46 protein-coding genes (1 of these 46 running past the window's edge) are annotated in these 57,671 nt (G+C 65.1%); 19 read left to right on the top strand and 27 right to left on the bottom strand.

What is annotated here, in order from left to right; genetic code table 11:
• Nucleotides 1-219 precede the first annotated feature (219 nt).
• Nucleotides 220-1,620, bottom strand: coding sequence for a phosphomannomutase/phosphoglucomutase (locus tag QCE83_RS10545; protein ID WP_309809448.1), 1,401 nt, complete (start codon nt 1,618-1,620; stop codon nt 220-222).
• 517 nt (nt 1,621-2,137) lie between these two features.
• Between QCE83_RS10545 and QCE83_RS10550 the strand changes: the two genes are divergently transcribed.
• The 5 genes from QCE83_RS10550 (at nt 2,138) to QCE83_RS10570 (ending at nt 7,753) form a co-directional block, all read left to right on the top strand.
• Nucleotides 2,138-3,400, top strand: coding sequence for an oligosaccharide flippase family protein (locus QCE83_RS10550; protein ID WP_309809450.1), 1,263 nt, complete (start codon nt 2,138-2,140; stop codon nt 3,398-3,400).
• Complete coding sequence (locus QCE83_RS10555; RefSeq protein WP_309809452.1) at nt 3,397-4,203, top strand: glycosyltransferase; 807 nt, start codon at nt 3,397-3,399, stop codon at nt 4,201-4,203. The genes QCE83_RS10550 and QCE83_RS10555 overlap by 4 nt, the downstream gene beginning before the upstream one ends.
• A gap of 133 nt (nt 4,204-4,336) precedes the next feature.
• A complete protein-coding gene (locus QCE83_RS10560) occupies nt 4,337-5,476 on the top strand; it encodes a glycosyltransferase family 4 protein (protein ID WP_309809456.1) in 1,140 nt (379 codons plus the stop codon).
• A gap of 21 nt (nt 5,477-5,497) precedes the next feature.
• Nucleotides 5,498-6,547: a UDP-glucose 4-epimerase GalE gene (galE, locus tag QCE83_RS10565; protein WP_404984459.1), complete on the top strand. Its 1,050-nt coding sequence runs from the start codon at nt 5,498-5,500 to the stop codon at nt 6,545-6,547.
• 96 nt (nt 6,548-6,643) lie between these two features.
• Nucleotides 6,644-7,753 (top strand): glycosyltransferase, encoded by a 1,110-nt coding sequence (locus tag QCE83_RS10570; protein ID WP_309809457.1) that lies wholly within the window; start codon nt 6,644-6,646, stop codon nt 7,751-7,753.
• A gap of 55 nt (nt 7,754-7,808) precedes the next feature.
• Here the strand turns inward: QCE83_RS10570 and QCE83_RS10575 are convergent, their stop codons facing one another.
• The 5 genes from QCE83_RS10575 to QCE83_RS10595 all read right to left on the bottom strand — a co-directional run bounded on the left by QCE83_RS10575 (nt 7,809) and on the right by QCE83_RS10595 (nt 12,042).
• On the bottom strand, nt 7,809-8,516 hold the full coding sequence (locus QCE83_RS10575; protein WP_309809459.1) for a dienelactone hydrolase family protein: 708 nt from the start codon (nt 8,514-8,516) through the stop codon (nt 7,809-7,811).
• 52 nt (nt 8,517-8,568) lie between these two features.
• Nucleotides 8,569-9,021 carry a hypothetical protein gene (locus QCE83_RS10580; protein ID WP_309809461.1) on the bottom strand — a complete coding sequence of 151 codons (453 nt, stop codon included), beginning with the start codon at nt 9,019-9,021 and terminating at the stop codon, nt 8,569-8,571.
• Complete coding sequence (locus tag QCE83_RS10585) at nt 9,018-9,497, bottom strand: ImmA/IrrE family metallo-endopeptidase (protein ID WP_309809463.1); 480 nt, start codon at nt 9,495-9,497, stop codon at nt 9,018-9,020. The genes QCE83_RS10580 and QCE83_RS10585 overlap by 4 nt, the downstream gene beginning before the upstream one ends.
• A 220-nt stretch (nt 9,498-9,717) precedes the next feature.
• Nucleotides 9,718-10,794 carry a glycosyltransferase gene (locus QCE83_RS10590; RefSeq protein ID WP_309809465.1) on the bottom strand — a complete coding sequence of 359 codons (1,077 nt, stop codon included), beginning with the start codon at nt 10,792-10,794 and terminating at the stop codon, nt 9,718-9,720.
• Complete coding sequence (locus QCE83_RS10595; protein ID WP_309809467.1) at nt 10,795-12,042, bottom strand: oligosaccharide flippase family protein; 1,248 nt, start codon at nt 12,040-12,042, stop codon at nt 10,795-10,797. It abuts the gene before it with no gap.
• A gap of 424 nt (nt 12,043-12,466) precedes the next feature.
• Here QCE83_RS10595 and QCE83_RS10600 point away from each other — a divergent pair, with 424 nt between their 5' ends.
• Nucleotides 12,467-13,639, top strand: a complete 1,173-nt coding sequence (locus QCE83_RS10600) for a glycosyltransferase (protein ID WP_309809469.1) — start codon at nt 12,467-12,469, stop codon at nt 13,637-13,639.
• A 1,018-nt stretch (nt 13,640-14,657) separates the two neighbouring features.
• Here the strand turns inward: QCE83_RS10600 and QCE83_RS10605 are convergent.
• Nucleotides 14,658-15,794: an acyltransferase gene (locus QCE83_RS10605; RefSeq protein ID WP_309809471.1), complete on the bottom strand. Its 1,137-nt coding sequence runs from the start codon at nt 15,792-15,794 to the stop codon at nt 14,658-14,660.
• Nucleotides 15,795-16,175: 381 nt separating this feature from the next.
• On the opposite strand from QCE83_RS10605, the gene QCE83_RS10610 reads away from it, so the two are divergent.
• Entirely contained in the window at nt 16,176-17,657 is a 1,482-nt protein-coding gene (locus QCE83_RS10610) for a hypothetical protein (protein WP_309809473.1), read from the top strand.
• Nucleotides 17,658-17,694: 37 nt separating this feature from the next.
• The gene (locus QCE83_RS10615; protein WP_309809475.1) at nt 17,695-18,903 is read left to right on the top strand and encodes a glycosyltransferase; all 1,209 of its coding nucleotides are present in this window, start codon (nt 17,695-17,697) and stop codon (nt 18,901-18,903) included.
• Here the strand turns inward: QCE83_RS10615 and QCE83_RS10620 are convergent.
• The 3 genes from QCE83_RS10620 to QCE83_RS10630 all read right to left on the bottom strand — a co-directional run bounded on the left by QCE83_RS10620 (nt 18,873) and on the right by QCE83_RS10630 (nt 22,177).
• Nucleotides 18,873-19,301 carry a hypothetical protein gene (locus tag QCE83_RS10620; protein ID WP_404984463.1) on the bottom strand — a complete coding sequence of 143 codons (429 nt, stop codon included), beginning with the start codon at nt 19,299-19,301 and terminating at the stop codon, nt 18,873-18,875. The two genes, QCE83_RS10615 and QCE83_RS10620, sit on opposite strands and share 31 nt — an antisense overlap.
• 115 nt (nt 19,302-19,416) lie before the next feature.
• Complete coding sequence (locus QCE83_RS10625; RefSeq protein WP_309809479.1) at nt 19,417-21,162, bottom strand: GMC family oxidoreductase; 1,746 nt, start codon at nt 21,160-21,162, stop codon at nt 19,417-19,419.
• Between the two features lie 385 nt (nt 21,163-21,547).
• On the bottom strand, nt 21,548-22,177 hold the full coding sequence (locus tag QCE83_RS10630; protein WP_309809481.1) for a DapH/DapD/GlmU-related protein: 630 nt from the start codon (nt 22,175-22,177) through the stop codon (nt 21,548-21,550).
• A gap of 466 nt (nt 22,178-22,643) precedes the next feature.
• On the opposite strand from QCE83_RS10630, the gene QCE83_RS10635 reads away from it, so the two are divergent.
• On the top strand, nt 22,644-23,117 hold the full coding sequence (locus tag QCE83_RS10635) for a hypothetical protein (RefSeq protein ID WP_309809483.1): 474 nt from the start codon (nt 22,644-22,646) through the stop codon (nt 23,115-23,117).
• 55 nt (nt 23,118-23,172) lie between these two features.
• Here the strand turns inward: QCE83_RS10635 and QCE83_RS10640 are convergent, their stop codons facing one another.
• The 9 genes from QCE83_RS10640 to QCE83_RS10680 form a co-directional block, all read right to left on the bottom strand.
• On the bottom strand, nt 23,173-24,522 hold the full coding sequence (locus QCE83_RS10640; protein ID WP_309809486.1) for a glycosyltransferase WbuB: 1,350 nt from the start codon (nt 24,520-24,522) through the stop codon (nt 23,173-23,175).
• Nucleotides 24,523-24,683: 161 nt separating this feature from the next.
• A complete protein-coding gene (locus QCE83_RS10645; RefSeq protein ID WP_309809488.1) occupies nt 24,684-25,826 on the bottom strand; it encodes a glycosyltransferase family 4 protein in 1,143 nt (380 codons plus the stop codon).
• A gap of 53 nt (nt 25,827-25,879) precedes the next feature.
• Nucleotides 25,880-26,836: a GDP-L-fucose synthase gene (locus QCE83_RS10650; RefSeq protein ID WP_309809490.1), complete on the bottom strand. Its 957-nt coding sequence runs from the start codon at nt 26,834-26,836 to the stop codon at nt 25,880-25,882.
• 4 nt (nt 26,837-26,840) lie between these two features.
• Nucleotides 26,841-27,959: a GDP-mannose 4,6-dehydratase gene (gmd, locus tag QCE83_RS10655; protein ID WP_309809492.1), complete on the bottom strand. Its 1,119-nt coding sequence runs from the start codon at nt 27,957-27,959 to the stop codon at nt 26,841-26,843.
• Nucleotides 27,960-28,056: 97 nt separating this feature from the next.
• The gene (locus tag QCE83_RS10660; RefSeq protein WP_309809493.1) at nt 28,057-30,285 is read right to left on the bottom strand and encodes a polysaccharide biosynthesis tyrosine autokinase; all 2,229 of its coding nucleotides are present in this window, start codon (nt 30,283-30,285) and stop codon (nt 28,057-28,059) included.
• A 72-nt stretch (nt 30,286-30,357) separates the two neighbouring features.
• Complete coding sequence (locus QCE83_RS10665; RefSeq protein ID WP_309809496.1) at nt 30,358-31,512, bottom strand: polysaccharide biosynthesis/export family protein; 1,155 nt, start codon at nt 31,510-31,512, stop codon at nt 30,358-30,360.
• 50 nt (nt 31,513-31,562) lie between these two features.
• Nucleotides 31,563-32,942 carry an undecaprenyl-phosphate glucose phosphotransferase gene (locus tag QCE83_RS10670; protein WP_309809497.1) on the bottom strand — a complete coding sequence of 460 codons (1,380 nt, stop codon included), beginning with the start codon at nt 32,940-32,942 and terminating at the stop codon, nt 31,563-31,565.
• A gap of 146 nt (nt 32,943-33,088) precedes the next feature.
• Complete coding sequence (locus QCE83_RS10675; protein ID WP_309811648.1) at nt 33,089-34,570, bottom strand: mannose-1-phosphate guanylyltransferase/mannose-6-phosphate isomerase; 1,482 nt, start codon at nt 34,568-34,570, stop codon at nt 33,089-33,091.
• A 177-nt stretch (nt 34,571-34,747) separates the two neighbouring features.
• Entirely contained in the window at nt 34,748-35,749 is a 1,002-nt protein-coding gene (locus QCE83_RS10680) for a helix-turn-helix domain-containing protein (RefSeq protein ID WP_309809499.1), read from the bottom strand.
• A gap of 1,202 nt (nt 35,750-36,951) precedes the next feature.
• Between QCE83_RS10680 and QCE83_RS10685 the strand changes: the two genes are divergently transcribed.
• Together QCE83_RS10685 and QCE83_RS10690 are read left to right on the top strand one after the other, a co-directional pair.
• Nucleotides 36,952-38,988, top strand: coding sequence for a hypothetical protein (locus tag QCE83_RS10685; RefSeq protein WP_309809501.1), 2,037 nt, complete (start codon nt 36,952-36,954; stop codon nt 38,986-38,988).
• Nucleotides 38,989-39,150: 162 nt separating this feature from the next.
• Nucleotides 39,151-39,603, top strand: a complete 453-nt coding sequence (locus QCE83_RS10690) for a GDP-mannose mannosyl hydrolase (protein WP_309811655.1) — start codon at nt 39,151-39,153, stop codon at nt 39,601-39,603.
• An 81-nt stretch (nt 39,604-39,684) separates the two neighbouring features.
• Here the strand turns inward: QCE83_RS10690 and galU are convergent, their stop codons facing one another.
• On the bottom strand, nt 39,685-40,626 hold the full coding sequence (galU, locus tag QCE83_RS10695) for a UTP--glucose-1-phosphate uridylyltransferase GalU (RefSeq protein WP_309809503.1): 942 nt from the start codon (nt 40,624-40,626) through the stop codon (nt 39,685-39,687).
• A 326-nt stretch (nt 40,627-40,952) separates the two neighbouring features.
• Here galU and QCE83_RS10700 point away from each other — a divergent pair, with 326 nt between their 5' ends.
• The 3 genes from QCE83_RS10700 (at nt 40,953) to QCE83_RS10710 (ending at nt 43,781) form a co-directional block, all read left to right on the top strand.
• Nucleotides 40,953-42,035 carry a helix-turn-helix domain-containing protein gene (locus QCE83_RS10700; RefSeq protein WP_309809505.1) on the top strand — a complete coding sequence of 361 codons (1,083 nt, stop codon included), beginning with the start codon at nt 40,953-40,955 and terminating at the stop codon, nt 42,033-42,035.
• A 76-nt stretch (nt 42,036-42,111) separates the two neighbouring features.
• Nucleotides 42,112-42,699: a phosphatase PAP2 family protein gene (locus QCE83_RS10705; RefSeq protein ID WP_309809507.1), complete on the top strand. Its 588-nt coding sequence runs from the start codon at nt 42,112-42,114 to the stop codon at nt 42,697-42,699.
• Nucleotides 42,700-42,851: 152 nt separating this feature from the next.
• On the top strand, nt 42,852-43,781 hold the full coding sequence (locus tag QCE83_RS10710) for a LysR family transcriptional regulator (RefSeq protein ID WP_309809509.1): 930 nt from the start codon (nt 42,852-42,854) through the stop codon (nt 43,779-43,781).
• 4 nt (nt 43,782-43,785) lie between these two features.
• On the opposite strand, the gene QCE83_RS10715 is transcribed toward QCE83_RS10710, so the two are convergent.
• From QCE83_RS10715 to QCE83_RS10735, 5 genes are all read right to left on the bottom strand, one after another.
• Nucleotides 43,786-44,835, bottom strand: a complete 1,050-nt coding sequence (locus tag QCE83_RS10715) for an ADP-heptose--LPS heptosyltransferase (protein ID WP_309809511.1) — start codon at nt 44,833-44,835, stop codon at nt 43,786-43,788.
• 18 nt (nt 44,836-44,853) lie between these two features.
• Nucleotides 44,854-46,752, bottom strand: a complete 1,899-nt coding sequence (locus tag QCE83_RS10720) for a nucleoside-diphosphate sugar epimerase/dehydratase (RefSeq protein WP_309809512.1) — start codon at nt 46,750-46,752, stop codon at nt 44,854-44,856.
• Nucleotides 46,753-46,762: 10 nt separating this feature from the next.
• Nucleotides 46,763-47,755, bottom strand: coding sequence for an MraY family glycosyltransferase (locus tag QCE83_RS10725; RefSeq protein WP_404984469.1), 993 nt, complete (start codon nt 47,753-47,755; stop codon nt 46,763-46,765).
• A 195-nt stretch (nt 47,756-47,950) separates the two neighbouring features.
• Nucleotides 47,951-48,925, bottom strand: a complete 975-nt coding sequence (locus tag QCE83_RS10730; protein WP_404984471.1) for an NAD-dependent epimerase/dehydratase family protein — start codon at nt 48,923-48,925, stop codon at nt 47,951-47,953.
• A complete protein-coding gene (locus QCE83_RS10735) occupies nt 48,916-49,779 on the bottom strand; it encodes a glycosyltransferase family 2 protein (RefSeq protein WP_309809518.1) in 864 nt (287 codons plus the stop codon). Before QCE83_RS10735 ends, QCE83_RS10730 begins: the two co-directional genes overlap by 10 nt.
• Before the next feature lie 275 nt (nt 49,780-50,054).
• Here QCE83_RS10735 and QCE83_RS10740 point away from each other — a divergent pair, with 275 nt between their 5' ends.
• From QCE83_RS10740 to QCE83_RS10750, 3 genes are read left to right on the top strand one after another with little or no spacing between them, the layout of a single operon-like run.
• Nucleotides 50,055-51,476, top strand: a complete 1,422-nt coding sequence (locus tag QCE83_RS10740) for a UbiA family prenyltransferase (protein ID WP_309809520.1) — start codon at nt 50,055-50,057, stop codon at nt 51,474-51,476.
• A 3-nt stretch (nt 51,477-51,479) separates the two neighbouring features.
• Nucleotides 51,480-52,796 carry an FAD-binding oxidoreductase gene (locus QCE83_RS10745; RefSeq protein ID WP_309809522.1) on the top strand — a complete coding sequence of 439 codons (1,317 nt, stop codon included), beginning with the start codon at nt 51,480-51,482 and terminating at the stop codon, nt 52,794-52,796.
• Nucleotides 52,793-53,533, top strand: coding sequence for an SDR family oxidoreductase (locus QCE83_RS10750; protein ID WP_309809524.1), 741 nt, complete (start codon nt 52,793-52,795; stop codon nt 53,531-53,533). Before QCE83_RS10745 ends, QCE83_RS10750 begins: the two co-directional genes overlap by 4 nt.
• Before the next feature lie 30 nt (nt 53,534-53,563).
• Here the strand turns inward: QCE83_RS10750 and QCE83_RS10755 are convergent, their stop codons facing one another.
• Together QCE83_RS10755 and QCE83_RS10760 are read right to left on the bottom strand one after the other, a co-directional pair.
• Entirely contained in the window at nt 53,564-53,992 is a 429-nt protein-coding gene (locus QCE83_RS10755) for a GtrA family protein (protein ID WP_309809526.1), read from the bottom strand.
• Nucleotides 53,993-54,039: 47 nt separating this feature from the next.
• Nucleotides 54,040-55,479 carry a hypothetical protein gene (locus QCE83_RS10760; RefSeq protein ID WP_309809527.1) on the bottom strand — a complete coding sequence of 480 codons (1,440 nt, stop codon included), beginning with the start codon at nt 55,477-55,479 and terminating at the stop codon, nt 54,040-54,042.
• Between the two features lie 543 nt (nt 55,480-56,022).
• Here QCE83_RS10760 and QCE83_RS10765 point away from each other — a divergent pair.
• Nucleotides 56,023-56,850: an ABC transporter permease gene (locus tag QCE83_RS10765; protein WP_309809529.1), complete on the top strand. Its 828-nt coding sequence runs from the start codon at nt 56,023-56,025 to the stop codon at nt 56,848-56,850.
• 102 nt (nt 56,851-56,952) lie between these two features.
• Nucleotides 56,953-57,671, top strand: partial view of a mannose-1-phosphate guanylyltransferase/mannose-6-phosphate isomerase gene (locus tag QCE83_RS10770; protein ID WP_309809531.1) — the 5' portion only. Its footprint extends 703 nt past the window's final position; 719 of the gene's 1,422 nt are visible here — the first part of the coding sequence; its start codon is at nt 56,953-56,955; its stop codon lies off the right edge, out of view.

The following is a 57,671-nucleotide window of genomic DNA, read 5'->3' on the forward strand; positions in this document are numbered from 1 at the left end:
GGCGGGAAGAAAAGCTGCTTTCTTTGGTGACTTTCTTTGCAGCAGCAAAGAAAGTTACCCCCGCCCCGGGGAGGGGCAGTGCTAATAGACCGACGCGAATGCGGGAAGTCCATCGAAGCGCAAGCGAGCAACGAACCACAACAAGCGCAAGCACAAAAGATAACGGCGCGGTCGCAAAAAAAGAAACCGCACCGCTGAGTCAAACGCCGCGAAGGCGCTTTAAAACGGCAGTTGAGCGTCCGGCTTCTCCGCCAGAATCACCCGACGAAAATCCTCCTGAATGCGCTTCAGCGCCTCTTCGCTGTCGGCCTCGAACCGCATCACCACGACCGGCGTCGTGTTCGACGACCTCGCCAATCCGAACCCATCCGGATACTCGACGCGCAGCCCGTCGATCGTGAGCACATCATCGGCGCCCGTGAACTTCGCGTTCTTCTGCAGCTTCGAAATGAGCTGAACGTTCTCACCCTCTTCCATCTTAATCTGCAACTCCGGCGTCGAAAGCGAGTCCGGCAGGTCGTTCAGCAGCTTGCTCGGATCCGCCACCCGCGACAGGATCTCAAGCAACCGCGCCCCCGTGTACAAGCCATCATCAAAGCCATACCAGCGGTCCTTGAAAAACACATGGCCGCTCATTTCGCCCGCCAGCGGCGCGCCCGTCTCACGCAGCTTCGCCTTCACGAGCGAATGGCCCGTCTTCCACATGATCGGCTCGCCGCCCTGCTCGCGCACCCACTTCGCCAGATTGCGCGTGCACTTCACGTCATAAATGATCTGCCCACCCTTGTTGCGCGACAGCACTTCCTGCGCGAACAGCATCAGTTGACGATCCGGATAAATCACCTGCCCATCCTTCGTCACGACACCCAGACGGTCGCCGTCGCCATCGAATGCAAAGCCCACTTCGGCATCGGTTTCCTTCAAGGCCTTGATCACGTCCTGCAGGTTCTCGACGTGCGCCGGATCCGGATGATGGTTCGGGAAATTGCCGTCGATGTCCGTAAACAACTCGACCAGCTCGCAGCCGAGCGCCTTGAACAGACGCGGCGCCAGGCCGCCCGCCACGCCATTGCCCGCATCCACGACGATCTTCATCGCGCGCACCGGCTTCACATCCGACACAATGCGGTCCAGATACATCTGCTGCACGTCGAACTCGGTGTAGCTGCCCTCGCCCGTCGTGAAATCGTTGTCGACGATGCGCTTGTACAAGCCCTGGATCTGCTCGCCATAGATCGCCGCGCCGCGCAGCACCATCTTGAAACCGTTGTAGTCGGGCGGATTGTGGCTGCCCGTCACGACGATGCACGAATCCACCCGCCGCTCGCCCGACGGCAAGGGCAGCGGCACGCTCGCCGCAAAATAGCCGACCGGCGTAGGCACCATGCCGACATCGATCACATCGACGCCCGCCGCGCGCAAGCCGTCCGCCAGCGCGCCGACCAGCTCCGGACCGGACAGGCGGCCGTCGCGCGCGACCACGACCGAATCGCCGCCCTGCTTCTTGATCTCGCTGCCGAACGCCTGGCCGATGCTCTTCGCAACGTCGCGATCGACCGTCTTGCCAACGATGCCGCGAATGTCGTAGGCCTTGAAAATGGATTGGGATACTTGGCTCATGAGATGGCTACCTCTTGTCGATTGATGAACGAATTCTCGGCGATGCAGCCATGAGGGCATGCAGGTCGTGACGTTGGCCGCCGTCACGGCGCGGACGCCGCGCGGACGACCGCCCGATAACGTGATGACGTGTCGAATTCTGCCTGTGCGTCTGTGAAACCCATACGACTGAAAAAAATGGATGCAAAGCGGGATGCAAAGCGCAGCAGCAACTGCCAAGGCAACACACTGAAGCCGTTCCCCGCCGCCGAAGCGGACGGACGCGCCGCGGATCGCACTTATAATCGCTGTCTTTCGGCGCTCTCGTGGCTTTCGCGTTGCGGTAAAACCGGCGCGTTCATTCTAATCCAATGCTCAAACGCCCCATCGCCCCGATGCCCCCGAATCAAGCGCCTTCGCGCGTCATCCCACATAACGTGACGATTGAATGCTGTTCGTCAGGAGATTGCGCGGTTTCAGCAGCCGGACAGTCTTCGGTAGCACGCGGCGTGCCCGTACGCAGCGGGAACCCGGCGGCATGAAGGCCCTGCTGCGTTCCGGCAATCCCGATGTCGCCCGCGCACTGGCCAACATCGTCTGGCTCGGGCTCGAACGGCTCACGCAGATTGCCGTCGCAATCGTCATCGCGGGCGTGCTGGCGCGCTATCTCGGCCCCGACGACTTCGGCAAGTGGCAGTACGCCAACACGCTGCTGCTCGTGATCGCGCCGGTCACCTGGGTCTGCGGCGCGGAGATCCTGGTGCCGACCATCGTGCGCCGCCCGCCCGCCGACACCGGCATCGTGCTCGGCAGCGCGTTTGTGCTGCGCATGAGCGTCTCAATCCTTGCGCTCATTGCAACCTGGATCTGGATCGCGACGGGCGGCATCGACCCGACCGTCGGCCTCATGCTCGCCGGCCTCGCCGTGACGATGCTGTTCCGCGAACCGTTCATCGGCGTCGTCAATTCCTGGCTGCAGAGCCAGACCTACAGCAAGCCGCAACTGCTCGCCAGCATGCTCGCCGCCATCGTCAAGGCGGCGCTGGTCTATGCGCTCGTCCGCGTGGCGGCCGCGCCGTCGCGCTTCGGCTGGCTGTGGGCGCTCGAAGCAGCGGCCATCAGCGCGGCGCTCGTGCTGTGCTACATGCGTCGGCACGGCGGCCGCCTCGGCTGGCGCCTCGACCGCGCGCTCTTCAGGCATTTCGCGAGCGCAGGCACGGTGTTCTGGCTCGGACTCATCTGCATGTATCTGTTCCTGAAGCTCGACCGGCTGATGCTCGCGCATCGCGTGTCGTTCGCCGAACTGGGCCTGTATTCCGCCGCGCAGCAGCTCAACGAAAACTGGATCGCGCTCGCGCTGATGCTCGCGCAGACCATCGCGCCGGCTTTCGTGTACCGCGTGCAGGACACGCGGCTGCTGCGGCGCAACCTGCTGCGCCTGTTCGCGATGACCGCCGCGCTGATGACCGCGGGCGCCGCCGTGCTGGATGCGCTCGGCGGCTTCATCATCGCGCACGTGTTCGGGCCGAACTATGCCGACGCCGCCAGCCTGTTCCGCTGGGCCGTGTGGCTGTCGGTGCCGGCGGGCATCGAGGCGCTCGGCAATCTGGTCGTGCTCAAATATCAGGCGAAGTACGTGCTGCTGTCGAAATGGCTGCTCGCGCTCGCAGTGGCGTTCGCGGTGAACCTGATCGCGATTCCGCGCTTCGACGGCTATGGCGCGCTGATGGGCCTGGCGGCGGGTTATGTGGCGGCGGCGTCGGTGAACTTCTATTACCTCCGTTTCCGGCTGCGCGCATGAATGCTCTTTCCGATGTGATGCTGCTGCTGCCCGCCTTCAACGGCCAGGCCGAGGTCGAGCGCACGCTCGCGTCGTTCCGGGAAACCTCGCCGGTGCGCGTGCTGATCGTCGACGACGGCAGCACCCCGCCGATCATCGCGCCCGCGCTGGCGAACCTGCAGGTCGAGATTCTGCGGATGCCACGCAACGGCGGTATCGAACGGGCGTTGCAGACCGGTATCGAGGCGCTCGCGGCGCGCGGCGTGCGCTACGCGGCGCGCATCGACGCCGGCGATCTCGCCACGCCCGGCCGGCTCGCGAAGCAACGCGCCTATATGGAAGCGCATCCGCGCGTCGCGGTGCTGGGCATGTGGACGCATGTGGTGTCCACCGCGGGCGCGCCGCTGTTCGACCTGAAACCGCCGTGCGAGCCGTCCGCGCTGCGCCGCCTGATGCTGGCGCGCACCTGCTTCACGCATCCTTCGCTGATGCTGCGCGTGGACGCGGTGATCGAGGCGGGCAATTATCGGGCGCAGTATCGCGCCGCGGAGGATCTCGATCTGATCCTGCGTCTGTTGCAGCATCACGACGGCGCCAACCTGCCCGAGTTCGGCCTGTATTACGAACTCAACGAGTCCGGCATCAGCGCGACGAAACGGCGGACGCAGGTGCTTTCGACCCTGCGGCTGCAACTGCGCCATCTGCGGGTGATGAATCCGCTGGACTGGCTGGGCATCGTCAAAAGCGTTGCGCACCTGGCGTTGCCGTACAGTCTGCTGCGCGGCCTGAAGGCGAGGCTCATGCGCTCCACGCCCGTCGCCTGAAGCTTTTTTGTCGATTTGTTTTCGAATTGTTTTGCGCTACGTTGAGCGCACGGTGAATCCGCGCGGCGCCTGTCAATCGCTTGCCACTCGATGACACGCCGCGCGATCCACGCCGTCGAACCATGACCTCCGGATGACGAAAGAAAAGTCGAGTCTTCGCATTGCCCTCGTCTGCAATACTGCCTGGGCGATCTACACCTACCGGCGCGGCCTGCTGCGCATGCTGACCGCGCGCGGCGCGGAGGTGACGATCCTCGCGCCGCGCGACCGCACCTTCGAGCCGCTCGCCGAAATGGGCTGCCGCTGCGTCGAGTTGCCGGTGGCGTCGAAAGGCACCGATCCGCGCCAGGACCTGAAGACCCTCGCTGCGCTGTACCGTGCCTATCGGACGACGCGCCCGCACATCGTGTTTCACTACACGATCAAGCCGAACATCTACGGCTCGCTGGCCGCGATGCTCGCCCGCGTGCCGTCGATTGCAGTCACGACGGGTCTCGGCTACGTGTTCATCCAGAAGAGCCGCACGGCGCAGGTCGCGAAACAGCTCTACCGCCTCGCGTTCCGCTTCCCGCGCGAGATCTGGTTCCTGAATCAGGACGACCATGCGGCTTTCGTGCAGGAAAAGCTGCTGACGCATCCGGATCGCGCGCGGCGGCTGCATGGAGAAGGTGTCGATCTCGACGAATTCGCGCTGACCCCGCTGCCCGTCCGCGAGGATTTCGTCTTCATCCTGATCGGCCGGCTGCTGTGGGACAAGGGCGTCGCCGAATACGTGGAAGCCGCGCGGCGCCTGAAGGCACGCTTTGCGCACCTGCGCTTCCAGTTGCTCGGACCGGTCGGCGTCGACAATCCGAGCGCGATCAGCCGCACGGACGTGGCGCAATGGGAAGCCGAGAATATCGTCGAGTACCTGGGCGAAGCGCACGACGTGCGTCCGCTCATTGCCGCGGCGGACTGCGTCGTGCTGCCGTCGTACCGGGAAGGCGTGCCGCGCACGCTGATGGAAGCCTCGGCGATGGGCCGCCCGATCGTCGCCACCGACGTGCCGGGCTGCCGTGAAGTGGTCGAGCACGGCGTGACCGGGCTGCTTTGCGAAGTGAAGAGCGCGGACAGCCTTACCCAGGCACTCGAGCGCATGCTGACGCTGCCCGCCGCCGAACGCGCGGCGATGGCACAGCGCGGCCGCGCGAAGGTGGCCCGTGAATTCGACGAGAAGAATGTCGTCGAACGCTACAAGGGCACAATACATGCCATCACCGGCATTTCACTCTGATTCGAGTTATTTGGAGAGCGCATGATGAATGGCAAGCAGTCGCTGAACAACGCGACCCAGGGCACGATTCTCGTCACCGGCGGGGCAGGCTTCATCGGCACGCACACCTGCGTCGAACTGCTCGACGCGGGCTATGACGTGGCGGTCATCGACAATCTCGTGAACAGCCGTGCCGAATCGCTGCAGCGCGTGGAGCAGATCACCGGCAAGCGGGTGGCGTTCTATCAGGAAGATTCCCGCGATGAAGCCGCGCTCGAACGCATCTTCGACGCACACGACATCACCGGCGCCATCCACTTCGCGGCGCTCAAGGCCGTGGGCGAGTCCGTCGCGAAGCCGGTCGAGTACTACGCGAACAACGTCGGCAGCCTGCTCGCCGTGCTCAAGGTGATGAAGGCGCGCAACGTGCGCAACTTCGTGTTCAGTTCGTCCGCGACCGTTTATGGCGTGCCGAAGAGCGTGCCGATCGACGAAGGCTTCCCGCTCTCGGCGACCAATCCCTACGGCCAGTCGAAGCTCATCGCCGAGCAGATCCTGCGCGACCTGGAAGTCTCGGACCCGTCATGGCGGATCGCTACGCTGCGCTATTTCAATCCGGTGGGCGCGCACGAAAGCGGCCTGATCGGCGAGGATCCGGCGGGCGTGCCGAACAACCTGATGCCGTATGTGGCGCAGGTCGCCGTGGGCAAGCTGGAGCGCCTGCGCGTGTTCGGCAGCGACTACGAGACCCACGACGGCACCGGCGTGCGTGATTACATTCACGTCGTGGACCTGGCGCGCGGGCATATCGCGGCCATCGACGCGCTGCGCCGCCTGGACCGCAGTTTCGTCGTGAACCTGGGAACGGGCCAGGGCTACAGCGTGCTCGATGTCGTGAAGGCGTTCGAGGCGGCGTCCGGCAAGCCGGTGCCCTACGAACTGGTGCCGCGCCGTCCGGGCGATATCGCCGCGTGCTACGCCGACCCCGCCGCCGCCGCCGAGTTGATCGGCTGGCGCGCGCAGCATGGCATCGAACGCATGTGCGAGGATCACTGGCGCTGGCAGTCGCAGAACCCGCGCGGTTTTGCTTGAGGGTTCGCCTGGAGCGCGGCTCCGGGCATCGCGCTCCGGATCGTCCCTGCCGATGAGGTACGATGCGGGGCGCAACCCCTCCTCCGGTTCATCTTCATGCTTAGTTTCGCGCTTGCCTTCCTGATTTCGCTGCTGGTGACGCTGTTCATCGTGCGCTTCGCCCATCTCCAGGAAGGCGTGCTCGGCGATACCGACCTCGCCGGCGTGCAGAAATTTCATGCGTATCCGGTGCCGCGCATCGGCGGCGTCGGCATCCTGTGCGGACTGACCGCTTCCGCGGTGCAGTTGCGCTGGGGTTATCCGGCGGTGTCGGGCGGCATCCTCGGCATCATTGCGTGCGGCATGCCGGCGTTCCTGTCCGGGCTCGTCGAGGACCTGACCAAGCGCGTGTCGCCGCTGGTGCGACTGCTCTGCACGATGGCCGCCGCCGGACTGGCGTATGCGTTTCTCGACATTGCCGTGACGCGCATCAGCGTGCCGCCGCTCGACTTCGTGCTTTCCTATGCCGTGGTTTCCTGTGCGGTGACCGTGCTCGCGGTCGCGGCGCTCGCCAACGCGGTGAACATCATCGACGGCTTCAACGGCCTCGCCTCGATGGTCACCTTCATGATGTTCGCCTCGCTCGCCTATGTGGCGTTCCAGGTTCACGATCCGGTGGTGCTGTCGGGCTCGCTCATCATGATGGGCGCGGTGATGGGCTTCTTCATCTGGAACTTCCCGGCCGGGCTGATCTTTCTCGGCGACGGCGGCGCCTACTTCGTCGGCTTCATGCTGGGCGAGCTGGCCATCATGCTCGTGATGCGCAACCGCGATGTTTCGGCCTGGTATCCGGTGCTGCTGTTCATGTACCCGATCTTCGAAACCTGTTTCTCGATCTATCGCAAGAAATTCATCCGCGGCATCTCGCCGGGCATTCCGGACGGCGTGCATCTGCACATGCTCGTCTACAAGCGTCTGATGCGCTGGGCCGTCGGCGTGAAGAACGCGCACGAACTCACGCGCCGCAATTCGCTCACCTCGCCTTACCTCTGGCTGCTGTGCCTGATCGCCGTGATTCCGGCGACGCTCTTCTGGCGGCACACGCTGCACCTGTTCTGCTTCGTCGTGGTGTTCGCGGCCACCTATGTATGGCTGTACGTGAGCATCGTGCGCTTCAAGTCGCCCCGCTGGCTGGTGTTTCGACGGCCGCATACGGTGAAGAAATAAAGCACGCGCGCCGTCCCACTCAGGGCGGCGTTTTTTCTGGCGCGCTCGGCTCGGGTCATTTCAGGTGCTGCGCGAAGAACGCGAAGGTGCGGCCGTTGGCGAGCTGCGCGGCGGCGGCATCGTAATGCACACCCTGGTTGCGCGCGAACGCATGATGACAGCCGGGATAGGTGAACGCCTCGATGTTCACCTTTCCCTGCACGGCGGCAAGCACGCGGTTGCGCGCATCCGCCGGAATGAATTCATCCGCTTCGGCGAGATGCAGCAGCAGCGGAATGCTTATCTTCGGCACTTCCCCGAGATGCTGGTCCGTGCCGCCGCCGTAGTACGCGACCGCCGCGTCGACATCCGTGCGCGCAGCCGTCAGGAAGGACAACAGCCCGCCGAGACAGAAGCCGACCGCGCCGATCTTTCCCCGCACCTGCGGCAGCCCGCGCGCGAAGCCGATGGTCGCGGCAATGTCCTCGACGCCCGTGTTCAGGTCGAACGCGTTGTAGTACTTCATGGCCTGCTGCCATTCGGCTTCGGTGCGGTCCGTCAGAACGACGTTGGGTTCGAGACGCCAGAACAGGTCGGGGCACAGCGCGACGTACCCTTGACGCGCATATTCGTCGCAGGTTTCGCGCATGTCGCCGTTGATGCCGAAGATTTCCTGGATGACAATGACTGCAGGCGCGGGAGCCTGCGCAGGCGTCGAGGCCGGATAGGCGACATAGGCGTCGAAGTTGCCGTCGGGGGTGGAGATGCTGAGCATGTCGGACATGAAGGTCTCCTGTGCGAGATGGAGTGGGTCGTGCAATGCGCGGTCGAGTTGGTCAGGTCGCGGGTCTGCCGCGGTTCAGGTACTGCTTGAGTAGATCGGCCAGTTCCTTGAGCAGGGCTTGCCAGAGGGTGGGTGAAGCAGGTTCGTCGTCGCTGGAGGTGTCCCGGAACACGAAGCGAACGAGCGCGAGCAACGGCAAGACGACCGAAGCGGACATCACGGCCATGGGCGTGAGAAGGAATACGCTCAAGGCAGGATCCGCCCGAAAACTCTCATGGAGTTTCATGCCGAACGACGCAGTCCACGCGACGAACAAGGTTGCCAGCGTGGCGATCAGTCCCGCCACACCGTAGATAGAAAACGCTCTGAGCTGACGATACTGCTTTCGATCAGCAATTTCCTCTTCAATGAGCGCGGGATGCGCTGCCACCCGCTCCTCATGCACGGACTGCAAGGTGAGATCCGAGGTTTCATCGCGCTCGGCCACGACAGGAAGGCGGTTCATATGCGTGCTCGTTTGATCCATCCGGTCTGCTTCAAGCGGACCTTCATCGCAAGGTCGCCTACTCCGAAAGCATCGGTCAGGCGATAAAAGTTGGTGATGTTCCGCTTCTGGATGAGGATGTTGAGCGCAAACCCGGGTACGAGCATTTCCAGCGCGAAGCGATTGGCCTGGTTCTCGATTTCGTCCAGTTGATACAGTGAAAACTGGCGTGAGGCACACGTGAAATGCGTGCCGTGCTCCAGCGCCAGATGTCCCAGATGGTGCGCGACGACAAAACGCTGCCTCAGCTCCGGGGCATCGGCATTGACGACAATGCGCGGCTGTCCGTCAACGAAATCGAAGCGCCCGTACACGGCGCCCATGTCCGGTTCAAGCTGCACGGTCACGTTCTCGGACCGGGCAATAGCAAAAGTGTCGACGGGCAATTTCCCGTCCCAATGCTTCGCAAGCATGTAACGCGCAATCCTTTTCAGCATGTTTCCTTTCCCTTCATCATCCGTTACCAAAACAGATACTTCGCCATCCTTGGCGATATGGCGATGCAGTCTATCATCGGGTTTTGCGCGTCTCTACGCACCTAGTCCGAATGGCTGGCGTCATGAAGAAGAAAGGGAAGCGGCGCGCGTCGAGGGCATCGATAACCCCTGACGAAAAGGAAGAAGCAGACCGCATTAGAAGCCGAAAGGCAACAAAGAATCAGACCGCCGCTGCGCGAAGCGGCCGCGCGACCTCGCGTGCGACGGCAAGATAACGCGCTGCCGTATCGGCGAGCGTGAGCCCCGGCAGTGGCCGATGCGAACGCGGTTCGGCCAGTGCGCGCACGAGGGCATCGGCGTAGGCCTGCGTATCGTCGGGATCGCACAGATGCACGCCGGGCAGATCGGCGGCGAAACCGAACGGCCGGATGGTGCTGGCCACCACCGGCAGTCCCGAGGCGAGCGCCTCGAGAAACGCGATGCTGTGCCCTTCCGAGCGCGACGGCATCGCAAACACGCTGGAAGAGAACAGCAGGTCGGCGACATCCGTGCGCGGCCCTTGCAGGCTGACGCGATCCGCCAGCCCGAGCTTGTCGATCAGATCGCCCACTGCCGCGTGATAGGCGGGATCCTCGATCACGCCGCACAGCAGCAATCGCGCGGCGGGCACCCGGTCGACGACCTGGCGGAACGCATGCACCGTCGAGAGCTGGTTCTTGACCGAGGTATAGCGCCCGATCTGCACGATCTGCGCCGTCTCCGGCGCCTGGGTGCGCGTGCGCATGCCGAAGCGCGCCATGTCGACGCCATTGGGGATCAGCGTCATCGACGGATGGCGGCCCACCGCGCCGACGTAATCGTCGATGTTGTTCGGCGACACCGCGATCACCGCGCGCGCCCGGTGCGACAGCAGGCGTTCGACGCTGCGGAACATCGAGCGCTCGAAGTCGTTGGCGGCCGAATGCATCACATACACGACCGGCACCGCGAGCGGCAGCGCGCGTGCATAGAACGCGGGAATGGTCGCGTGCGCGAACAGCACGTCGGCGCGATAGCCGCGAATGGTGCGGTACAGGTTCCACAGCTTGCCGAAGCGCCCCTGCCTGCGCTCCGGAAACAGACATTGCACCCCGCCGGCGACGAGTTCCGCCCTGAGCGACGTGAAATCCTCGTGCGCCGGCATCAGCGAGGCCACCGCGACCGTTTCGCCCCCCTTCTGCTGATGCAGCGCGAGATCTTTCGCCAGGACTTCGGCGCCCGACAGGCGCGGCGTCAGCACGAGGTGGACTATGCGCATTCACGCCTCCCGCATGATTCGGAACAGCATCCAGCCCGCGGCCGCACTGAGCCCCAGCGTCATGGCCCAGGCGATGCCGGTCACGCCCCACAGATGCGTCGCGACCGGCACGGTCACGCACAGCACGATGGCCTGGAGAATCGACGCATGCGTCGCGACCTTCGGCAGCCCGGCGGCGCGCAGCCACGACACCAGCACGGCGATGATCGCGCCGATCGCCATGTTGATGGCGAAGATCCTGAAGAGCGGCACGGCGGACAGCCAGGCCGGACCGAGCACGAAGTTGAAGAGCGGCTCGGCGGCCCAGCGCAGCACGATGACGAACAGCGCCAGCCCCAGCGCCGCGAGCAGCAGATAGCGGCGGAACAGCTTGCGCGCGGCCCGCACGTCGCGCCGGTGATGCTCGGAGAAGGTGGGAAACAGGTATTGCGACATCGCGATGGCGGCATCGGCGAGCAGCATCTGCGCGAGTTTCGACGACATCTGGTACGCGCCCAGCTGAACCGGGCCGAGCAGTTTGGCGACGACCACCTTGTCGAACTGGTTGAGCAGCAGGTTGACCACGCTGCCCGCCCAGATCCAGCGGCTGAAGTTCACGTAATGGCCGATTCCCGCGAAGGAGAAGCGCAGCGGCGGGCGCGGCGACATGCTGGTCCAGGTGAGCACGGTCTTGAGCAGTTCGCCGGCGACCAGGCCGATCAGCACGGAATACGCGCCAGCGCCGGACAGCGCGCATACGAGGCCGATGGCGCAATCGGTGAACGCGGCCGAGGTTTCGACGCCCGCGAGCTTCTGGAAGCCGCGCTGGCGGGTGACGACGAAATACGCGGGCGACGCGATGCCGCGCAGCAGCGGCAGCACGGCGGCGAGCAGGATCAGTCCGACAGAACCGCTCAGATGAAACTGACTGCTCATGAACGGTGCGAGGGCGGCGAGCAGCAGGCCGATCGCCAGGCCGCGCATGGCGAGGGTGGTCCAGACGGCGCCGAGTTCGCTGTGGGTGGGCGCGTCGCGTCCTTGCACGACGGCCTGGGCGAGACCGGTATCGGAAAGCGATTCGGCGATGGCGACGGCGAGCAGCGCGATGCTGACGGCGCCGATGGCTTCCGGCCCGAGAATCCGGCCGATGGCGAGAAACTTGATGGCCACGAACCCGCGCACGACGACTTGCTGGAGCAGCACCCAGAACGCTGCATCGTGCTCGAACCGCGCGCGTGCCGGAAGAAAAGGAAGCCGGACCGATCTCACTCGAATTCCCCGCGCAACTGAGATTTCAATTCGTGGCGCCGCGATATGTCGGTATCGCGTGCGGACCACCTTGCGAGCCGTTGCATTGCCTTGTCCGGACGGCGATGCGAGCGCGGCCGCGCTTCTTTTCAGGCGACTGTGGCAAAAGTATCGTGCGCCGTGCCGCGACGGACGCCAACGCGTAGTCGAAATCGGCCCGAAATGGGTAGCGATGCGGATTGCGGGCGCGTCGCCGTTGCGAAAGGGGTTCCGGACGCCGCTTTGGGAACGCGGAGGGCACGCGGATAAACGCTCACATATGGCGTCCGATGACGTGCGGCCGGTGCTAGTGTTGATTCGTCGGCGCAATCGACGGACGTCGGCGGCGTTGTCCTGTCCGCTTCACGCGTGACCCACGTGTACAGAGACCGCAAGGGCCCCTGCGATGACCGAAAGCGTCTTCATCATCGAACCCGACTTCAGCGGCCACCGCTGGCGTTATGCCGAATGGGCGGCGAACGCGTACATGGAAGCCGGATTCCGTTGTGCGATCGTGACGGACCCGTGCAACGAAGACCATCCGCTGGCGCGCAGGATTCGCGAGGCGGCGCCGTCCGGTCTCGACATGGTGTTTGTCGCGCCGCCGGTGCGAAGCGGCGCGCTGGCGTCGAAGCTCGGTTATGTCCGGATGCACCGGCAGTTCCGGCACATGTACGACGAAGCGAGCCGTGAGCGGCGGGCGGCGCTGGTTGTCGTGCCTTATGTCGATTACTTCCTGCTGGCGCTGCCGTTCCTGGGGTCGCCGTTCGGCGCGACGCCGTGGGTGGGCATCACGATGCGTTCGAACTTTCATCATCATCGTGTGGGCGTGCGTGCGCCGCGCCGGCCTTTGGTTAATGCGATCAAGGGGACGCTGTTCGCGCGCGCGATCCGGGCGGGCGGCATGAAGACCTTGCTGACGATCGACCCGACCTTGCCGGACTGGTGGAAGCGCCGGGCGCATGCGGCGGGCGCGAGCATCGACTATCTGGCTGATCCGTTTCCCGATGCGCGCGCCGCCGATCCGGCTGCCGCCCGGGCGCGGTTGGGGCTGTCGGACGGCACGCATGTGCTGGTGTACGGGGCGATCAACGATCGCAAGGGCGTGTTCGAGTTGATCGAGGCGTTGGGGCGGCGGGCGAGTGGATCGCATGGGCCGACGCTGGTCATTGCGGGGTCGCAGGATGCAGAGACGCGCGCCCGGCTGAGTGCGGCGCTGGCGGCGCTGACACCGGCGCCGGTGGTGTTCGACCGCTTCATTTCGAGCGAGGACGAGCTTGATCTGTTTTCGGCTTGCGATGTGGTGTGGTTGGGGTACAAGGGGCATTACGGGATGAGCGGCGTGCTGGTGCAGGCATATCGCTTCGGGAAGCCGGTCGTGGCGACGGCGGATGGACTGATTGGATGGTTCTGCCGGACCGGGGAGCTTGGACCGGTGGTCGAGGATCTGGCGGTTGCGTCGATCAACCGGGCACTCGATGATGTCCTCGCGAGGAGGGGCCGGCCGCAGGTGGCCGGGCATCTGTTGGAGCGCAACACACTTGCGCAGTTTAAGGAGACTTTGAGGCAGGCGGTTTGAAGGGTTTTTTTCTGCTTGCGCTTGTTGTCGTTCGTTGTTCGCCTGCGCTTCGATGGACTTCCCGTTATCGCGTCGGTCTATTAGCACTGCCCCTCCCCGGGGCGGGGGTAACTTTCTTTGCTGCTGCAAAGAAAGTCACCAAAGAAAGCAGCTTTTCTTCCCGCCCAGCGTCACGTAACGGCACGACACCGAACTGCCTCACTGGCCCGGCAGTAGAGAGTGCCCTCATAGGCCTAACCGGGCGTGGATCGCGGACCCACTGTGACAACGCGCCGTCCAACAAACTGGTGCAGCACCTAATAGTTCCGGCTCAGCGCTGCGCGCTGCCGAAGGGTATGCAACGGACGCCAACGAGGGGTTTGCGCGGTGAGATGGATGGCCTAATGAGCGTGCACGCGGGGACCCGGTGTATCAATCGGCGTGCGTAGACTCAGGACATGGGTAACGGGTGTGTCAGGACATAGGTAACACAACAAGTTTGTGTCGCTCTCCGTTCAGATGCGCGAGGCTGCTAATCCACCCATGATCGACTTGGGACGCGTTATTGGTCTGAAGTGTTACCCATGTCCTGACACACGTGTTACCCATGTCTCGATGCCTACACGCTGCTGTCCGGTTAAAAAGGTCCGCGCGTGACTTGTTATCCGGCAAATCCATCTCACCGCGCAAATTCCTCGTTGGTTTCCCTTGCATACCCTTCGGCAGCGCGTAGCGCTGGGCCGGCGCTTTCAGGTGCTGCACCAGTTCGTTAAACGGCGCGTTGTGGCAGTGGGTCCGCGATCCACGCCCGGTGTGGCCTATGAGGGCACTCTCTACTGCCGGGCCAGAAACATGGTTCTGTGTCGTGCCGCTAGGTGACGCTGGGCGGGAAAAAAAGCTGCTTTCTTTGGTGACTTTCTTTGCAGCAGCAAAGAAAGTTACCCCCGCCCCGGGGAGGGGCAGTGCTAATAGACCGACGCGAATGCGGGAAGTCCATAGAAGCGCGAGCAAACAACAAGCGCACTGCAATGAAAACCGATCAAGCCTGCTTCCCACCCACAAGATCAACCTCAACCTTCCTGCGAGCGGGAAACCACGCATCCCTGATGCGAAGAAAGGGAAACTCGACGGCCCGCGTCGTCACATACCCGACCACGATGGCGATAGCGAACTGCGCCCCCATGATGGCGAACCAGGCCGGAACAGCGGGCAGATGCAACGCCGCAGCCTTGCGAATCAACATATCCCCGGGTGCAAGCGCAAGCGAGTGCCACAGGTAGATGCCATACGAATACACGCCAATCCACCCGATCACCCGATAAACCCTCGACATCCGCCAGGAACCCGAATATTCGAGCGTCAACACGATCAACGCACAGAACCCGACCGCCTGAACCGTGTACCCGATACTTTGATCCAGCGCGACATCGCGCGTCCCGAGCACGAGCCAGAGCACGACCCCCACGACCATTGCAACGAGCATCCCCTTGCGCCGCGCAATCGCCTGATACACCGCCGGCTTCATCCAGTAAAGCGCCGCGAGCATCACCCCGAACAACAGACTGTCGATGCGGTACTGCGTATAAAAGAAGGTCCCCTGCAGATCCCCGCGATACACCGCAACACTGCGCGCAACGAGCACCACGAGACACAGCGTCCCGAGCACGCCAAGCAACGCATCCACCCGCGTACGCCAGCGCGCCAGCACGATCAACAACACCGGCAGGAACAGATAAAAATGCTCCTCGACCGCAAGACTCCAGGTCTGCGCAATCGACGACCCGAAGTAGTTCTGCAAATGCGTGAGGTTCTGCACGAGAAAGGTATTCGCCGGATGCCGCCCGACAATCACGTGGAACAGGATCAGCACGTAATACGCCGGCCAGATCTTGAAGATCCGCCGCACGATGAAGCGCCCCGCGTCGATACGCCCCTGCTGCGCATACTGCTTGAGCAACAGCCCGCCCACCAGAAACCCCGACAGCGTGAAGAACAGATTGACGCCCTCGTGACCGAAGTTCTTCAGCGGATATTCGATCGCCGCAATGAACGCGCTGCCCGTCGGATACGAATGGAAGTGATACCCCATCACCGCGATGATCGCGAGCCCCCGGATGAAATCCAGTTCGATCGAGCGGCTGGGTCCCTGCATGCGTGTCGCGCCGAACAAGCCCATGCTCTACCCCGTCTGCGAAGGTCGTTTATCGTCATCGAATCGCGCGCATGCAACCGCGCCGCCGCAAACCGGCTCCGGCTTCTCAATCTTCGTTCCGCCAATCCGGGACGATCCGCCAGAATCACGCCGTTTGCAGACATCGGCCCCCGCCATCACGACACGCGACCCCAGCGTGGTGCGGCGCACATGCGCATCCGTCCTTTCGCGCCGAACGCTAGTCGCTGGACGCCGCCCCCGGCGGCACGCCGCATGACCGGCTGTATAGTCGGTTCACCTTTCCGGCACGCCGGAAACGACGCATTCGCCGGGCGCATCGGCCCGGCACGGCATCGACACCGCGTTGAAGACTCGAAAGAGTGCTGCGATTCTCGAGAGAACGCCATGCGCAACAAGTTCGCCGTCGTCTGGGTCTGGCTGTTCCTGCTGCCGCTCGCGTTCGATTTCAAGGGCGCCGAAACGGCCAGCAAAGCTATCCAGATCCTGCTCACCGTGCCCTCGATTCTCGCGGGCTGCTTCCTGCTGCTCATTGCGCCGCGTTTCGCACAGCGCTCGCGCCTGCGCACGCTGGTCACGTCGCTGTTTCTCATCACGATACTCGGCAGCATCGCCACCCAGGCCATGCAGGGCAACGACTCCGGCAACTACATGCGCGTGATCCTGCCGTTCGGGCAAATGCTGCTCGGCTATTTCGTCGCCTGCCGGCCATGGGACCCGAAGCGCCTCGGTCAGCTCGAACACGCCATGTACTGGTCGATGATCGCCTCCCTCGTCTTCAGCTTCGGCTTCGGCATGGCCACCGGCGGCAATCTCGAAAGCGTGCGCTTCCGCATCGTCTCGGTCACCTTCCTCTGTCTGCAAGGGCTGCTGCTGCACGAGTTCGTCGTGGTCAAGCGCTACACCCGCTTCACCGTGCTGCTGTTCCTCGCGACCATCGTCATCGAGTTGCTCAGCGTGACGCGCAGCCTCGTCGTCGGCACCGTGCTGCTGTTCGCCTTCGCCACCTGGCTCGCGGCGCCCTCGTTCAAGAAGCTGGTGCGCGCCGGCCTGCGCGCCGTCGCCATGATGACCCTGCTCGGCGCGCTCGCCGTCGCGGCCAGCACGTTCTTCCCCGGCGTCGGCGAACACTGGGTCCAGCGCATGTCGTTCAAGAAGGACACCGAGTCCGGCCGCGATCCGACCACCATCACGCGGCTCGCCGAAATGAAGGACCAGCTCGATCAGACCACCGCCTCGACGCTCGGCACGCTCGTCGGCATGGGCTACGGTCACGACTATCGCTATTCGCCCACCTACCTGCCCGACCTCGCCGGCCAGTTCAGCAAGAAGGATTTCTACGCGATCAAGGAATGGTCCGCAGGCCACAATTTCTGGGTCTACCAGTTCTTCGCCGGCGGCCTGCTGTTCGGGCTCGCGCTGCCCATCGCGCTGCTCTGGGCGCTCTGGAAAGGCTCGATGGCCTATCGCTCGTGGCGTCATCGCGCCCCCGAAACGCTCTATCTGCCCGTGCTCGGCCGCGCGCTGCTGGTCGTCGCGGCGCTGCCCGCCACGTCGATCGGCGGCAATCCGCTCGGCAACCGCTTCTCGGGCGTCGTGTTCGGCGTGGCGCTCGGGCTGCTGGTCGCGTCCTATGCGCGCATCGCTCACGCCATGCGCATGCGCGCCGCCGAAACCGCCTCGCAGCAGGCACGCGCACGCCGGCGTCAGGACGGCATGCCCGGCGGCATGCCGCCCGACCCGCGCCCGCACGACGAACCGTTGCCGGAAATCCTGCCGGCGCACAGCGCCGCCGCGCCAGGCCTGCCGCACGGCGCCGGACGCCACGAGCCGCCGCCCGGCGCCGGTTCGTTCGCGCCCAACGCCTGAAGTCGCTGCGCTCGCTCACGGACCCGGCCCGCCCGTCATGAAGATCCTGCACCTGCTCTCCACCGTCGATCCACGCGCCGGCGGCCCCACCGAAGGCGTGCTGCAAAGCGGCCTCAGCCTGCGCGCGATGGGCCACGAGGTCGAAGCAGCGTCGCTCGATGCGCCCGATGCGCCCCATGTCGCGGGATTCGGCTTGCGGCTGCACGCGCTCGGACCGTCGCGCGGCTTCTACGGCCTGTGTCCGGCGCTCGTGCCCTGGCTGAAGGAACACGCGCCGCGCTTCGACGCGGTGATCGTCAACGGGCTGTGGCAGTACCACAGTTTCGGCGCATGGAAGGCCTTGCACGGCGGCAGCGTGCCGTACTACGTGTTTCCGCACGGCATGCTCGATCCCTGGTTCAAGCGGACCTATCCGCTCAAGCATCTGAAGAAATGCCTCTACTGGCCCTGGGCCGAGTACCGCGTGCTGCGCGATGCGCGCCGCGTGCTGTTCACGACCGAGGAGGAACGCCTGCTCGCGCGTGAATCATTCAGGCTGTATCGCGCGCACGAGGAAGTGGTGGCATTCGGCACGCGGCCGCCGCCCGAGGATTCGGCGGCCTTGCGCGAGGCCTTTCTCGCGAAGTTTCCGCAACTGGCGGGCCGGCGCATCATCCTGTTCCTCGGCCGAATCCACGAAAAGAAAGCGTGCGACGTGTTGCTGAAGGCCTTCGCGCGCGTACGCGACGTCGATGCGAACGCCCACCTCGTCATGGCAGGCCCCGACGACAACGCCTACGCCGCGCAGATGCGCGCACTGGCTGCTGAACTGGGTATCGCAGAGCGAGTGACCTGGACCGGCATGCTGGGCGGCGATCTGAAATGGGGCGCCTTCCGCACGAGCGACCTCTTCGCGCTGACCTCGCATCAGGAAAACTTCGGCATTGCGGTGGCGGAGGCGCTCGGTTCGGGCCTGCCGGTGCTGATCTCCGACAAGGTCAACATCTGGCGCGAGGTACAGGCCGATGGCGCGGGCATCGTGACGGCGGATACCGTCGAGGGCGCGAGCTCAGGGCTGTCAGCCTGGCTGGCAATGGACCCCACCGCGCGCGACGCGATGCGCAAGCAGGCGCTCGACACCTTCACCACACGCTTTCATGTGGAAGCGATGTCGCAGGATCTGCTGCGGGTCCTGCGCGAGAACGCAGACCCGCAAGGCGGCGTCTTCTCGCGCGATCAGTTCGCCGGCAAGCGCGCCTCGAGATAAGGCACGAAACCGTTCTGCACCGAGAGGATTTTCTTCGCGCAGTCGTCGAAGTCGGAGCCGCGTGCGCGCTCGTCTTCATACATGCCCTTGCATTGCGCGAACAGCGACACCGTCGCGCCGCCGCCGGCCGCGGCCACGCGCGTCGCCGAGAACACCGGCTTGCCCGAGCCGGACGGCACGTCGGTTTCGATCGCGTCGGCATCGGCGCGGGTCAGCCGCTCCTTCGAATTCTGCTCGACATAGGTCTTGGTCAGCGTCCACACGGCGTCGCATTGCGCGGCATCGCGGCAGGCGACGGTGGCGTTGCGCTGGGCGTCGTCGAGCGATTGCTGGGAGAGCATGAACAGGCGCTCCTTGCTTTGCTCCTTCTCGACGGACGAGCAGGCGGCGAGAGACATCGAAACGAGTGCGAGTGCAAGTAAGGCGGGCTTTTTCACGAGCGGGACACCAAAAAACCAGGTCGGACGGCGATTATAGCGATGCCCGCCCGCCCCACGCCGTTTCCCGCCCGCGCTACTTCTTCGCCATCTGCAAGGGCAACGCAACCCCGGGCATATGCAGCGCCGAAGCCGCCATGGGCAGCGTCTCGCCCGGCGCGTCGCTCCTGGCCGGCATTCCGGACGGCGTGGCTGGCGCGCCGATGCTGTCGTCGCCCTTGATGACGCGCCCGAGATGACCCGCGAGCCGCAGGGTCAGCGCCGCGATCGTGATGGTCGGGAAGTTCGCCCCGACCGTCGGAAAGACCGAGCTGCCCGCCACATACAGATTGCTCATGCCGTGGATCTTCAGGTTGCGATCCACCACGCCCTGCTTCTCCGAATCATGCATGCGCGTCGTGCCCATGTGATGCCACGTGCCTTCCAGCTGCGCGGGCCAGGGCTTGCCTTCGAGCGGCTCGTCGAGCGTCACGTCGGCCACGCCGCCGCGCTTCAGGTCCGCTGCGATATGCGCCACCGTGCGGTCGAAGGTGCGCTTCACGAGCTCGGTCACGCGCCAGTCCACCTTCACCCGATTCATGCCGAGGAAGTCCTTCTGGGCCGACAGCGTCACGCGGCTGTCGCGGTTGGGCTCGGCCTCGACGATCGTCTGGATCTTTACCTCGGTGATCAGCGGACGCGGCTGCAACAGGCGCGCGAGACCGAAGCACGCGGTATCGACGGGATGGGTTGCCATCGCGAGCAGGTCCGCGGCCGTGCTGTAGCCGGGTTCGTCCTTCTTCAGCAGCCGCTGCTTCATGCGGATCAGCGCCTCCGATCCCTTCGTGTTCTCGCCGCGGAACACCGAATAGAACCAGGCGCGCGCATTCAGCAGCTGCTCCTTTTCGAGCACCTGCTGCGTGAGCGCGAACTGCGACGAGATGAAGGTGCCGTGCGCCGATACCGCGCGGTTCTGATAGTGATACTTGATGTCGTACAGCTTGTTGCGCGCCCACTGCTTCGTGAAATGCACGTTCGCCGACATGATGCGCGGATGATCCATGAAATAGCGGCCCACCAGATCATGGGCGTTGCCGAGGCCCGCCGCCTGCACCCGGTTCGAGGCCAGCAACAGCCGCGCATTCTCGATGCCGCCCGTCGCCAGCACGAAGACCTTCGCGCGCACCGCGAAGCGCCGGCCCGTCAGCGTGCCGACATCGATCTTCGTGACCGAACGCGCGTCGGCGTCGGTATCGATGTTGAGCGCGTTCGCGAACAGCATCACGCGCACGTGCTTCGCGTCCAGCAGATGCTGCCGATACACCTTGCCGAAGCGCACCGGCGGGCTGAACTGCGAGATCGTGTCGCGCACGGCGCCGCTCAGGAAAGGATGGCGCCTGACGTCGTCGCGATGAATCGCCGCTTCCCAGTAGGCCGGCTCGAAGTTGCTCTCGCCCAGCTGCAGCAACTGATGCGTGCGGGCGTAGTACGGCCGCAGTTCGTCGAAACCGAACGGCCAGCCGCTGTCGGTTACCCAATCGCGCTTCTCGAAGTCCCATGGGTCGAGCGGACGGCACCAGCCGCCCCAGCAATTGCTGCTGCCGCCGAGATAGCGGCTGCGGCAGCCGTCGGCGAATTCATACGGCACGCCGACGTTCTCGCCGCGATACAGGTCGCGGGTGTCGTCGTCCGGCTTGTAGCCGCCGCTTTCCAGCATGCAGGCGTCGATGCCCTGCTTTTCGAGTTCCAGCGCCAGCGTGATGCCCGCCACGCCCGCGCCGATGATGCACACCGTGGTCTCTATGACTGCGCCTTCTTCCACACTCCGGCTGTCGATGAACATGCCCCGTGCTCCCTCGTTCCGTGCTGTAGTGCGGTGTCACACAATGCTCGATTGGTCACCGCGCTTCTGACCCAAGATCCCTGACGCCGTATCGCGCGCGCCGTGCCCACCGTGCACGCGGGCGATACGAACGACCCCGACGGTGTTCCGTTCGCGGGTTCGCAGCGCGCGCCTGTCGCGCAGCCGCGTGCCCCCGGAATACCGCTTCGGCTTCACTGCCTCCTTCGCAAGTCGGTCCACAAATCCGGTGCTCGGGGCGGCTCCTTCGTGGAGCTCTTGTGTCCGTCGCGCCGGCGCGTTGTCTGTCTCGCCGTCTTCGACGTCATCTGCAACGCCGTAACGGCACACGCCACGAGCAGGGATGCCCCGCGCATGGCGCATCGGTTCAAACGGGAAAACGCTTTCTGATGAAGCGCACGGGATTGCCGCCGTACACGCCTTCCGCGTCGAGCGAGCGATGCACGACCGAGAGCGGCGTGACGACCACCGACCGTCCGATGGTGACGCCCATCTGCACCACGCATTTGGATGTGATCCAGACGCCGTCCTCGATCACGATCGGTGCGACTTGCAGGTCCATGTTGCCGGCCACGTCATGCGAGCCCGTCGTCAGGAAGACGCCTTGCGAGATGCAGACATGATTGCCGATGCGAATCCCGGCCTGGTTGTAGATCCAGGCATCGACGCCGAACCAGCAGTGATCGCCGACCTCGAGGTTCCAGGGCGCCTTGACGCGGATGGGATGCGGCATGCGGCAGCCGCGGCCGATGCGCGCGCCGAACGCGCGCAGCAGCGCGACACGCACGAACGACACGGGAATGAGTTTGTTGTTGATGAAACAGGCTTCGACGAAGAACCACACGAGTTCGGTCAGGAAACCACGCCTGGCGACGAAGTTGCCGGGACCCGCGCGCGCGAGATCGATCACGCGGCCCGACGCCGTGGCGCCACGCGTCGCGCGTGCGCCGGCATCCTCGGCGTGGCCGGCGCAACGCTCCCCGATCGCTTCGTCCATATGCCCCCCGCCCGTGTGCTGCTGCTCGCTGCTTCTGGCCCAAGGGCGCCTTGCGGCGCGCCACGCATATCGTTTGAATCGTTCGTCGTTCGCAGCTTCGTCTGCCGTCGAAGACCAGCGCGCGATGACGTGCACGAGGTCTTCCGGTGTCTGCTTGTCTTGCCCGCATGATCCGCGCTGAAGAGCCTTCTGTCGTCCACCCATTCGCGGGGAACGGACGCCTTCGCAGCGGCGGCATGCGGCGTGTGGTGAATGGATTATCGGCGAAGGGCGCGCGGCGTCACCCGCGCCTTCACGCGAATGGCCGCTTCAGCAAGGCTTTTGGCGTTAGCGGGCGGTGCCGCGCAATATGCTGTTTTCATGCGCCGGACAAGCGTTTCCGCATGCGGTCCAGCGCTCCCCGAAACGATGCGCGATGCCTCGTTGCGAAGCATGGCGAAACGTTGCAACAGGCCCGGAGAATCCGATGAAACATCCACCGCGCACGGCGCTGCGCTCGCTGTTCATGACCGCTCTCGCGGCCGCTGCATGCATGGCGACGCCCTCCGCGCACGCGGGCAACTTCTCGGATGCGGCGATCAGCAAGGGCGAAGCCGGCGGCGCCGCGCCGGCGGAAATGGACCTGCTCGGCAGTCCGGGGGCGTATGCGGACCCGTATGGCGCGCCGACCAACGGGCGCGGCGGACAGCGCGGCCCGATCACCAACGGGCAGACCGCACAAGGCGTCTCGCCGACGGACAAGCTGCTCGCACAACAGAACGGTTATGCCGGCAATGCGGGCGCGGGTGCGCGCCTGCGTGCGACCGGACGCAAGCCCGACACGAAGGCCACGATGATGCCGCAAGGCGCGGCGGCGGCGCTCTATCCGACGCCCAACGGCCTCAGGCCGCCGGCCGCCAATGCGGCGCGGGCGCGGGACATCTACAAGTCGCCTTATTGAATCGAAGTCCGCGTGACGGCGCGGTTCGCAAAAAAGAACCGCGCCGCGGCAGACGCTATTCGATCTTCTCGACCTGCGGCAGGATCGGCGCGCGTTCCGTCATGCGCGCGAGCGTGACTTCAGGGCTGTCGACGGGCCGGGTCTGGGACACCGCCTCGCGCACTTCCGCTGCATTCGGCAGACGCGAGCCCGACAACTCGAACAGACGCTCTTCGAGCCGCGCGAACACCGCCTCCGGCGCGAGCCGTTCCTGCGCGAACAGACGGCCTTCCTCGCCGTGACGCGCGCGCAGTTCCGGATCGGCGACGAGCCGTTCGATCGCGCCGATCAGCGCCTGCGCATTCTCCGGCTCGATCACCTCGCCGCGCCCGCTGACAGCTTCGAACAGTTCGGTGCCCGGATGCGCCATCGCGATCACGGCGCGCGCGCTCGCGAACATGCCGGTGAGCTTCGACGGCATCACGAGATCGGCGACGTCGCCGCGTTGCGGCAGCACGTGGATGTCGGCGAGATTGAGCAGTTCGTTGAAACGCTCGAGCGGCTGGAGACTGAGAAAGCGCGTGTTCGGCAAGCCGGCGCAGCGCTTCTGCAATTGCAGCCGCGTCGCGCCGTTGCCGCAGAACACGAAGACGATCTCCGTGCGGCCGGCCAGCGCGGCGGCCGCCTCGGCGAGCACTTCGAGACCCTGCTTCGCGCCCATGTTGCCGGAATAGAGCACGACCGGCGTATGCTCGCCGATGCCGAGTTCCCGCCGGAATGCGCTCGGGCGATCGAGCGGAAAGATCGCGGCGGTATCCACCCAGTTCGGCAGATGGAACACGCGTGACAGCGCGACGCCCTTGTTCACGGCGCGATCGACCATCTTGTCGGAGATCGACGACACCACGTCGAAGCGCTTCATCAGCCAGCGTTCGAACGCGAGCGCCAGGCGCCCCGCGCGCGGGTTCCTGAGCATGCCGAGGTCGAAGGCGGCATCGACCTCGAAGTCCTGGATATGCAGCCACGCGCGCGCGCCCGTCATGCGCGACAGCATCAGCGCGCCGGGCGCGTTGAGCAGGCTCGGCGCGATCGTCATCACGACATGAGGCCGCCACAGCGCATGACAGGCCAGCGCGGGCAGCGACGAACACGCGAACGAAGCCAGATGCAGCATGCGCTTCGCACCGCTCGGTTTGGCCGGCACCCACAGCGGCGCGCGCCACAGCCGCACGCCCTCGCGCGTTTCAAAGCGATGCAGCCAGCTCCGGTAGCCCTGCCCCACCTTCCACTCCGGGTAATACGGCGGCGCGCAGACGACGCGCACCCGGTGGCCCGCGCAGGCCAGCGCCTCCGCCATTTCCGCCGTGTACTTGCCCGTACCCGTCAACTCGGGCGCATAGTTCAGCCCGTAGATAAGTATTCTCATGTGGTCCCTCGCCCGACATGCGCGCCTGGATGCGCGGGCGTGTCCTCGCCGCCCGGCAAAGCGCAGGCCGCCGGGTACGCAGGACCGCGTGCCCGACGGCGTTGGTGACAGCCTGTGGTCCCTCCTTAAGCGTCCTTCCGGTTCCTCCGCTCCAGTCCCGCTCAGTTCGTCAGCAGCAGCGCGCAGCCGCGCGCGATGTTGGCCGCCGCGGACGGCGGATCGAAGCGCTGGATCACGTCGGTGCAGCGCACGGCGACACCCGCCGTATCCGCGAACGCCTCCAGCGACTTCAGCATCACGCGATGCAGCGCCGGCACGTCGCCGGCGGGAAAGGCATAACCGGACACGCCGTCGACGACGAGTTCCGGCACACAGCCGCAACTCTCGCTGACGAGGACCGGACAACCATGGGCCAGCGCCTCGTTCGTCACGAGACCCCACGGCTCGCGCACACTCGGCAGCACCATGCAGGTGGCGCCGAAATACTCGCGCGAGAGCGGCTCGTCCTGCAGACTGCCCAGGAACTGCACGGAGTCTTGCAGACCGGCATCGGCGACTTGCTGTTTCAACTGATCGCCGAGCGGTCCCGTGCCGACGATGCGCAACTCCGCATCCGGCACACGCTCCTTCAACATCCTGAACGCTTCTACGAGCGTGTTTATTCCCTTCTCCGCCGAGAGCCGTCCGACGAAGAGAAACACCGGCCGGCCGCCTTGCCGGTGCGCGAGCCGGTCAGACACGACGGTGTCCGGCGAGAACGCGCGCGGCATGGCGGCCGCCTGACACGGGCTGAAGATCGTGTCCTGCTTCGCGCCGAGCGACATCAGATACTCGCGGCTGCGCATGCCGAACGCGAAGTAGCCGTCGCACAGCGTGAAGAACACACGCTTCGGAATCGAGGTGAGCATGCGGCGCGGGTTGTCGCGCGCGGTCGAATCGCAGAACACCGCGCGACGCTTGCCCGTCACGATGCAGGCTCCCAGCATCGCCCAATATTCGGGACGATGGTAGCCCGGCAAAACCACGAGATCCGCCTTGGTCCGGAGCACTTCCCACGTGAGGCGCATCGTCATGCGCCATCTCGGCACATCTTCATAGCAGCCGTTGAAGAGCTTCTTCATCGGGTAGCGGTGAAACGAGTAATCCACTTCCGAGAAGCCGATGCGGTCGTGTTCCGTGTCCGCGATCTGCACCATCGAATAGCGGATCGCGCCGGACCCGGAGATATGGTGGAGCGCCGACAGCACCTCGCCCTTGTGCCGCGACCACACGACGTTGTGAAAGATGGTCACTGATGCAGACATTGTTGTTCTACCCTGTGTCGTTTTTGTCGTAAGCGATGCCGTCGCGCAACCGCTCACGCGGCAACCGGCGTCTGCTGCATCGATGCGTAGCGCGCCAGGAACTCCTCATACGTGGCGCGGATCCCCTCCTCCAGTCCGATCGACGCCTGCCATCCCATGCCGCCCAGCTTCGAGACATCGAGCAGCTTGCGCGGCGTGCCGTCGGGCTTGCCCGGATCGAATACCAGTTCGCCGTGGAAGCCCACCACGCGGCAGATCGTTTCCGCCAGCTCGCGGATGGTGAGATCCGTGCCCACGCCGACGTTGAACACGCCTTCGCCCACGTCCTGTTCCATCAGGAAGACGGCGGCGGCGGCGAGATCGTCGACATGCAGGAACTCGCGGCGCGGCGTGCCCGAACCCCACACCGGCAGCGTCGTGTCGCCGCGCAGCCGGGCTTCATGCGCCTTGCGCAGCAGCGCGGGCAGCACATGACTGCTCTTCAGGTCGTAGTTGTCGTTCGGCCCGTAGAGATTGGTCGGCATCAGCGAGACGAACTTCGTGCCGTACTGGCGGTTGTAGGCCTCGCACATCTTGAGACCGGCAATTTTCGCGATCGCATAGGCCTCGTTGGTCGGCTCCAGCGCGGACTGCAGCAGGTATTCCTCGCGGATAGGCTGCGGGCAGTCCTTCGGATAGATGCACGACGACCCGAAGAAGATCAGCTTCGACACGTTCCAGCGGCACGCCGCATGGATCACGTTGGTTTCGATCGCCAGGTTCTCGTAGATGAACGAGGCGGGCAAAGTCGAATTCGCGAGAATGCCGCCCACGCGCGCCGCCGCGAGCAGCACCACGTCGATCTTCTCTTCCTCGAAGAACAGGTTCACGCCGCCCTGGTCGGTCAGGTCGAGATGCGCCTTCGTGCGGGTGACGATGTTGCGGTAGCCGGCGTCCGTAAGGCGGCGCACGAGCGCCGAGCCGACCATGCCGCGATGTCCTGCCACGAAGATTCGTGCGTGCTTGTCCATGCGCTTACTCGTGATGTTCGAGGGCCTTGAAACCGGCGAGCGTGACGAGCGCGTCGCGCCGGGCAATTTGAAAATCGGCGCGCACCATCTCCTTGACGAGCGCCGAGAACGGGGTGGCGGGCCGCCAGCCGAGCCGGGCGTGCGCCTTGGACGGATCGCCGAGCAGGGTTTCGACTTCGGTCGGCCGGAAGTAGCGCGGATCCACCCGGACGATCACCTGTCCCGGCGCGAGCTTGGTTTCGCGGCTCTCCACATGATCCACGATGCCCACTTCGTTCACGCCCTCGCCCTCGAAGCGCACGTGCACGCCGAGTTCGGCGGCCGCCTGCTGGACGAATTCGCGCACGCTGTACTGCACCCCGGTGGCGATGACGAAATCCTCAGGCTTGTCCTGCTGGAGCATCATCCACTGCATCTCGACGTAATCGCGCGCATGGCCCCAGTCGCGCAGCGCGGAGAGGTTGCCGAGATAGACGTCGTCCTGCAGGCCCACGCCGATGCGGGCGATCGCGCGCGTGATCTTGCGCGTGACGAAGGTTTCCCCGCGCACCGGCGACTCGTGGTTGAAGAGAATCCCGTTGCACGCGTACATGCCGTAGGCCTCGCGGTAGTTCACCGTGATCCAGTAGGCATACAGCTTGGCCACCGCATACGGGCTGCGCGGGTAGAACGGCGTGGTCTCGCGCTGCGGGATTTCCTGGACCAGCCCGTATAGTTCGGATGTCGAAGCTTGATAGAAGCGCGTTTTTTTCTCGAGACCGAGAATGCGTATGGCCTCGAGAATGCGCAGCGCGCCGAGGCCGTCGGCGTTCGCCGTGTACTCGGGTTCCTCGAACGACACCGCCACATGGCTCTGCGCGGCGAGGTTGTAGATCTCGTCCGGCATCACGCGCTGGATGATGCGCACAAGGCTGGTCGAGTCCGTCAGGTCTCCGTGATGCAGGAACAGGCGCTGGTCCGCTTCGTGCGGATCGCGGTACAGATGGTCGATGCGGTCGGTGTTGAAGAGCGAACTCCGGCGTTTGATGCCGTGCACTTCGTAACCCTTGCTGAGCAGCAGTTCGGCAAGATACGACCCGTCTTGCCCAGTGATGCCCGTGATCAACGCGACTTTGCGGTCCATGCGTAACCTCTCCATCTTCGGTCTCAAGATGCGGCGCGCGGGGACGCGCCGACATTGTTGTACCGGGCACTTCTACCGAGCTATTGTTTTGCGCTGGTCACTCCGCGATGCTTTCGTAGCCGTAATACCCGGCGTATGTACTTCCCATCAACATTTTCGACTGCGGCACGTCGGTCAGCAGGACGCCTTTCATGTTCACGCCGCCGTGATGCAGGCGCTTCATCGTCTCGCCGATCTCCTGCACCTGGTTCTTGCCATGCCGCACGACGAGCAGGCTCGTGCCCGCGTGCTTGCCGATGACGGTCGCGTCGGTGACAGCCAGCACGGGCGGCGTGTCGATGATCACGAGGTCGTAGCGCTGCTTCAGTTCACCGAGCACCTCGCCCAGCCGGTCGCTCGCGAGCAGCTCCGACGGATGCGAGGGCAGCGAGCCCTTGGTGATGAGGTCGACGCCCGGCAGGACGTCGGTGAGGATCGCGCTCGTTACGTCCGCGCCCATCAGCACGTCGGAGAGGCCCGGCGAGTGACGCACGCCGAAGTGCGAATGGATGTCGCCGCGGCGCATGTCGCCGTCGATCAGCAGCACGCGCTTGCGGGTCGAGGCCACCAGGGTCGCGAGGTTCACGGAAAGGAACGACTTGCCCGCCTCCGGCCGCGAGCCGGTCAGCATGACGACGTTGTTGCGGGCATCGGCGAGTTGCAGTTGCAGCGAGGTGCGCAGGCCGCGAATGCCTTCCACGGCGGCATCTTCCGGCGCCTGCGCCGCGAGCACGTGCAGCCCTTCGCGGCGCATGCCGACCTTGCGCTGCAGGCGCAGTTGCTGGGTGCTGCGCGGCACGATCGCGAAGACGCGCACGCCCAGTTGCTTCTCGATCTCCTCCGGCCGCTCGACGCCGCCATACAGCGACTTGCGCACGAACGCGAGCAGGATGCCGAGCACGAGGCCCACGCCCGCCGAGATCAGGATCACGAGCACGCGCTTCGGGCGCACGGGATCGTCCGGCGTCTGCGCGAAATCGACGACGCGCACGTTGCCGATCTGCCCCGCCTTGGCGATGCGCAGTTGCTGCGCGCTGTTCAGGAGATTGGTGTAGAGCTCGGTATTGACGCGCACGTCGCGCAGATAGCGCAGCGCGGTCTGCTCGGTATCGGGCAGCGTCGACACGTTCTTGGCCATGCGCGACTGCGCGCCGGTCAGCGAGGCGATCTGCGCGTCGAGCGCCTGCACCGAAGGATGGTTCGCGGTGAAGCGCAGCGACAGTTCGGCGCGCTGCTGCTGCAGGTCCGAGAGCTTGGTCTTGTTGTCGACGATCTGCTGGAGCAGCAGGCGGCTCTCTTCCGAAAGATCCACCGTGCCCTGCTTGTTGCGGAACGAGTTGTACTTCTGCTCGGATTCGTCGAGCTGCTTCTTGAGGATCGGCAGTTGCTGGTCGAGGAACGCGAGCGTGTGCTCCGCTTCGGCCGAGCGCTTCTCCGAATCCTGCGCGACATAGCGATTCGCGATGTTATTGACGATCTGCGCGACTTCCTTCGGGTTGCTGCCTTCCAGGCTGAGCCCGATGATGCCCGACTGCAATGCCGTTTCCGCGACCGTCAGGCGCTTCTGCAGGCTGTCGATGGTGGTGAGCGTCGAGAAGCGCTGCAACTCGAACTGCACGCCCGGGTTGCCGACGAGCTTGTCCACCTTGAGCTTGACCGGCCCTTGCTGCGTCACGCCGGTTGCTTCCTGGCCCACGCGGCCGGTGAGAATGGCGACCCCGTCCGGATCGTTCAGCACATAGCTGCCGTTCTCGCCCGCGACCAGCGTGAACTTCTTGTCGTAGAGATCTTTCGGCGTATCGAAGAGCGGCACCTCGATCTGCTCGCCGCCCCATGCGAAGCGCGACAGATAACCCGAGGGCACCGTCATGTTGAACATCGAGAACGCACTGCCGAGCAGCCCGCCCAGCACCGGGAAGCCGTGCGGCACCGCGCTGATGTCGAGATGCAGGCGGCGCACCGCGTCGTCCACCACGAGGCGCGAGCGCAGCAGTTCGATCTGCGCGGCCGTGGTGGCCTTGCCGTCGAACATCTGCGACACGGCCTGCACGGCATTGGCGTTCGCGTTCGGGTTGTTGTTCGGGTTCGTTTCCTCGACCTGGATGAGCGCATCCGCCTTGTAGGTCGGCGTCGCGATGAACGCGTACGCTGTTCCCAATGCGACCACGGCGAGCATCACGATCGTCACGAGCTTCCAGTTGCCGAGTACGGCCGCCAGATAGTCGGAAAGCCGCAATTCGTCGCCCGTCGATACGTCGGAGTATCGTGAATCGAAGTTCATCGCCATGGTCTCGCTCGCTCAGTTTTTCAAAACGAACAAACAAACCACCGGCGCGCCCCTGCGCGCCGGTCACAACCCTTACTTCGTCAGGACGGCCGCCGTCAGACCCGCGTTGATGGCAGGCAGGAGCAGGTTCAGCACACGCGAGAAGCGAACCAGTCCGTTGTTGTCCACGTAGACCACGTCATGCGGCTGCAGCTCGAAGCCGTTGGCAAGCAGCATCGACACCGGCGAACGCGCGTCGAGGTGATACACCTCGGGCTGGTCGGTCTGGCCGTTGCGGATCACGTACACCTGCTTCGGATCGGACGTCTCCGGGTTGAAGCTGCCCGCCTGCGACACCGCATCCGACAGCGTCAGCTTGCCGTTGCGCATCGGGATCACGGTGGCCGGCTTCGACACTTCGCCCATCACGTAGACGCCGTTGTCTTCGCGCGAGTCGATGCGCAGCGCATCGCCCGGCTTGAGCATGATGTCCGACGGGCTCTTGCCCTTCGACGTCATGCCCGCCATGTTGATGTGATACGTGACGCCGTCGCGGATCAGCGTGACGCGGCTTTGATCCGCCGTCGTCGCGAAACCGCCCGCGCGGCCGATGGCCTCGGTGAGCGTCATCGGAATGTCGTTGATCTGCTGCGAGCCCGGCGTGCGGACATCGCCGTCGATATACACCTGCGACGCACGGAACGATGCAACGCGCACCGTCACCTGCGGCTTCACGAATACCTTCGAGAGCTCCTGATACAGCTCGCGCTGCACCTGGCCTTCGGTCTTGCCTTCCACATGCAGCGGACGGTTGACGTACGGGAACTGCAGGTTGCCGTCGGCATCGACGACGAAGCCGGGCGCGGCATCCGCGGTACGCGTCTGCTGCGGCGGCTGGCCGAGCGCGGCGACGAGTTCCGGGTGATCCCACACGGTGATCTGCAGCACGTCGCCGACGCCGAGCTTGTACGCGCCGGCCTTGCCGTACAGCGAAGCGTTCGGATCGCCCGTGACGACCGGTTGCGCGGCCTTCATCTTGCGCACGAGCGAGAGGTCGATAGGCGTGATCGGAATGTTGACCGTGGACGCAGGATCGCCCTGGTCGTTCGAGGTCTCGACGAGTTGCGCCGGTTGTTCGAAGTGCATGCCCGGCGCCAGACCGCAGCCCGCGAACAGCACGGTGAAGGAAGCAGCCGCAGCCAGGCTCGTGAGGCGGAAGATGCGCGACACGTTGGTATTGGCGGCCATGGAGGTGGTGCCCGGTTGTTGTTGATTGTGCATAATGGTCGTCCCCTACATCAGTAAGCGTTGGTGTGGCGTAGTCCCTTGAAGATCGTTGCGGCGATGATTCTCATGTCGAGGCCGAACGACCAATTACCCAGGTAGTACAAATCGTGTGCGACGCGTCCTTCCATCTTCTCGATGCGATCAGTCTCTCCTCGAAATCCGTTGACCTGGGCCCAGCCGGTGATGCCCGGCTTGATCCGGTAACGATGGATGTACCCCGATACGACCTTCTGATACAGGTCGTCATGCTCCAGTGCGTGTGGACGCGGGCCCACGACCGACATGTCGCCGAACAGAACGTTGAGGAACTGCGGCAGCTCATCGAGGCTGGTACGGCGCAGGAACGCTCCGACCCGGGTCACGCGCGGATCGCCGCGCGTGGCCTGCTGGAGCACTCCGGCCTGTTCCGTATGCAGACGCATTGAACGGAATTTGTAGATTCTGAAGACGCGGCCATCCGCGCCCTTGCGGCGTTGCCTGAAGAACACCGGCCCGCGCGAGGTCAGCTTGATCGCCAGCGCGATGCCGACCATCAGCGGCGCGACGGCGATCAGCGCGGCGAGCGCGAACGCGCGGTCGAACAGTTCCTTCTGCAGCAGCGCCGACGCCGACAGCGGCGACGCCACCAGGTTGATCGCGGGCGTGCCGAGCAGATCCGTCACGCCGCTTTCGAACAGCGCGAGACTGCGCACGTCCGGGATGAAACGCACGTTGATGAGGTCGTCGCGGAACTCGTTCACGAAGCGCAGGATCATGCGTTCCTGCGACAGCGGCAGCGCGAGCCACACTTCATCGACATGCTGGGTGCGCACGTAGTTGACGAACGCCTCGTAGTTCTCGAACACCGGCACATGCGTGTTGATCGCGCCGGTTTCCGGCGCCGCATTGAAGACGGCGGTGGCGCGGAAACCGGAGTCGGAGGCGCGGTCGACCTTGCGGATCATCGAATGGCAGTGCCGCCCGCAGCCGACGATCGCCACCTGATGCAGGTTCATGCCCGCATGACGCATGTGCGCGAGCACCGCGTGCGTGATCAGCCGGCCGGCGATCATCAGGCCGCCGGACATCGCGGTCCAGTAGGCGAACCAGAGGCGCGACACATAGTCGAGGCGATGCAGCGAGAACATCAGCGCGAGGGCGCAGCCTTGCACGACGAGCCAGCCGAGCGACACCTGGCAAGCCAGTTGCAGCTTGCTGCGGCCGCGCCACGACTGATAGACGCCGAAGCCCGGGAACAGGGCGAGCGAGAACGCCGCCGCGAACGCGACGAACGCCACCGAATAGGCGTGAGCCTCGATGTACTCGAACCTGATCTGCGATGCCACGGCCGCGCCGCCGACGATCACGATGACGTCGAACAGCCTGGCCAGCAATCCCTGTAAATCGCGCATGTCATTCCCCCGAATGCTTATCGCCCCTGTACCGCACCCGCTCGTGTCCTCCCTCGCCAGCCAGTCTTTGATCTGGTGTGAAGCCCGCTGCAAAGAAGTGTCGCGTGTTGCCTGTTTGTTGCCTGTTTGTTACTTTCAAGCCGTGCTCAGTTGCAGCGGCCGTAGGTATCGTCGAAGCGCACGATGTCGTCTTCGCCGAGATAACTGCCCGACTGCACCTCGATGATCTCGAGCGGCACCTTGCCCGGGTTCTCCAGCCGATGCGTCACGCCGAGCGGAATGAAGGTCGACTGGTTCTCGGACAACATGAACTGCTCGTCGCCGCGCGTGACGAGCGCCGTGCCGCACACGACGATCCAGTGCTCCGCGCGGTGGTGATGCATCTGCAGCGAGAGCTTCGAACCCGGCGACACCACGATGCGTTTCACCTGGAAGCGCTCGCCGTGTTCGATCGAATCGTAGAAGCCCCACGGACGGCGCACCTTGCGATGCGCGTTCGCTTCAGGCGCATGCTGCTCGCGGATGCGCGCCACCAGCCCCTTGATGTCCTGCACGCGCGAACGGTCCGCCACCAGCACGGCGTCGTCCGTTTCGACCACGATGATGTTGGTCGTGCCGACGCACGCCACCAGGCGGCCGCCTTCGGAACGCGCGTAGCTCGACGTGGCGCCTTCGAACATCACCCGGCCGCTCGCGACGTTGCCCGACTCGTCCTTGTCCATCGCGTCCCACACGGCGTCCCACGAGCCGAGGTCGGACCAGCCCGCCACCAGCGGCACCACCACGCCGTCGCACGGCCGGTTGTTCGTGCCGATGTGTTCCATCACCGCGTAGTCGATCGAATCCGACGGCGCGCGGCCAAACTCGGCGGCCGACGGACGCACGAACTTGCCGTCGTCGCGGCCTTCCGCGAGCGCGGCGCGGCAGGCCGCGTGCATCTCGCCATTGAGCTTCTGCAATGCTGCAAGCCACACGCTCGCGCGCACCACGAAAATGCCGCTGTTCCACCAGTACGTGCCGGCCGCGACGTATTGCGTCGCGAGCTCGGCCGCGGGCTTCTCGACGAAGCGCTCGATCTTGTGCGCGCCGTCTTCCAGCGCCTCGCCCAGGCGGATGTAGCCGAAGCCGGTGTCGGGGCGCGTCGGCGGAATGCCGAGCGTCGCGATCACGCCGCGCGCCGCGTGCTCCGCCGCGATGGCGATCGCGCGATGCAGCGCCGGCAGGTCGGCGATCGAGTGATCGGCGGGCATCGCGACCATGATCGCGTCCTCGCCGTCCTTGATCGCAGCGAGTGCGGCGAGCGTCAGCGCGGGCGCCGTATCGCGGCGCGCCGGCTCGACGATGATGCGGGCATCGACACCTGCCTCGCGGGTCTGCTCTTCCGTGGTGAAGCGATGTTCCTCGCCGCACACGATGATCGGTGCAGCGGCCACCTCGAAGTCGCCCGAGAAACCCTTGAGGCGCCCGACGGTGGCCTGCAGCAGCGAATCACGGCCGACGATGCCGATCAGCTGCTTGGGGAATTGTTCACGGGACATCGGCCACAGGCGCGTGCCCGAGCCGCCGGCGAGAATGACCGGGACAAGCCTGCGGCACGCGGCCGTCTCCATGCTCGTCGTGCCAGTCATCGTCTCGCCTACCGTGCGTGCCTCGTTCGTCATATGGACTCCTGCCTGCGATTTCGGTCGGACAGCACACTGCCGCCCGAGAATGATTGAGTGCCGAACCGTTCTGGTCCGGCCAAACCTTCGACGCTTTACGCCATCGTTGTTCAGCCCATGCGCGCTAGCGCGCGTATCAGCCGTTCAACCGTTCGCTTCGCGCCTGCTCTGCGTCCGGTACTCGGTCGGAGAGATCAGGAGGCGCTTGCGGAAAATCTTCGCCAGCCGGTCGCCGTTGCCCATGCCGCTGCGACGCGCGATCTTGTCGACCGGCAGTTCCGAATCCGTCAGCAGCGCACAGGTGACGGCAAGCCGCGCCTGCAACAGGTAATCGGACGGCGTGATGCCCATCTCGATCTTGAAGCGGCGCAGGAAGTTGCGTTCGCTCATCGCGGCCACCTGCGCCGCATCCACCACCGAGATCGGCCGCTCGCAGTTGTCCTGCAGCCAGCGCGCCGCCGCCCGGATCTTGTCGCCGGCCGAAGCCGCGCCGCTGTCGCCGAGAATCGACACCAGCTTCGCCGCCGAACCCGGCATCAGGCGCTCTGCAACGCTGCGCGACACGTCGATGCCGAGATCGCGCTTCACGATCAGCAGCGCGCCCTTCATCGACTCGTAGCGGTCGCTGGCGTCGGCCGACTGCTCTTCGCGCACCAGATGGATCATGGCGCCGCCGTAGCGCGCCTGCGGATCCTGCACCTGGCCGATGCCCGCGGCGTCGAGCACCTTGCGGCCCTCGGAGATGGCGCGGACCACGGTGGTCTTGGTCTGCACGCGGCGCAGCCATTCGACGATGCGATCGTCCTTCGCGGCGCTTTCTGCGCCACGGCCGCCGGCGACGAACAGCGCGTCGAAGCCGCCGTAGTGACGCGCGTCCAGGCCGTCGGTCCACACGCGCACCGACGAGGAGCACGCAACATTGCCGCCTTCCACCGACAGAAAACGGACGTCGTAGGTGCAGTCCACGCGGGACCGTGCCGACGACAGCTCGTTGGCCATGTGGAAAACTTCCGCGACGATCCCCGCGCCCAGCAGGGAGAATCCGTCGAACAGCAGGATCGCGATGCGGCGAACCTCGGTCTGCGAGGTTCGCGCCGCGGGCGGCGTCCAACCCATGACTGCGGGTTCGAGATTGGCGTAAGGCATGGTCATCCTCTGCAGCTTTGTTTCCAATGAGGTGCGGAAGAGTTCTCGGTCATTGCGGCGCATCAAAGGAGTTTCCCGAACTTCGCCGGGTTACCGTGACCGATTGGAACGGAGTGATGGCGGAATCGATCCGCTGGCTTGAATAATAAGCAGACAAACTTTTTTGTGCTCGCGATTTTCGCGCTTGAACCACAAAATCTGTCGCGCTATGAGGGTGAGCGCACATTGATATCCCTCCCCAAATTCCGAATGCGCCGGTTTCTAAAGAATCACGCGATAAAGACGTGATTTGTCATACAAACTTTTAGTCTGCGGCTTAGTGCAATCCGCGCCCGCGAGCCGCTTGATCGGCCATTGACAAAGTCTGGAAGCCACGCCCCGCGGCCCTGCGCGCCTGGCGCGGCGGGGTTCGGAGCAGGTCGGAGCAAAGAAACTGATTCACCCGTGAAACATCGCACGGTTCAGAGACCGGCCAACGTATCGCGACAATCGGAAAATTTTTGCCGTTCGCCGCGGTTCAGAAAGCGGCCATAATCCGGTTTTCGTACATCCAGCAAATCCCGTAATCAGCGAGGTATTAACTAATTGCTATTTTCGCGCGGCGATTTATTCAAGCGTTTTCCGATTTTAAATTAATCATAAAATGCCGGCTTAATCGCGTTTCTGAAGACGGTGTTGATTAACTCCGATGCTGCACCGCGAAACGGCCGCAAGCGCGGCACGTCCGCGTATCCGCGGGGGAAACGGCAACCGACGCGTCCGCCAATCTCTAGCGTTTTGCGGCGGCGCAGGGTCCGTCGCGGTTTTCTCCATGTCATTGAAAGCCGCTGTAATCATCGGGAGAATGCGCGTGCTTGTTTGCAAATCGCTCATGTCATTCAAATCGAGCGGCGTTGACGCAGCGAAAGCCTGTCCGGAGCGGTCAGCTTTGCCGGTTTTCACGGGGCAGATCCGATTGTCGTGGTCATCCTTCCATGTTTCACTCCTGAAATTGGATGAGCGCCGGCGCACATGGATGCCGCCCTGAAGCGTTCACATTCGCAACGCAGGCATCCCATCCAGCATTCATCCGACGACGCACGCCCACGCGTGCGCGCGCGCACGGTCGCCTGCGGGTGCAGGCATCATCGTGTGCGTCTGGCGCGTGGCCCGAGCGCCTTCGCCGCATCGGCGGCACACAGCGCTCATGCGCCAGGCTCACGATGAACCGGACACCCGCTTCGCGTTTCACCGCCGCTCGCCGAACCCTGCGCGTCCCGCAGGTGCGCATCGCCATGGCTGCGGGCGCGCTGCTGGCGCTGTGCACCTGCGACAAGCCGGGCCCCGCCGAGACGCTGGCCACCCGCATCGAGACGATCGCGGCGGAAGGACCCGGCGCCCCGCGCGCGGCGCTCGTGAAGGTCGCCGAAAACGAAGCGCCGGACCCGGCCGACACCCCGCCCTTGCGTTGCAGCGCGCCCACGCTGCCCGTCGCCGCGAAAGCGGGCGGCGATCCGATCGAAGCCGATACGCCCGGCAGCGACGGCACGCGCATGTTTCCGCTCGATGCCCCCGTGCGCATCGCGATCACCACGCGGACCCAGGCCGCCGACACCGTCGAATGGCAGATACGCGATGCCTGGAACACCCCGAAGGCTAGCGGCAGTTTTCCGGTGAAGGCCCAGCCGGGCACCTACACGCTCGCCTGCATGTCGGAGGCGGCGGGGTACTTCTCCGTCAGCGCCTCGCTCGCTTCGGGCAAGAGCACGCTGCCGATGCGCGGCACCCGGGCCGCGGGCATCGCGACCTTCGGCGTGCTGCCGGACGTGTCGCCCACGCTGCCGCCCGTCACCTTCGCGCATCCCGACCAGCACCGCTTCGGCGGGCAAGGCTCTGCCTACATTAAGCCCGGCGAGGAATGCTGCTCGGGCGACGGCTATCGGCCGCTGTATACCGACCTCGGCCTCACCTGGGTGAACGACAACCGCAACTGGTACGTGACCGAGGAAAAAGGCCCCAACACCTTCAACGCCAGCGCCGACAATCTCGCTGCTTACTTCAAGCCCGGCGACCTGCTGCGCCTGATCCAGCTCGACGGCATTCCCGCCTGGGCCAGTCCGACGAAGGAGCGCACGCACAGCTGGGCGCCGGTCTCGCTCGACGCATACAGCGCCTATATGAAACGTGTGGGCGAGGAATCGAACACGGTGCGCAAGACCTGGTTCGCGCGGCAGACGCACAACTACTACCAGGTGACCTGGGAGCCCGACTACGAAGGCGGACTGCCCTGGAAGGATACGGACGCCAATCTCGTCGCGCTGTACAAGGCCACGCACGATGCCATCCACGCCGGCGATCCGAACGCGGTCGTGATGGGGCTGACGCTGTCGAATCTGGCGTCGAACACGAAATGGCTGCGACGCCTCGCGCCGCTCGGCATCGGCAAGTATCTCGACGGCGTCAGCGCCCATGGCTATTACGATGTCGGCACGTCGCCGTCGCATCCGCCGGAGCGCTTCGACGCCTCCCCGGCCACCGCCGCGAAAGCGATGCCGGGCATGATGCGCGACCTGCGCCGCGCAATGACCGAGGTGGTCCGGCCCGGCGCGAAGCTGTTCGTCACGGAGACGGGCGTGAGCTATGACATCGGCAGCAAGTACGGGCCGAATTCGCCCGGCTGGAACGTGCTGTATGCGCAGGGCGCGGTGGTCGCGCGCGCCCATCTGATCCTGCTCGGCGAAGGCGCGGACGTGAGCTTCGTGTTCTATTCCGCCGACATCCCCAACGAGATTGGCTACGGCATCTTCTTCGACCTCGTGAATCCGCAGGGCGGCTTCGGGCAGAAGCAGATCAGCCCGAAGCCCGCCGCGATGGCGGTTGCCGCGATGACGCGTCTCATCGACGGCACGACCACGCTCGGCCCGGTGAAGGACACGCCGAAGGGCGTCTATGCCTATGCGTTCCAGCGTCTCAATAACGGCCGCGTCGTGACCGCGCTGTGGACGCACGACAATGCCGCCTGGCCCGGCGCCAAAGGCTTTGATGCAACCCGCGCGGTGAACTACCGGCTCGCCGTGGATGCGCCGGGCAAGTCCGGCTCGGTCACCGTGTTCGACATGATGGGCAACGCATCGACGGTGCCGTACAGCGACGGCCAGGTGCCGCTCGTGCTCACGGCCGCGCCGGTCTATGTCGTGTCGAATAATGCCGATTCGATGCGAGCGAACGTGACCCGGCCGGCTGGCTATATCGGTCAATGAGATCGGTCAATGAGCGATGCTCCAGGCCACGTGCCGCATGGCCTGCGCTGACGGCATTCAGGCGGTTTTCGCCAGTGCCGCGCATGCCGGCTGAGCGACCCCGCGCGCTACACTCGATTCGCAATGAACCCGGCCACGATGGACGCGACCTACGGAGCGGCGATGCTGAGCGAGGCGGATTTCCTGACCGTGGTGCGGCTCACGCCGCTGGTCTCGATCGACCTGATCGTCACCGACGGCAACCGGCATATTTTGTTAGGACGGCGGCGCAACCGGCCGGCGCAGGGCACCTGGTTCGTGCCGGGCGGACGCATCGCCAAGGACGAATCGCTCGATGCCGCGTTCACGCGCATCGCCCACAACGAACTGGGCGTGGCCAGCATGGAGCGCGCGGGATCGCGCTTCTTCGGCGTCTATGAACATCGTTACGACGACAACTTCGCGGGCGCCGGCGGCTTCGGCACGCATTATGTGGTGCTGGCCTACACGCTGACGCTGAACGCCACGGCGGCCATCGGCCGCTTCGACCAGCACAGCGAATATCAATGGCTTTCGCGCGACGAACTGCTCGCGCGCGACGACGTCCACGAGAACACCAAGGCGTACTTCCGCTGAGCGTCCGCACGGGCGCCGGCGCTCAAAAGACAAACGGCGCGCATCGCTGCGCGCCGCCCATCCTTCCCGCCAAGAAACTGGTTATGCCTCCACGATCGGGCACGCGCTCGCGTCATCCGCGGCAGGCGCCACCACGGCTTGCTGCTCTTGCTGCGCACCGAACTGCGCGCGCAGATAGCGCTCGAACTCGTCGCGCACTTCAGGATGACGCAGCGCGAATTCGACCGTCGCCTTCAGGTAGCCGAGCTTGCTGCCGCAATCGAAGCGCTTGCCGCGATAACGGAACGCCAGCACCTGTTCCTGCGTGAGCAGCGCCTGGATCGCATCGGTCAGCTGGATCTCGCCGCCCGCACCGGGCTTCTGCTTGCGCAGGAAGTCGAACACGCGCGGCATCAGCACATAGCGGCCGACCACGCCGAAGTTCGACGGCGCCAGCGCCGGCTCCGGCTTCTCGACCATGCGCGACAGCTTGAAGAGTCCGTCGTCCCACGGCTTGCCTTCGATCACGCCATACGAGCGCGAGTCCTGCCGGTCGATCTCTTCCACGCCGATCACCGACGAATGATAGTGATCGAAGACATCGACCATCTGCGAGAGCACCGGCGGCTCGCCGTCGAGCAGGTCATCGGCGAGCACGACCGCGAACGGCTCCGCACCGACCAGCTTCTCCGCGCACAACACCGCGTGACCCAGTCCGAGCGCTTCCGCCTGGCGCACATAGATGCAGTTGACATGACTCGGCTTGATGCTGCGCACGAGGTCGAGCAGCTTCTGCTTGCCGCGCGCTTCGAGCTCGGATTCGATCTCGTAGGACTTGTCGAAATGATCTTCGATCGCGCGCTTGCTGCGGCCGGTGACGAAGATCATCTCGGTGATGCCCGCGGCCATCGCTTCCTCGACCGCATACTGGATCAGCGGCTTGTCGACCACCGGCAGCATTTCCTTCGGGCTCGCCTTGGTGGCCGGAAGGAAGCGCGTGCCGAGGCCCGCGACAGGAAACACCGCCTTGCGTACTTTGAGCATCGGCTCACCTCGTGTCATGGTTGTCGGGGAGGCATGCCCGATGCGTCGTCGAGCGTTTGCGGCACGCCTCTTGTTATGAGAAAAGCGTCGTCGGTTTCCTCAGACGACAGGAATGACGTGAGCTTATTCCTCGAGTATCGAAATCATCTGCCAACACTTCGCCTTTTTCCGACTGCGAGCGTGGCGAATGTTGCCTGCCGCGTATAGTGCGACGCATGTGAGCTCACATTGCCGCACCTTGCGCCGCCTTCAACGGAGGTTCGCGTTCCTTGCATGTGACCGGTCCGGATGCCGTGAGGGCCCGTTCCGGTCGAGGGAGAAAGTCGATGGAATACGCCAATGGCATGGGCCGGCTTCAGGTGGTGCGCGGGGTCACGCCCGGCATCGAGCCTGAGCCCGCCAGCATGGCCGGCACGGAGAAGCGGATCGGCATTCTGATCTTCGAGGAATTCTCGCTCGTCGAAGTGAGTTCCATCTCCGAGGTCTTTTCGCTCGCCAATGAAGTCCATCTGCCGGCGGATGCTGGCCACCGCACGGACGTGCCGCACTATTCGCTGCTATTTTTGTCCAGTGAAGGCGGCAGTGTGGCGAGCAGTTGTTCAATGCGCATCTGGACCGACAGCCTGGAGACGCGCTGGATGAACGAATGCGATGCATTGTTCATCGCGGGCGGCGCGGGTGCGCGCCAGGCGCGGCACGACACGATGCTGCGCAAGCGCCTCGGCCGCGTGGCGCCGAAGATTCCGTTCATCAAGGCGATCGGCGAAGGCGCGCACATTCTCACGGCGGCCAATCTCACCGTGCAGAGCCGCTCGCTCGACTTTGCCGGAGAAGCAGCGGCGCCGGCGTTTCCGGCCGCGCACCTGCCCGGCATGGCGAACCCGCTGTTCATCGCCGAGCAGACGCTCACGCTCGACGATCCGAAAGGACCGATCGCGGCGGCGCTGTCCATCATCAAGCGGGACTATGGTTCGGCGGTGGCGCGCGAAGTATCGGAACGCTCGATCCCGGGCGCGTGGCACAAGCTCGCGACGGTCCTCGACGACACCGACGGCGGCGGCGTGCGCCAGAAGATCGACGCGGCGGCACGGTGGATTCGCGAGAACTACGTGCGGCCGATCTCGATCGCCGATGCGGCGCGCGTCGCCGCGATGAGCGAACGCAATTTCCTGCGCCGCTTCAAGGCGCAGATCGGGCTGACGCCGTCGGAGTATCTGTTGCGCGCGCGGCTCGATGCGAGCTGCATGCTGCTCGCCGGCACCGACCTGCCGGTGGACAAGATCGCGCGGCGTTGCGGCGCCGGCAGCGGCGACGGTCTCGCGAAGATCTTCCGCAAGCGGCTGTCGATTTCGCCGACCGAATACCGGCTGGCGGGCCGCCGCAAGGAGGCCGATGCCGGCAGCTCATAGGCACATGCAGGCGCATGCGCCGCCACGTTCGTTGACCTTTCGTCGGCGCCCGTGAAGTTACCTGGAACGAATACGCATGGAAACAAGGGTACTCTGGACTCTCTCGAATCTCGGCGACGCGGCGCTCCTGCTGCCGCTCGCGCTCGTCTGCGCGCTTTGGCTGCGCTCGGTGGACATGCGCCTCGCGATCCGCTGGGCCGTGCTGCTCACGCTCGGCATGGGACTCGTCGGGCTCTCCAAGGTGCTGTATGCGGGCTGCGGCGTTGAAATCTCCGCCATCCAGCTGCGCATGATCAGTGGCCATACGATGCTCGCCGCCTCGATCTACACCGTGGCCGGCGGTTTGCTGTTCGGCGGCCTGGGCGGCGCGTGGTACCGGCTGGGCGCGCTGGGCGGGCTCGCGCTTGCGGCGGCCATCGGCGCGAGCCGCATCATCCAGGATGCGCACACGCCGGCCGAAGTCGTCGCCGGCTGGCTGCTCGGCGCATTGGTTGCAGGCCTCCTGCTCACGCGCGTCTTCGACCAGCCGCGCAAAATGCCGCGCGCGCTCGCCGCGGGCGTCGGCCTGCTCGCCGTCTCCTCGATCGCCTACGGCCATCACGCGCCGTTCCAGCGGATGATCGAACACTACTCGTGGTGGCTCTGCCAGGGACTCGGACTCTGACGCACTCGGGTAGCCCCGTTCACGTTTGGCGCGCGCCGGTGCGATCTTCAGTATGATCGTCGCTTGAAAAAAAGCAGGCCGCCGGCATGCTGAGTCTTCGCGCGCGACCACGCGACCTCGCGGTTGCGCCGACACGTTTCCGGACCCCGAGCATGGATCGCTTCCTTGCAATGAAAGTCTTCGCGCGGGTCGTCGAGGCGGGCAGTTTCTCCAAAGCCGCCGACGCCCTGCGCCTGCCTCCCGCCAGCGTGTCACGCACGCTCCAGGCGCTCGAAGCGCATCTCGGCGCGCGCCTCATCAACCGCACCACGCGCAGCATCAGCATCACCGAGGATGGCGAAGCCTATTACGAGCGCTGCGTGCGCGTGCTGGGCGAAGTGGACGACATGGAAGCGTCGCTCACGCATTCGAAGACCAATCCGAAAGGACACATCAAGATCAGCCTGCCGCAGGTGATGGCCAAGAGCACCATCATCCCCGCGCTGCCGGAATTCTTCGCGGCGTATCCGGACATCGGCGTCGAGCTGCTGCTGACGGACCGGCAGGTGGATCTCGTCGAGGAAGCCGTGGATTGCGTCGTGCGCGTGGGCGCGGTGGGCGACGTCGGGCTCGTGGCGAAGCGCATCGGCGCCTATACGCAGATCACCTGCGCTGCACCGCAGTACATTGCGGCGCACGGCGAGCCGCAGACGCTCGATGATCTCGAACAGCACCTGGCCATCGGCTACGTGCTGAACCATTCGGGACGGGTGCGCAACTGGGAATTCGGCGTCAACGGCGAGACGCGCAGCTTCACCATGAAACATCAAATTGCGGTCAACGACGGCGATTCGTACATCGCCGCAGGCGTCGCGGGACTCGGGCTGATCCAGGCGTCCAGCTACACGCTCGACCCGCTGCTGAAAAGCGGCGCGCTCAAGGAAATCCTGCAGGAATATCCGTCGTATCCGCGCGTGGTGTCGGTGCTGTATGCGGCCAACCGGCATCAGCCGAGGCGCGTGCGCGTGTTCATCGACTGGGTCGCGGAACTCTACAGCCGCCTGCCCACCTTCCAGGTGCGCAGCGCCGGCAAGCCGGACTGAGCGGTCAGGCGGCGTTCGCGGCCGGTAGCTGCACGAGCGGCATGGTGCGCCAGTCGTAGTCGCGAAACGCGCGCTCCAGTTGCAGCAGGTCGGTGGCGCGGGCACTCGCATGCATGCCGCGCAGACCCGGCACATCCATCTCGACAGCAACGCAGTTCGCGTAATCGCGCGCCCGCAAGTGCGCGGGAATCGTCGTGAAGAACGCGGTGGTTGGCACGTTGAAACCCGCCGCGACATGCAGCGCCGCCGAATCCGCCGTCACCAGGCAGCGTGCGTGACCGACCCACGCGAGGAAGGCCACGGTATCGACCGACAGCGGCGCGATATCGCGGTAACGCGGGTGATCGACGGGTCCGAAGCCCAGCACGTAGAGACCGGTTGCATCGGCGAGACGCTCGACGATGCTGACATGCGCCGACGCGCTGATGCTGCGCACCGGCGTGCTCGCGCCCGGACAGAACAACGCATAGGGCGGGTGCTCGAACGGCGCCAGCGGCAGGTCCGCGAGCCAGCGATTGCACTTGTCATGCGCGGCGACGCTCGCCGGTTCGAGCCCGAGCGCCCACAGGAAGAAATCGATCATCGGCAGCGTGGCGAACTGCGGCCAGAACAATTGATTGCCGAGATCGATCTTCAGGTCGGTTGCGGGAAGCGTCGCGAACGGCACCGGCAGCGCGGCCAACTCGCCGAACTGCGGCGCGGCCAGTTCATAGAGCCGCTGCACGTAACGCGGCGCGCGCGACGGTCGGTAGATCGTGAAGCTCAGATGAGGATGGCGGCGCTTGAGCGCGAACAGCGCCGTCAGCCCGATGATCGAATCGCCCAGCGTCACGCCGAACGCGTTGATGAGATGAACGCGCTGAGCGTTCGCATAGTCCGCCTGGAACGGCGCCTGCCCCGCGTGCAGGATGCCGGCACATCCGCCCAGCGGCCGATGCCCGGAAGCGTCGCCGCCCGCGATTTCGAGATCGTACGGCGCGACGATCATGCCCTCGCCCGACAGCAGCGAGCCCGCGTGGGTCAGCGCCTGTACGTCGTCGAGCGTCGCCTTCATGCGTCGCCTCGCTGTGTTTCAACGCCCCGCGTTGCGCTCGTTCGCCACTTTCACGACCGGCACGCTCTGCAACACCGGCAGCATCGTGGTCTGATACTCCGGCACCCAGCGGCGCAGGTCGCGGCGCACCTCTTCGTCGGACAGCACGCGGTGCTGCATCAGCCACGGCAGCAGCTCGTCGATGAAATCGTCCGGCACGCCCCGCGCCTGCGCAATGCGCAGCTTCGGATGCGGCGTGCGCGTGGTGGTTTCGTCGTCGGCGAGCAGTTCTTCGTAGAGCTTCTCGCCCGGCCGCAAGCCCGTGAACACGATGCGGATCTGCTCTTCCGAATAGTTGTACAGGCGGATCAGGTCGCGCGCGAGATCGACGATCTTCACCGGCTGGCCCATGTCGAGAATGAAGATCTCGCCGCCGCGCCCCATGCTCGACGCCTGCAGCACCAACTGCGCCGCCTCGGGAATGGTCATGAAGAAGCGCGTGATCTCCGGATGCGTGACCGTGACCGGGCCGCCCTTCGAGATCTGCTGCTGGAACTTCGGAATCACGCTGCCCGCGCTGCCGAGCACGTTGCCGAAGCGCACCGTCTCGAACTGCGTGCGCGGCGCGGATTGCTGCAAGGCCTGGCACGCCATCTCGGCGAGGCGCTTGGAGGCGCCCATCACGTTGGTGGGGTTGACGGCCTTGTCGGTAGAAATCAGCACGAAGTGGCGCACGTCATGACGGATCGCCGAGCGCGCCACCCGCAGCGTGCCGAGCACGTTGTTGCGCACCGCCTGCCACGCGTTCTGTTCTTCCATCAGCGGCACATGCTTGTAGGCCGCCGCGTGGAAGACGATGTGCGGCGTGAAGCGCGCCATGGTCTGGTCGAGCAGCAGCGAGTCCTTCGCGTCGCCCACGACCGGAATCACCGAGCAATCCGGAAACTTCTCGTGCAGCTCCTCGATGAGCCGGTACATCGCGTATTCGCTGAGGTCGTAGGCCACCAGTTGCGCGGGCGAAAAGCGCAGGATCTGCCGGCACAGCTCCGAGCCGATCGAGCCGCCCGCGCCCGTCACCATCACGACGCGCCCGTGCAGCAGGCGTTCGACGTGCGGCATGTCGATCTTCACTGGCTCGCGGCCCAGCAGGTCTTCGAGGTCGATCTGCCGCACGCGCGACAGGAAGTTGCCCTCGCCCGCCGTCAGCTGGCTGAGCGCGGGCAGCACCATCACCTTGACGCCGGCGCGCACGCACAGCGTGGCGACGCGCCGCTGCTCGTCGACGGAGGCCGACGGGATCGCGATGATCGCGTAATCGGTCTTGTACTGCTCCGCGAACTTCGGCAGGTCGCCGAACTTGCCGAGCACCTTGTGCCCGAGGACTTCGCGGCCCTGCTTGGCGGGATCGTCATCGAGCAGGCCGACGAGACGCCATTCGCTGGAGCGCGCCAGTTCGCGCGCCAGCATCGCGCCGGCCGTACCCGCGCCGAGCACGATCACCGGCTTGCCCTGTCCAACCAGGCCGCCGTACAGATAGAACTCCTTGCCCGCGCGATACAGCGCGCGCGCGCCGCCCATGGTGAGGAACAGCAGCAGCGGAGAGACGATGAGCACGGAACGCGGGATGACGGGCAGCGGCTGCCACATCACGGCGCCGATCATCACGAGCAGCGCGCCCACCACGACCGATTTCGAGATGCGCATCAGGTCCGGCAGGCTCGCGAACACCCACATGCCGCGATACAGGCCGAACACGCGGAACACGATGCCGTAGACCGGCAGCACCCAGACGAGCGCCTCGAGCGCGTTCTCGCGGAACGTATGCGGCACGCTGCCGTTGAAGCGGATGACGTAGGCGGCGACCCAGGAACCGGCGACCGCGACCAGGTCGAAGAAGAATGCACCCGCCGATAGCCACGAAGCTTTGATTCGATTCATCAGCAGGACCTCAAGATTGTTCGGAACGGCGCGGTTCATGCCGCCGCCAACGCGCGTCGACCACCGCGCCCGCTGCCACAACCACGACTGCCCAGCCCGCTACTGCCAGCCACTGCATGGAAAGGGAAAAATGCAGCGCTCCATTGGCGAGAATTATGCCCGCCGCCATGAACAGATACCAGACAAGTGCCGTGCGCGCGTGTCCGAAACCCATACGCACCATCCGCTGATAGTAATGCTCGCGATGCGCCTGCCAAAATTTTTCGCCACGTGCGAGCCGCCGGATCAGCGTCACTGAAGCGTCGGCGATGAACGGCGCGAACACCAGCGCCGGGAACCAGATGGGCCATACGCCGTGCTGCCAGCCCCAGTAACCCAGTGCGCCAGCGAGAAACCCCAGTGAAATAGACCCCGCATCGCCGAGAAAAATCCGGGCCGGATGAAAATTCAGGGTCAGGAAGCCGGCGGCGGCGCCGGCAACGCCGATGCTCGCCAGGCCCAGCCCGACCGCGGGCGCAGGGCCGGCGAGCGCGGCGGCGGCGTAGCCTGCGAAACCGAACAGCGCCATGCCGCCGGCGAGGCCATCCGAGCCGTCCATGAAGTTGTAGAGATTGACGAGCCAGAGCATCAGGAAGCCGACCACCACGAGCGCCCACCACGGCACGGCCGCCGGATGCGCGACGATCACCGCGATCACGGCGACGAAGTGCGCGGCGAAGCGCACGCGCGCGGGCAGGCCGCGACGGTCGTCGATCAGCGAGACGGCGGCGAGGAACAGCACGCAGGCGGCGATCGGCCACATGGACGGCGCGCAGAGCAGCAGCGCGGCGGCGCCCGCCGGCACGACGCCCCAGCCGCCGACGCGCGGCGTGGGCCGCTCGTGCAGCGAGCGTTCGTTGGGGATATCGGTGGCGAGGCGCCAGGCCAGGCCGGTGCGCAGCAGCGTCTGGAGGATCAGCACGCACGCGACGAAGGCCAGCACCGCGACGATGATCGCGGTCATGACAGGCGGGTTGTCAGATAACGAAAGCGGCATGCAGGGTTATTGGATTATCCAGGCGAAGAGCGCCCGCCGAAGGGCGAGTTTCGCTTGGCAAAACCCCAAAGGATACGCGATTGTCCGGCGGCTCTGGTTTTTAAAATCAGACGAATAAAGCTGGTCCGACGCCGCTTCGTTGCTGCGCCTGACGCGCGCGGGTCAACGCTGCTTCGAGCGATACCACTCGGCCGTGACGGCGAGGCCCTGATCGAGCGTCTGCGGCGCGCGCCAGCCCAGCGTCTCGCGAATCCGGCGCGAATCCACCCGCAAGCTGTTCGTCAGGCGTTCGACCTGCGCGGTCTTGCCCAACAGGCGCGCCATGCCGCGCAGCCATCCGGGCGGGACCGGGACCAGCCGCGCCGGCCTGCCAAGATGCTCGCCCAGCTTGCGCACGAGTTCCGCGACACCCGGGTCTTCGCCGTCCGTCACATGGAACACGCGGCCCGCGGCGCCGGGATGCAGCGCGCATTCGACCGTCGCGCTCGCCAGGTTGTCCACCGACACGAGGCTGCGGCGCGCGTCGATCGCGCCCAGCGGCAGCGGCACGCCGCGCGCGACCGCGTTCATCATCGCGAGAAAATTGGCGCGCACGCCGGGACCGTACACGAGCGGCGGGCGCACCACCACCACCTCCATGCCGGTGCGGCTGCCGAATTCGAGCAGCCGGACCTCGGCTTCCGCTTTCGAAACGCCATACGCGTCCGGAGGACGACGCTCGTCGTCCTCGGTGAAGGGACGGCCCAGGTCGTGTTCCCCCAGCGCCTTGATGCTGCTCATCAGCACGAAGCGGGTGGCGCCCGCGCGGCGCGCGGCCTCGGCGGCGCCGAGCGCGCCCGCTACATTGACCGCGCGGTAGGCGTCGAGCACCGCCTCGGCCTGTGAGGCAGCCTCGCCCATCACATGCACGCGCGCAGCGAGATGGATCACCGCGTCGCAACCGGCGAACGCTTCGGGACCGAGCGCGTCGAGTCCTTCGACGACACGCACCTCGACGCCCGGCCCGCACTGCGCGCCGGGGCGCACGAGACCGGTTGCCGCGATGCCGCGTTCGAGCAGCGCGCGGCTCACCGCCCGGCCGACGAAGCCGTTCGCGCCCGTCACCGCGATGCGTTGGCGCGGCGCGCTCACAGCCACTTCCAGCCGAAGCGGTTGAAGAAGCGAAACGCCGACGTGGCGAACAGCTTCACGTGCGTCGAACCCTTGCGTGCCGCGCCGCCGCCGTGATGCAGGATGCGCACCGACGGCACATACACGATGCGGGCGAAGTCACGCGTGCGCAGGCTCAGGTCGTAGTCTTCGAAGTAGAGGAAATAACGCGGATCGAAACCGCCGAGCGACTTGAGCACGCCGGTCCGGAACAGCATGAAGCAGCCGCTCACGATGGGCGGATCCCATACGATGTCCCGCTCGCCGATGACATCGCGCATCTCATAACGCGCCAGGCGCCGCGCGAACACCTTGCGCAGCGACGCGGGCAGGAAGCCGCGCGCGAACAGATCGAGGACGGTCGGATAGCGGCGGCACAGGAACTGCTGCGCACCGTCCTCGCCGCCGATCCACGGCGCGAGCAATCCCGCATCGGGCTCCGCCTGAAGAAAGGCGAGCGCGCGGCGCAGACCGTCGGCGTTAAGCTCGACATCGGGATTGAGGATCAGATGAAAGCGGCTGCGGGTCCGCTCGATCGCGAGATTGTGGCCACGTCCGTAGCCGACATTGCCATGCCCCCGGATCACGACGGTCTCGAGGCCTTCGTCGGAAGGCGCCGGAAGATCGGCGAACTCGCCGGGATTGCCGTTGTCGATCAGGTAAAGCTGCGTATGTCCGGCCACGTCGTGCAACTGGGCCAGCGCGGCGTCGAGCGTCTCGACGGTGCGCGCGAGCAGTGCCGCATCAGGCCGATAGACCACGATGGAGATGCTGAGCGGGCAGGCATCGTCGGACTGATCTGGCCGGGCGGTGGTCCGGCCTTGCGGTGGGATCGCGTTCATCGGACAAGGAGAGGTGTCCGCGCCACGAGAGGAATACGGACCGCGTCATGAAGTGGAAACCGCACCGATTGTGCTCAAAGTCACCCTTTTCGGCAACCGCACGACTCTCCGGAAAAGCCGCAGCCGGGAAGATTTGTAAAATTTTGCACTTAGGATTGTGCTAAATTCCGCCCAATCGCAGTGACCATGCCCTATCCGAATCGGCCCCTGCTGTTGCTTCGGCTCCGACCGGACCCGCGCAGTGGGCTTACCCTGATCACCTTATCGTGAACTGAATGAGCAAGCCCATCGTCGTCGATCTCGACGGTACGCTGATTCGCTCCGACATTCTCGTCGAGAGCGGATTCGCCTTCCTGAGATCGTTCCCGCAGAAGTTCTTCCAGCCGCTGCAATGGCTCGCAAGCGGCGGCAAGCCCGCGCTCAAGGCAGGGCTCGCGGAGCACGTGTCGATCGACGTGACCACGCTGCCGTACAACCTCCAGGTCATCAACTGGCTGACGGAGATGCGCGCGGCAGGCCGCGAACTCGTGCTGGCCACGGCAAGCCACGAGTCGTTCGCCAGGCGCATTGCCGAGCATCTCGGGCTCTTCGTTCGCGTCTTCGCCAGCGACGAGCGCGTCAATCTCTCGTCGCATCGCAAGCGTGAGCGGCTCGTCGCCGAATACGGCGAGAAGGGCTTCGACTACGTCGGCAATTCGCACGACGACATCGCCGTCTGGCAATCGGCCGACCGCGCCTATGTCGTCAATCCGCATGCGGGCGTGATGCGCGCCGCGAATCGCGGCGCCAACGTCGAGCAGGTGTTCGAAAACCGTCCGCCGCAATTCAAGGTCTGGGCCAAGGCGCTGCGCCTGCACCAGTGGCTCAAGAACCTGCTGATCCTGGTGCCGCTGCTCGCCGGACATCATCTCGCCAACCTGCCGCTGCTCGGGCATGCCGTGCTCGCGTTCGTGTCGTTCGGCCTGTGCGCGTCGAGCGTCTATCTGCTGAACGACCTGCTCGATCTCGAGGACGACCGCCATCATCCGGTCAAGCGCAGGCGGCCGCTCGCCGCCGGCACCCTGCCGCTGCTGTGGGGCATGGCCTTGTGTCCGGTGCTGCTCGCCGTGGCGTTCGGCATCGCCGCCGCGTTCCTGCCATGGCGCTTCAGCGCGGTGCTGCTTGGCTACTACGTGCTGACGCTCGCGTATTCGCTCGTGCTCAAGCGGCGCGTGATGATCGACGTGGTCACGCTGGCCGCACTCTATACGACGCGCATCATCGCCGGGGCGGCTGCGATCAGCGTGCATCTGACCTTCTGGCTGCTCGCCTTCTCGATGTTCTTCTTCCTGAGCCTCGCGTTCGTCAAGCGTTACGCCGAACTGCACGCGATGGTGCAGGCCGGCCGCGAAAAAACCCGCGGACGCGGCTATCTGTCCGACGACCTCTCGATGGTATCGTCGCTCGGCACGGCCTCGGGCTACATCTCGGTGCTGGTGCTCGCCATGTACATCCAGGACGGAGGCACGACGGTGCTGTACCGGCATCCGCAATACATCTGGCTCGCCTGCCCGGTCATGCTCTACTGGATCAGCCGCACCTGGATCATCACGCATCGCGGCGGCATGAACGACGATCCCATCGTGTTCGCCGCGCGCGACCGCATGAGCCTGCTGGTGGTCGCGCTGTGCGGCCTGGCCTTCTGGCTTGCGACCTGACCGATGAGCGAACTGCTTTCCTGGGGCCGCTATCCCCGCCTGCCGCAGACGCCGCACGCCGCCCACTGGCGCGATCAGGCGCAGGCGCAGTGGCGCGGGGTGCAAGAGACGCACGGCACGACGCTCGCCTTCGGCAACGGCCGCAGTTACGGCGATGTCTGCTTGGCCAGCTCCGATCACGTGTTCCAGACGCTCGCGCTCGACCGCATCATCTCGGCCGACTGGACGCGCGGCATCGTGCGCGCCGAGCCCGGCATCACCTTCGAGCAGATCCTCGCCGTCGCGGTGCCGCGCGGCTGGATGCTGCCGGTCACGCCGGGCACGAAGTACGTGACGCTGGGCGGCGCCATCGCCAATGACGTGCACGGCAAGAACCATCATGTGCGCGGCACCTTCGGCCGCCACGTGCGCGCGTTCGGCCTCGCGCGCAGCGACGGCACGGTGCTCGAATGCTCGCCGGACACGAATCCCGAATGGTTCAAGGCGACCATCGGCGGCCTCGGGCTCACCGGGCTGATCCTGTGGGCCGAATTCGCGCTGATGCCGATCCGCACGAGCCTGATCGACGTGACGAGCATCCGCTTCGGCAAGCTCGACGAGTTCTTCGATCTCTCGGAAGAGTACGACGCGAAGCACGAATACTGCGTCGCCTGGGTGGATTGCGCGAGCCGCGGCGCCTCGCTTGGACGCGGCCTCTTCATGGCCGGCGATCACGCGATCCACGGCTCGCTCGATGTCGAGCAACGCCGCAAGCGCAGCGTGCCGTTCACGCCACCCGTGTCGCTCATCAACGGCCTCACGCTGCGCGCGTTCAACGAACTGTATTACCGCAAGCAGCGCAAGCCGGTGGAACTGTCGCGCGTCGGCTACGACGGCTACTTCTATCCGCTGGACAGCCTGCTCGAATGGAACCGCATCTACGGACCTTTGGGCTTCCAGCAGTACCAGTGCGTCGTGCCGGCCGCGACCGCGCGCGAGGCAGTGCGCGCGATGCTCGACCGCATCTCGTCGAGCGGGACGGGATCGTTCCTCGCGGTGCTCAAGCGCTGCGGCGACATTGCGTCGCCCGGGCTGCTGTCCTTCCCGATGGAAGGCACCTCGCTCGCACTCGACTTCCCGCAGCACGATGCCCGTAACGCGCAGCTGTTCGCCGCGCTCGATACCCTCGTGCGCGAAGCGGGCGGACGCATCTATCCGGCGAAGGACGCACACATGTCCGCCGCCGATTTCCGCGCCGCTTATCCTCAATGGCAGCAGCTCGAATCGCTTCGCGATCCCGCGATGCTGTCGCACTTCTGGAAACGAATGATCGCCTCATGAAGAACATCGTCATCGTAGGCGCCACGTCCGCCATCGCCATTGCCTGTGCCCGAGAATGGGCCGCCAAGGGCGCGCGCTTCTTCCTCGTGGCGCGCAACCAGGACCGCATGGAGCAGGTCGCCGCCGATCTCACGGCGCGCGGCGCGGCTTCGGCTGCCACCTATCGGCTCGACCTCGACACGCTCGACGAGCACGCCGCCATGCTCTCAGCGTGCGCCGCGCAGATGGATTCCATCGATATCGTGCTGGTCGCCTCCGGCACCCTGCCCGACCAGGCCGCGTGCCAGAACGACCCGGCGGTGGCCGTGCGCGAATTCCACACCAATGCGCTCTCGCTGATCGCGCTGCTCACGCCGCTCGCCAACCGCCTCGAAGCGCAGCGGCACGGCGTGCTTGCCGTGATCTCGTCGGTGGCGGGCGATCGCGGGCGACCGTCGAACTATCTGTATGGCAGCGCGAAGGCTGCGCTGCAGGCCTTCCTCGAAGGGCTGCGCGCGCGCCTCTTCAAGGTCGGCGTGCATGTGCTGGACATCAAGCCGGGCTTCGTCGCCACGCCGATGACCGAAGGGCTGCCGCTGCCCGGTCCGCTGGTCGCGACGCCGGAGAAGGTCGCGAAGGACATCGTGCGCGCGGTCGAGCGCAGGAAGGATGTGCTTTATACGCCGTGGTTCTGGTGGGGCATCATGCTCATCATCCGCAACGTGCCGCGCTTCCTCTTCAAGCGCGCATCGCTCTGACGCGGCGTTGCCGCGCCAAGGCGACGACAATCAGTCGCGGGCAGCCAGCGCGGGCTGCTCGCCGCCGAAGCTGCGGAACACGTAGCGCTTGTCGAGCCGGTACTTGATCACATAGCCGATCGCCAGGCCGATACACGCGCCCACGTAGCGCATGGTGGCCGTCCCGAACACATGCTCGAACGCGAATTCGACGCCCCAGAAGATCGCGGTGGTGACGAGGCCCATCGTGACGTAGAGCGTGAACATGGTGGCGTCGTGACGGGCGTTCTGCGCCTTGAAGCGGAAGATCCATTTCTTGTCGAGCACGTACTTCACGACCAGCCCGACGCCCGTGCCCACGAGCACGGACAGCACGATATGCCACGGACCGCCGTAGATGCGCGTCGAGAGATCCTGCGCGCCAATGTTGGCGAGCGTCGCGATGGCGGCGAAGAACGAATAGAGCAACACGAGCTGCATGGAAATTCCGGATCCGGTTGATGAAGCGACTGGGATAAGGCGCTGAATCAGGCGTGTTCCTGCGCGTCCACCGGCTCGGCGCCGCGTCCGCGCAGCAGCAATGCCAGCACGCCCGGCACGAAGAATACCGCGGACAGCGACAGCGCATAGCTCGCGCCGATCAGATGGCGGGTATTGTCCGCGAGGCCATCGCCGAAGGACGTGGCATAGCCCACGAAGCCGAACAGCCCCAGGAAGGACGCGATCTTCAGCAGCACGAGCCGCCCTGCCCGCGCGCTGCCGCGGTATTGCGCGATGAGCACGAACGCCACGACGAGCGACGCCAGCATCACATAGTTGAGGCGCTCCCGATACAGGTCGCGCCACCACGAGAACACCGGCAGGTTGAAGAAGTTGTCGCCGTGTTCGAGCTTCGTGCCGAGATAGCCGATGCGAATCTCGTTGCCCGTGCTGAACACGGCCTGCGCGATGCGCGGCACGATCACCGGCTTGACGAGGGCGAGCCGCACCACATCGGCATAGCGGGCGTGCGCGCGTTCCATGCAGGACGGTCCGTCGGGCGCATAGGCGATCACGTTGACGCATTCGCGCAGGACGGGCTTGTCGCCGATGCGCCCGATGCCCGCGATTTCCCGCGGCGACAGCACGCTCAACGCGCCCGCATAGACCGCATGGTACTGGTTGATGCTCTTGAACGCGCCCGAAAACACCGGCAGCAAGGTCGCGGCGACGCAGGCCGTCAGCACGGCCGCCGTCTTCAGCCGCGCGCGCCGTGCGTCGAACAACGGCATCACGAAGGGCGCGACGATCAGCGGCAGCGGGAAGAAGGCCGTCTTGGCCGCGCCGACGAACGTGGCGAGCAGCAGTGCGCACCAGCGCGGGGCACGCGCAGGCTGCGCATCCCGTTCGCTGCGGTAGATGCACAGCGCGATCAACGGCAGGAACACGATGACCAGCTGATCCTCGAAGAAGGTATTGAAATACGCTGAGAAATCCGCCGACAGCGCGAGTACCGCGGCAATCAGCATGAACATCCAGGTGGTCAGCAGATGCTCGGCGCGGCGCAGACGCATGAACAGCGCAATGAACGCGCAGAAGTAGATGGCGCGTGAGATCAGCGAGCCGATGATCAGCGAATAGCGGCCCGACCCGCAGTCGATCAGCCTGACGAACAGCGACTGCGCGAACACATAGGCCTTGTAGGACGACAGCGTCAACAGCGCGGGCCGCTGCAACCAGCTCTGCGCGAACACCCATTTGTCGTGCCACGAAGAGAGGAATAGCCGGTGTGCTTCATCGCTGCCTGGCGGCGGAAACAGCGAACTGAACCCGGCCGGCCTGTCGATGAAGAACGTGATGCTGCGGTTGAAGTCCATGTTGTCGGCGAGGCCGCTCAACAGATGGAGTGATCCTAACGTGACCAGCAGCACCGCGAAGGCGCGGAATAGCGTTCGGGAGGCGAAGAAGCCCTTGATGTACTCTGGCATGAACCTCTGGGGACGTATCGATGAGCGGCGCGCGCGTGCTTGCAACCGCGGCCTGAAGGAAGAGAATGCCCGGTCGACGATACCGGCGAAGGCCGTTACACGACAGCGGCCAAGTGTAACGGACGTTTCAAATCAAAAGATGACTTGCCGGTGAGTTGGTCGGCAGGGGAACATTTCGGATTCTTTCATATCGACGCCGCTGCGCGTGCATCATTTCGGCGACCTGAAGGGCCGCTTTTTGGCTGCCTTCCAGGCGGCCTGCGAGCGCCCGTGGCCGCGGCGCAAAATGGGCATGCAGTATAATTTGCCGCCCGCTGCGCCCCACTGCAAAGGCGGGCGGCGACGCTCCAGCCGTATGAAGAAACCAAGATCAAGCCATCCCGTTTTTACCGGATGAAGGCGTGATCGCACTACAAAACGGTTGATTTTGCATCCTGCGACGGGCGGACCACCCCTATCACCGTCGCGCGCTACAAGCAGGCGTGATGTGCCGTGCGTTTTTTGAAACGCGCCCGGCCATTGCAACAGCATTCGCAAAACTTGATGAATCCACATTCGAAGCATCCCGCGTCATTGGCCGCGATTCCGAAGACCGTATGGCGCAACCGCGGATTGATCGTGCAGATGACGCAGCGTGAAGTGATCGGCCGCTATCGCGGTTCGGCGATGGGGCTCGCGTGGTCGTTCTTCAATCCGGTGCTGATGCTGGTGGTCTACACGTTCTTCTTCTCGGTGGTGTTCAAGGCGCGCTGGGGCACGCTCGACGACAACAAGGGCGCGTTCGCCGTCGTCCTGTTCGTCGGCCTGATCCTGCACAGCCTGCTCGCCGAATGCATCAACCGCGCGCCCACGCTGATCCTCGCCAACGTCAACTACGTGAAGAAAGTGATCTTCCCGCTGGAGATCCTGCCGATCGTCGCGCTCGGCTCGGCGCTCTTTCACAGCGCCATCAGCCTGCTGGTGCTGCTCATCGCGGAAGTGATCCTGCTGCATGCGCTGCCGTGGACCGCGCTGCTCTTTCCGCTGATCCTCGCGCCGCTATTGATCGGCGCAATGGGCTTCGCGTGGTTCCTGTCGGCGTTCGGCGTGTACGTACGCGACATCGCGCAGATCACGGGCATCCTCACCTCGGTGCTGATGTTCCTCTCGCCGGTGTTCTATCCCGTGTCGAACCTGCCACCGCAGTACCAGACCTGGATCCGGCTGAATCCGCTGACCTTCATCATCGAGGAAGGCCGCAACACGCTCATTTTCGGCAAGCAGCCCGACTGGACCAGCTGGCTCGTCTGCATGGCCGGCTCGATCCTCGTCTGCTGGTTCGGCTTCTGGTGGTTCCAGCGCGCCCGCCGAGGCTTCGCCGATGTACTGTAAGCTTGACGGCGGACCTGTTCCGGCTGTCGGCACTTGAAAGATCGCGCGCGCGGCAGGGTCCGCGCGCAGGAATTGTCGAAGTTATCCGGAGGCTAGCAACACATGTCGGCTCAACTCGTCCCCACCATTCTTTGCGGCGGCGCCGGATCTCGCCTGTGGCCGGTCTCGCGCGAATCGCATCCGAAGCCGTTCATCCGGCTGGAAGACGGCGAAAGCCTGCTGCAGAAAGCATTCAAGCGCGGCGCCGAGCTTCCGGGCGTCGCCCAGGTCCTGACGGTCACCAACCGTGACCTGTTCTTCAAGACCAACGACGAGTATCGCGAAGTGAATCCGGCGGCCCTGCCCGCCTCGTTCATTCTCGAACCGTTCGGGCGCAACACGGCAGTCGCCGTGGCGGCCGCGGCGCTGCACGTCGCCGCCACGCTCGGCGAGGACGCGCTGCTGCTCGTGCTGCCGGCGGACCATCTGGTGCGCAACCACGCCGCGTTCGCGCAGGCGGTGACGCAGGCCGTGCAGCTCGCGCAGGCAGGCGCGCTCGTCACCTTCGGCATCGCGCCGACCTTTCCTGAAACCGCCTACGGCTATATCGAGGCGGACGGCACGAAGGTGCGGCGCTTCGTCGAGAAGCCGGATGCCGAGACCGCGCAAGCCTATGTCGACTCGGGCAACTTCCTGTGGAACGCCGGCATGTTCTGCCTGCGCGCCGGCACGGCGCTCGCCGAAATGGCGCAGCACTGCCCCGACGTGCTCGACGCCACCCGCACCTGTCTGGACGCCGCCCGCCGCGCCGCCGGTGCGGACGGCGCGCAGATCGAGCTCGA

It is taken from the genome of Caballeronia sp. LZ034LL (genome assembly GCF_031451215.1).
Taxonomy (GTDB): domain Bacteria; phylum Pseudomonadota; class Gammaproteobacteria; order Burkholderiales; family Burkholderiaceae; genus Caballeronia.

Coding starts and splice junctions, on each gene's coding strand:
- QCE83_RS10690 (WP_309811655.1), top strand. CDS start 39,151: ATGCTGAGCGAGGCGGATTTCCTGACCGTGGTGCGGCTCACGCCGCTG.
- QCE83_RS10570 (WP_309809457.1), top strand. CDS start 6,644: ATGCTTAGTTTCGCGCTTGCCTTCCTGATTTCGCTGCTGGTGACGCTG.
- QCE83_RS10625 (WP_309809479.1), bottom strand. CDS start 21,162: ATGTTCATCGACAGCCGGAGTGTGGAAGAAGGCGCAGTCATAGAGACC.
- QCE83_RS10545 (WP_309809448.1), bottom strand. CDS start 1,620: ATGAGCCAAGTATCCCAATCCATTTTCAAGGCCTACGACATTCGCGGC.
- QCE83_RS10670 (WP_309809497.1), bottom strand. CDS start 32,942: ATGCGCGATTTACAGGGATTGCTGGCCAGGCTGTTCGACGTCATCGTG.
- QCE83_RS10760 (WP_309809527.1), bottom strand. CDS start 55,479: ATGCCAGAGTACATCAAGGGCTTCTTCGCCTCCCGAACGCTATTCCGC.
- QCE83_RS10590 (WP_309809465.1), bottom strand. CDS start 10,794: ATGCGCATAGTCCACCTCGTGCTGACGCCGCGCCTGTCGGGCGCCGAA.
- QCE83_RS10715 (WP_309809511.1), bottom strand. CDS start 44,835: ATGAAGGCGACGCTCGACGACGTACAGGCGCTGACCCACGCGGGCTCG.
- galU (WP_309809503.1), bottom strand. CDS start 40,626: ATGCTCAAAGTACGCAAGGCGGTGTTTCCTGTCGCGGGCCTCGGCACG.
- QCE83_RS10555 (WP_309809452.1), top strand. CDS start 3,397: ATGAATGCTCTTTCCGATGTGATGCTGCTGCTGCCCGCCTTCAACGGC.
- QCE83_RS10705 (WP_309809507.1), top strand. CDS start 42,112: ATGGAAACAAGGGTACTCTGGACTCTCTCGAATCTCGGCGACGCGGCG.
- QCE83_RS10580 (WP_309809461.1), bottom strand. CDS start 9,021: ATGAACCGCCTTCCTGTCGTGGCCGAGCGCGATGAAACCTCGGATCTC.
- QCE83_RS10645 (WP_309809488.1), bottom strand. CDS start 25,826: ATGTCTGCATCAGTGACCATCTTTCACAACGTCGTGTGGTCGCGGCAC.
- QCE83_RS10680 (WP_309809499.1), bottom strand. CDS start 35,749: ATGCCTTACGCCAATCTCGAACCCGCAGTCATGGGTTGGACGCCGCCC.
- QCE83_RS10650 (WP_309809490.1), bottom strand. CDS start 26,836: ATGGACAAGCACGCACGAATCTTCGTGGCAGGACATCGCGGCATGGTC.
- QCE83_RS10575 (WP_309809459.1), bottom strand. CDS start 8,516: ATGTCCGACATGCTCAGCATCTCCACCCCCGACGGCAACTTCGACGCC.
- QCE83_RS10720 (WP_309809512.1), bottom strand. CDS start 46,752: ATGAATCGAATCAAAGCTTCGTGGCTATCGGCGGGTGCATTCTTCTTC.
- QCE83_RS10685 (WP_309809501.1), top strand. CDS start 36,952: ATGAACCGGACACCCGCTTCGCGTTTCACCGCCGCTCGCCGAACCCTG.
- QCE83_RS10735 (WP_309809518.1), bottom strand. CDS start 49,779: ATGAACGCGATCCCACCGCAAGGCCGGACCACCGCCCGGCCAGATCAG.
- QCE83_RS10660 (WP_309809493.1), bottom strand. CDS start 30,285: ATGGCGATGAACTTCGATTCACGATACTCCGACGTATCGACGGGCGAC.
- QCE83_RS10620 (WP_404984463.1), bottom strand. CDS start 19,301: ATGTCTCTCGCCGCCTGCTCGTCCGTCGAGAAGGAGCAAAGCAAGGAG.
- QCE83_RS10700 (WP_309809505.1), top strand. CDS start 40,953: ATGGAATACGCCAATGGCATGGGCCGGCTTCAGGTGGTGCGCGGGGTC.
- gmd (WP_309809492.1), bottom strand. CDS start 27,959: ATGGACCGCAAAGTCGCGTTGATCACGGGCATCACTGGGCAAGACGGG.
- QCE83_RS10675 (WP_309811648.1), bottom strand. CDS start 34,570: ATGACTGGCACGACGAGCATGGAGACGGCCGCGTGCCGCAGGCTTGTC.
- QCE83_RS10710 (WP_309809509.1), top strand. CDS start 42,852: ATGGATCGCTTCCTTGCAATGAAAGTCTTCGCGCGGGTCGTCGAGGCG.
- QCE83_RS10560 (WP_309809456.1), top strand. CDS start 4,337: ATGACGAAAGAAAAGTCGAGTCTTCGCATTGCCCTCGTCTGCAATACT.
- QCE83_RS10585 (WP_309809463.1), bottom strand. CDS start 9,497: ATGCTGAAAAGGATTGCGCGTTACATGCTTGCGAAGCATTGGGACGGG.
- QCE83_RS10615 (WP_309809475.1), top strand. CDS start 17,695: ATGAAGATCCTGCACCTGCTCTCCACCGTCGATCCACGCGCCGGCGGC.
- QCE83_RS10740 (WP_309809520.1), top strand. CDS start 50,055: ATGAGCAAGCCCATCGTCGTCGATCTCGACGGTACGCTGATTCGCTCC.
- QCE83_RS10750 (WP_309809524.1), top strand. CDS start 52,793: ATGAAGAACATCGTCATCGTAGGCGCCACGTCCGCCATCGCCATTGCC.
- QCE83_RS10765 (WP_309809529.1), top strand. CDS start 56,023: ATGAATCCACATTCGAAGCATCCCGCGTCATTGGCCGCGATTCCGAAG.
- QCE83_RS10755 (WP_309809526.1), bottom strand. CDS start 53,992: ATGCAGCTCGTGTTGCTCTATTCGTTCTTCGCCGCCATCGCGACGCTC.
- QCE83_RS10640 (WP_309809486.1), bottom strand. CDS start 24,522: ATGAGAATACTTATCTACGGGCTGAACTATGCGCCCGAGTTGACGGGT.
- QCE83_RS10550 (WP_309809450.1), top strand. CDS start 2,138: ATGAAGGCCCTGCTGCGTTCCGGCAATCCCGATGTCGCCCGCGCACTG.
- QCE83_RS10610 (WP_309809473.1), top strand. CDS start 16,176: ATGCGCAACAAGTTCGCCGTCGTCTGGGTCTGGCTGTTCCTGCTGCCG.
- QCE83_RS10635 (WP_309809483.1), top strand. CDS start 22,644: ATGAAACATCCACCGCGCACGGCGCTGCGCTCGCTGTTCATGACCGCT.
- QCE83_RS10600 (WP_309809469.1), top strand. CDS start 12,467: ATGACCGAAAGCGTCTTCATCATCGAACCCGACTTCAGCGGCCACCGC.
- QCE83_RS10745 (WP_309809522.1), top strand. CDS start 51,480: ATGAGCGAACTGCTTTCCTGGGGCCGCTATCCCCGCCTGCCGCAGACG.
- QCE83_RS10630 (WP_309809481.1), bottom strand. CDS start 22,177: ATGGACGAAGCGATCGGGGAGCGTTGCGCCGGCCACGCCGAGGATGCC.
- QCE83_RS10605 (WP_309809471.1), bottom strand. CDS start 15,794: ATGGGCTTGTTCGGCGCGACACGCATGCAGGGACCCAGCCGCTCGATC.
- galE (WP_404984459.1), top strand. CDS start 5,498: ATGATGAATGGCAAGCAGTCGCTGAACAACGCGACCCAGGGCACGATT.
- QCE83_RS10665 (WP_309809496.1), bottom strand. CDS start 31,512: ATGGCCGCCAATACCAACGTGTCGCGCATCTTCCGCCTCACGAGCCTG.
- QCE83_RS10725 (WP_404984469.1), bottom strand. CDS start 47,755: ATGACCGCGATCATCGTCGCGGTGCTGGCCTTCGTCGCGTGCGTGCTG.